This window comes from Duganella sp. GW822-FHT06D06, assembly GCF_058799615.1.
In genome coordinates, this window is sequence record NZ_JBXALQ010000010.1 from 171,543 (window position 1) to 228,127 (window position 56,585).

43 protein-coding genes and 1 pseudogene (1 of these 44 only partly in view) are annotated in these 56,585 nt (G+C 65.2%); 20 read left to right on the forward strand and 24 right to left on the reverse strand.

The genetic code is table 11. From position 1 onward, the window contains the following. On the forward strand, positions 1-275 hold the final stretch of the coding sequence (locus tag AC1RMD_RS19460) for a type 1 glutamine amidotransferase domain-containing protein (protein WP_492928441.1). 589 nt of this gene lie to the left of the window's left edge; 275 of the gene's 864 nt are visible here — the last part of the coding sequence; its start codon lies off the left edge, out of view; the stop codon is at positions 273-275. Between the two features lie 12 nt (positions 276-287). Here AC1RMD_RS19460 and AC1RMD_RS19465 read toward each other — a convergent pair whose 3' ends face one another. From AC1RMD_RS19465 to AC1RMD_RS19480, 4 genes are all read right to left on the reverse strand, one after another. Beyond that, a complete protein-coding gene (locus AC1RMD_RS19465) occupies positions 288-2,399 on the reverse strand; it encodes a TonB-dependent receptor plug domain-containing protein (RefSeq protein ID WP_492928527.1) in 2,112 nt (703 codons plus the stop codon). A gap of 68 nt (positions 2,400-2,467) precedes the next feature. Beyond that, complete coding sequence (locus tag AC1RMD_RS19470) at positions 2,468-6,607, reverse strand: EAL domain-containing protein (RefSeq protein WP_492928443.1); 4,140 nt, start codon at positions 6,605-6,607, stop codon at positions 2,468-2,470. Further along, on the reverse strand, positions 6,607-7,734 hold the full coding sequence (locus AC1RMD_RS19475) for an ABC transporter substrate-binding protein (RefSeq protein WP_492928445.1): 1,128 nt from the start codon (positions 7,732-7,734) through the stop codon (positions 6,607-6,609). The genes AC1RMD_RS19470 and AC1RMD_RS19475 overlap by 1 nt, the downstream gene beginning before the upstream one ends. A 115-nt stretch (positions 7,735-7,849) precedes the next feature. Then, on the reverse strand, positions 7,850-8,776 hold the full coding sequence (locus AC1RMD_RS19480; RefSeq protein WP_492928447.1) for an ABC transporter substrate-binding protein: 927 nt from the start codon (positions 8,774-8,776) through the stop codon (positions 7,850-7,852). Between the two features lie 182 nt (positions 8,777-8,958). Between AC1RMD_RS19480 and AC1RMD_RS19485 the strand changes: the two genes are divergently transcribed. Further along, entirely contained in the window at positions 8,959-10,305 is a 1,347-nt protein-coding gene (locus tag AC1RMD_RS19485; RefSeq protein WP_492928449.1) for an MATE family efflux transporter, read from the forward strand. Between the two features lie 110 nt (positions 10,306-10,415). Beyond that, entirely contained in the window at positions 10,416-11,318 is a 903-nt protein-coding gene (locus AC1RMD_RS19490; protein WP_492928451.1) for a carbohydrate kinase family protein, read from the forward strand. A gap of 43 nt (positions 11,319-11,361) precedes the next feature. Here the strand turns inward: AC1RMD_RS19490 and AC1RMD_RS19495 are convergent, their stop codons facing one another. From AC1RMD_RS19495 to AC1RMD_RS19520, 6 genes are all read right to left on the reverse strand, one after another. Beyond that, the gene (locus AC1RMD_RS19495; RefSeq protein ID WP_492928453.1) at positions 11,362-11,772 is read right to left on the reverse strand and encodes a type 2 periplasmic-binding domain-containing protein; all 411 of its coding nucleotides are present in this window, start codon (positions 11,770-11,772) and stop codon (positions 11,362-11,364) included. 11 nt (positions 11,773-11,783) lie between these two features. Next, positions 11,784-12,986: a porin family protein gene (locus tag AC1RMD_RS19500; RefSeq protein WP_492928455.1), complete on the reverse strand. Its 1,203-nt coding sequence runs from the start codon at positions 12,984-12,986 to the stop codon at positions 11,784-11,786. A gap of 274 nt (positions 12,987-13,260) precedes the next feature. Continuing rightward, on the reverse strand, positions 13,261-13,701 hold the full coding sequence (locus AC1RMD_RS19505) for a carboxymuconolactone decarboxylase family protein (protein WP_492928457.1): 441 nt from the start codon (positions 13,699-13,701) through the stop codon (positions 13,261-13,263). 125 nt (positions 13,702-13,826) lie between these two features. Further along, complete coding sequence (locus AC1RMD_RS19510; RefSeq protein ID WP_492928459.1) at positions 13,827-14,108, reverse strand: TehB family protein; 282 nt, start codon at positions 14,106-14,108, stop codon at positions 13,827-13,829. Then, positions 14,105-14,302, reverse strand: a complete 198-nt coding sequence (locus tag AC1RMD_RS19515) for a hypothetical protein (RefSeq protein WP_492928461.1) — start codon at positions 14,300-14,302, stop codon at positions 14,105-14,107. The genes AC1RMD_RS19510 and AC1RMD_RS19515 overlap by 4 nt, the downstream gene beginning before the upstream one ends. A 71-nt stretch (positions 14,303-14,373) precedes the next feature. Continuing rightward, positions 14,374-17,967, reverse strand: a complete 3,594-nt coding sequence (locus tag AC1RMD_RS19520) for a CHASE domain-containing protein (protein ID WP_492928463.1) — start codon at positions 17,965-17,967, stop codon at positions 14,374-14,376. A 142-nt stretch (positions 17,968-18,109) separates the two neighbouring features. On the opposite strand from AC1RMD_RS19520, the gene AC1RMD_RS19525 reads away from it, so the two are divergent. The 5 genes from AC1RMD_RS19525 to AC1RMD_RS19545 all read left to right on the forward strand — a co-directional run bounded on the left by AC1RMD_RS19525 (position 18,110) and on the right by AC1RMD_RS19545 (position 24,813). After that, the gene (locus AC1RMD_RS19525) at positions 18,110-20,764 is read left to right on the forward strand and encodes an ATP-binding protein (RefSeq protein ID WP_492928465.1); all 2,655 of its coding nucleotides are present in this window, start codon (positions 18,110-18,112) and stop codon (positions 20,762-20,764) included. A 122-nt stretch (positions 20,765-20,886) separates the two neighbouring features. Continuing rightward, a complete protein-coding gene (locus tag AC1RMD_RS19530; protein WP_492928467.1) occupies positions 20,887-21,312 on the forward strand; it encodes a DUF2141 domain-containing protein in 426 nt (141 codons plus the stop codon). A 14-nt stretch (positions 21,313-21,326) separates the two neighbouring features. After that, complete coding sequence (locus AC1RMD_RS19535; protein WP_492928469.1) at positions 21,327-22,826, forward strand: carotenoid oxygenase family protein; 1,500 nt, start codon at positions 21,327-21,329, stop codon at positions 22,824-22,826. A gap of 17 nt (positions 22,827-22,843) precedes the next feature. Then, positions 22,844-24,037 carry a sensor histidine kinase gene (locus AC1RMD_RS19540; protein ID WP_492928471.1) on the forward strand — a complete coding sequence of 398 codons (1,194 nt, stop codon included), beginning with the start codon at positions 22,844-22,846 and terminating at the stop codon, positions 24,035-24,037. 20 nt (positions 24,038-24,057) lie between these two features. Beyond that, the gene (locus AC1RMD_RS19545; protein WP_492928529.1) at positions 24,058-24,813 is read left to right on the forward strand and encodes a LytR/AlgR family response regulator transcription factor; all 756 of its coding nucleotides are present in this window, start codon (positions 24,058-24,060) and stop codon (positions 24,811-24,813) included. 29 nt (positions 24,814-24,842) lie between these two features. Here the strand turns inward: AC1RMD_RS19545 and purT are convergent, their stop codons facing one another. Then, positions 24,843-26,054: a formate-dependent phosphoribosylglycinamide formyltransferase gene (purT, locus tag AC1RMD_RS19550; RefSeq protein WP_492928473.1), complete on the reverse strand. Its 1,212-nt coding sequence runs from the start codon at positions 26,052-26,054 to the stop codon at positions 24,843-24,845. A gap of 160 nt (positions 26,055-26,214) precedes the next feature. Continuing rightward, positions 26,215-26,955 carry a DUF481 domain-containing protein gene (locus tag AC1RMD_RS19555; RefSeq protein ID WP_492928475.1) on the reverse strand — a complete coding sequence of 247 codons (741 nt, stop codon included), beginning with the start codon at positions 26,953-26,955 and terminating at the stop codon, positions 26,215-26,217. A gap of 125 nt (positions 26,956-27,080) precedes the next feature. On the opposite strand from AC1RMD_RS19555, the gene AC1RMD_RS19560 reads away from it, so the two are divergent. Next, on the forward strand, positions 27,081-27,470 hold the full coding sequence (locus tag AC1RMD_RS19560; RefSeq protein WP_492928476.1) for a hypothetical protein: 390 nt from the start codon (positions 27,081-27,083) through the stop codon (positions 27,468-27,470). Positions 27,471-27,490: 20 nt separating this feature from the next. Here the strand turns inward: AC1RMD_RS19560 and AC1RMD_RS19565 are convergent, their stop codons facing one another. Next, complete coding sequence (locus tag AC1RMD_RS19565; protein ID WP_492928479.1) at positions 27,491-28,399, reverse strand: LysR family transcriptional regulator; 909 nt, start codon at positions 28,397-28,399, stop codon at positions 27,491-27,493. Between the two features lie 131 nt (positions 28,400-28,530). Between AC1RMD_RS19565 and gcl the strand changes: the two genes are divergently transcribed. Genes gcl through AC1RMD_RS19595 form a run of 6 tightly spaced genes read left to right on the forward strand, consistent with a single transcriptional unit; the run spans position 28,531 to position 35,683 of the window. Continuing rightward, positions 28,531-30,306, forward strand: coding sequence for a glyoxylate carboligase (gene gcl / locus AC1RMD_RS19570; protein WP_492928481.1), 1,776 nt, complete (start codon positions 28,531-28,533; stop codon positions 30,304-30,306). A gap of 11 nt (positions 30,307-30,317) precedes the next feature. Beyond that, positions 30,318-31,097 (forward strand): hydroxypyruvate isomerase, encoded by a 780-nt coding sequence (gene hyi, locus AC1RMD_RS19575; RefSeq protein ID WP_492928483.1) that lies wholly within the window; start codon positions 30,318-30,320, stop codon positions 31,095-31,097. Further along, entirely contained in the window at positions 31,081-32,022 is a 942-nt protein-coding gene (locus AC1RMD_RS19580; protein WP_492928531.1) for a 2-hydroxy-3-oxopropionate reductase, read from the forward strand. Before hyi ends, AC1RMD_RS19580 begins: the two co-directional genes overlap by 17 nt. Beyond that, positions 32,022-33,290 carry a glycerate kinase type-2 family protein gene (locus AC1RMD_RS19585; RefSeq protein WP_492928485.1) on the forward strand — a complete coding sequence of 423 codons (1,269 nt, stop codon included), beginning with the start codon at positions 32,022-32,024 and terminating at the stop codon, positions 33,288-33,290. Before AC1RMD_RS19580 ends, AC1RMD_RS19585 begins: the two co-directional genes overlap by 1 nt. A 14-nt stretch (positions 33,291-33,304) precedes the next feature. Continuing rightward, positions 33,305-34,744 carry a pyruvate kinase gene (gene pyk, locus AC1RMD_RS19590; RefSeq protein WP_492928487.1) on the forward strand — a complete coding sequence of 480 codons (1,440 nt, stop codon included), beginning with the start codon at positions 33,305-33,307 and terminating at the stop codon, positions 34,742-34,744. Between the two features lie 33 nt (positions 34,745-34,777). Continuing rightward, entirely contained in the window at positions 34,778-35,683 is a 906-nt protein-coding gene (locus AC1RMD_RS19595; RefSeq protein WP_492928533.1) for an urea transporter, read from the forward strand. On the opposite strand, the gene AC1RMD_RS19600 is transcribed toward AC1RMD_RS19595, so the two are convergent. Together AC1RMD_RS19600 and AC1RMD_RS19605 are read right to left on the reverse strand one after the other, a co-directional pair. Further along, on the reverse strand, positions 35,599-37,611 hold the full coding sequence (locus AC1RMD_RS19600; RefSeq protein ID WP_492928489.1) for a peptidase U32 family protein: 2,013 nt from the start codon (positions 37,609-37,611) through the stop codon (positions 35,599-35,601). The two genes, AC1RMD_RS19595 and AC1RMD_RS19600, sit on opposite strands and share 85 nt — an antisense overlap. Positions 37,612-37,640: 29 nt before the next feature. Continuing rightward, positions 37,641-38,561: a LysR family transcriptional regulator gene (locus AC1RMD_RS19605; protein ID WP_492928492.1), complete on the reverse strand. Its 921-nt coding sequence runs from the start codon at positions 38,559-38,561 to the stop codon at positions 37,641-37,643. A gap of 99 nt (positions 38,562-38,660) precedes the next feature. On the opposite strand from AC1RMD_RS19605, the gene AC1RMD_RS19610 reads away from it, so the two are divergent. Continuing rightward, positions 38,661-39,617 carry an NAD-dependent epimerase/dehydratase family protein gene (locus AC1RMD_RS19610; protein ID WP_492928494.1) on the forward strand — a complete coding sequence of 319 codons (957 nt, stop codon included), beginning with the start codon at positions 38,661-38,663 and terminating at the stop codon, positions 39,615-39,617. On the opposite strand, the gene AC1RMD_RS19615 is transcribed toward AC1RMD_RS19610, so the two are convergent. The 9 genes and pseudogenes from AC1RMD_RS19615 to AC1RMD_RS19655 all read right to left on the reverse strand — a co-directional run bounded on the left by AC1RMD_RS19615 (position 39,614) and on the right by AC1RMD_RS19655 (position 50,504). Continuing rightward, positions 39,614-40,351 carry a substrate-binding periplasmic protein gene (locus AC1RMD_RS19615; protein WP_492928496.1) on the reverse strand — a complete coding sequence of 246 codons (738 nt, stop codon included), beginning with the start codon at positions 40,349-40,351 and terminating at the stop codon, positions 39,614-39,616. The two genes, AC1RMD_RS19610 and AC1RMD_RS19615, sit on opposite strands and share 4 nt — an antisense overlap. Positions 40,352-40,400: 49 nt before the next feature. Further along, positions 40,401-40,589, reverse strand: a complete 189-nt coding sequence (locus AC1RMD_RS19620; protein WP_492928498.1) for a 4-oxalocrotonate tautomerase — start codon at positions 40,587-40,589, stop codon at positions 40,401-40,403. 11 nt (positions 40,590-40,600) lie between these two features. Further along, positions 40,601-41,096 (reverse strand): annotated as a pseudogene (locus AC1RMD_RS19625) (class II aldolase/adducin family protein). A 4-nt stretch (positions 41,097-41,100) separates the two neighbouring features. Further along, positions 41,101-42,423, reverse strand: a complete 1,323-nt coding sequence (gene guaD, locus AC1RMD_RS19630; protein ID WP_492928500.1) for a guanine deaminase — start codon at positions 42,421-42,423, stop codon at positions 41,101-41,103. Between the two features lie 228 nt (positions 42,424-42,651). Further along, a complete protein-coding gene (xdhC, locus tag AC1RMD_RS19635) occupies positions 42,652-43,752 on the reverse strand; it encodes a xanthine dehydrogenase accessory protein XdhC (protein ID WP_492928502.1) in 1,101 nt (366 codons plus the stop codon). Positions 43,753-43,754: 2 nt separating this feature from the next. After that, entirely contained in the window at positions 43,755-46,124 is a 2,370-nt protein-coding gene (xdhB, locus tag AC1RMD_RS19640; protein ID WP_492928504.1) for a xanthine dehydrogenase molybdopterin binding subunit, read from the reverse strand. Next, positions 46,121-47,629: a xanthine dehydrogenase small subunit gene (gene xdhA / locus AC1RMD_RS19645; protein WP_492928535.1), complete on the reverse strand. Its 1,509-nt coding sequence runs from the start codon at positions 47,627-47,629 to the stop codon at positions 46,121-46,123. The genes xdhB and xdhA overlap by 4 nt, the downstream gene beginning before the upstream one ends. Before the next feature lie 27 nt (positions 47,630-47,656). Then, positions 47,657-49,411, reverse strand: coding sequence for an allantoate amidohydrolase (locus tag AC1RMD_RS19650; protein WP_492928506.1), 1,755 nt, complete (start codon positions 49,409-49,411; stop codon positions 47,657-47,659). 154 nt (positions 49,412-49,565) lie between these two features. Then, positions 49,566-50,504, reverse strand: a complete 939-nt coding sequence (locus tag AC1RMD_RS19655; RefSeq protein WP_026334574.1) for a LysR family transcriptional regulator — start codon at positions 50,502-50,504, stop codon at positions 49,566-49,568. Positions 50,505-50,727: 223 nt separating this feature from the next. On the opposite strand from AC1RMD_RS19655, the gene AC1RMD_RS19660 reads away from it, so the two are divergent. From AC1RMD_RS19660 to AC1RMD_RS19675, 4 genes are all read left to right on the forward strand, one after another. Further along, positions 50,728-51,966, forward strand: coding sequence for a urate hydroxylase PuuD (locus AC1RMD_RS19660; RefSeq protein WP_492928509.1), 1,239 nt, complete (start codon positions 50,728-50,730; stop codon positions 51,964-51,966). Positions 51,967-51,980: 14 nt separating this feature from the next. After that, a complete protein-coding gene (locus AC1RMD_RS19665) occupies positions 51,981-53,606 on the forward strand; it encodes an HAL/PAL/TAL family ammonia-lyase (protein WP_492928512.1) in 1,626 nt (541 codons plus the stop codon). A gap of 189 nt (positions 53,607-53,795) precedes the next feature. Continuing rightward, the gene (locus AC1RMD_RS19670; RefSeq protein WP_332851887.1) at positions 53,796-55,097 is read left to right on the forward strand and encodes an NCS2 family permease; all 1,302 of its coding nucleotides are present in this window, start codon (positions 53,796-53,798) and stop codon (positions 55,095-55,097) included. An 87-nt stretch (positions 55,098-55,184) separates the two neighbouring features. Next, positions 55,185-56,048: an outer envelope protein gene (locus AC1RMD_RS19675; protein WP_492928515.1), complete on the forward strand. Its 864-nt coding sequence runs from the start codon at positions 55,185-55,187 to the stop codon at positions 56,046-56,048. Positions 56,049-56,585 lie beyond the last annotated feature (537 nt).

Below are 56,585 nucleotides of genomic sequence, written 5' to 3' on the forward strand. Positions count from 1 at the left end.
CCGGCTATTACCGCACCTACGGCGAAAGCAAAGGCGAACCCGCCGGCTATTGGAGCGTCGAGCGGGAGGTCAGGCGCGCATTGGCGGCGGAGGCCGATTTCGTCGACGTCCCGCCCGGTGCGCCGGACTACCTGCGCAAGACCGGCGGCCTGGTGCGCGACCGCGCGGGCGATGACCGCGCAGCCTGGGTGGTGCAGGATGGGAATTATCTGTCGGCGCGCTGGCCGGGCGATGTGCACACCTTTGCGCGCCGCTACGCCGACATGCTGGCGTAGCGACGGCGAGGCTTACATCTTGTACGACGCCTGCAGCGAGATCGCGCGCGGCGCCATCGGCAGGTCGCGCGGCAGGCTCAGGCCGGGCGCCGGGCTGGGTTCGCGCACGTCGGTGTTGAAGGCGTTGCGCAGCGCCAGTGCGAAGTTCCACTGGTTGCGGCCGGCGCGGGTCGCCAGGGTCAGGTCGACGGTGGTGTAGTCGGAGATCGCGGCGCGGGCGTCGCCAAAGGCGCGCATGCGGCCCGCCACCCAGTTCAGCTGGGCGCCAGCCTGGTAGCCGCTGGCGAAGGTCCAGTCGCCGCGGCCGAAGGCGTGATGGCGCGGCGCATAACCGGCGTCGGTGTGGGTGGTCTGGTCGATCGAACGCTGCCACGCGTAGTTGCCGGCCAGGCGCAGGTCGCGCGTCACGCTCCAATTCGCCTCGAGCTCGATGCCGTGGCCTTTCTGGTCGCCGGTGTTGGCGTGGGTGGCGCCGGTGCCCGGCACCGGATTGGGCACGGTGCGGATGATGTTCTTCATATCGTAGCGATAGAAGGTCAGGTTGACGGTGGCGTCGCTGCGGGCCTGCCAGTTGAAGGCGATCTCGGTGGTGGCGTTGCGCTCCGGCTTCAGGTTCGGATTGCCCAGCGCGACCGGATTGCTGATGCCGTAGCTTTCCAGGAAAGCCGGGGCGCGGAAGGCGCGGCCGTGCAGCAGCTTGGCGGTCAGGTCGAAGCTGGCGTCCCACACCAGCGCCAGGCGCGGATTGGTGGTGCCGCCAAAGTCGGAGAAATGATCGTGGCGCACGCCGGCCGTCAGGTTCCAGTCCTTGGCGAAGTTCCATTCGTCCTGCAGGTACAGGTAGTCGACCTTGCGCCGCTGCGGCCGCATGAACGGCGTGGTGTTGGTGGTGTCGATCACCGCCGGCAGCGGGATCGGCGTGCCGTTGGCGGCGTAGCTGAAGTTGCGCCATTCATGGACACGGAACAGCTCGATATCATCGTGGCCGACGCCGAGCCGCAGGTGGTGGTCCCTGATGCCGCTGTAGTCGGCATGGCCGGCCAGGCGGTAAGTGCGCTCCCAGGTTTCCGGCACGCCGATCATGCCGTCCTTGAAGGTGCCGGTCGGGAAGGTCGCGCCCGGCGGCAGCAACTGGTACCAGGTGTTGACTTCCTGCGAATATTGCTGGGTGCTGAGGCTGGCGCCCAGGCCCCAGTCGCGCGTGACCTGCGGGTCGGCCCAGGCCAGGTTGCTGGTGATGCGTTCGCTTTGCTGGCGACCCACCGGGTCCAGCGCCGAGGCGATGCCGGCGCCGGTGCCCATGTCGTAGCGTTTCTTGTAGCCGAGGCGCGCGCGCCAGTGGCCGTAGACCAGGTCGAGGTTGCCGTCGATGGCCTTGTACTGATTGTTGAGCGGGCCGGGCGCCAGGCTGGCGTGGGTCTTGAACAGCGTGTCGTTGCGGCTTTGGGCGTCGGCGTCGAGGGTGCGGTCGTTGCCGTCGGTCTGGCCGGCGCGCACATAGGCGGCCACCTCGACCGGGCCGAGCTTGCCGCCGTGCTGCAGCCAGGCGTCACGGCTTTTGTGGGAGCCGGTGCGGGCGCCGAACTCGGTGCCCGGTACTTCGCCGGGCCCCTTGGTGATGAGGTTGATGACGCCGGAGAAGGCGTCGGAGCCGTACAGCGCCGAACCGGGGCCGCGGATGATCTCGATGCGGGCGATGTGCTCGAGCGGATAGCCGGCCCAGATGTTGCCCTTGTTGCCGACATAGGCGGTGGTGATGGGCACGCCGTTTTGCAGCATCAGGATTTGCGGCGTGTAGGCGCTGACGATGCCGCGCACCACGTACAGCGGCGAGCTGCTGTTGGGGGTGCGGTTGACGTGCAAGCCGGGTACGCTTTCCAGCACCTGGTCCAGGTCGGTGGCACCCATGGCGGCGATGTCGGCCGCCGTGATCACGGTGGCCACGGCCGGCGCGCGCCGCAGCGTTTGCAGATTGCCGGTGGCGATGCTGACGCTGTCGCTGGAACCGTAGACCAGCGCCAGTTCGTCTTCTTCCGTCACGGGATCGGCCTGGGCCATGCCGTGCACTGCAACCAGCGGTAGGGTGAGTGCCGCGGTCAAATACAGCCGGTGGGCGCTCAACACTTTCAAAATGCTATCTCCTGTTACGTTTTTTTGATTCTAGCTTGCCCGTTGTTGAGCCGGGGTAAATATCAGCATATCCTTGCTGTAACTGTTGTAGCCGTGTCTACATGTCGTCGTACCAGTTCGGCGAATTGTTCGGCCGGCACCGCGGGGCTGAGGTAGAAACCCTGCATCATGTCGCACTCGCGGCCCTTGAGGAAGGCAAGCTGGGCCTCGGTCTCCACGCCCTCGGCCACCACTTCCAGGCGCAGGCTGTGGGCCAGCGCGATGATGGCGCTGATGATGGCGGCGTCGTCGGCGTCCTGCGGCACGTCGCGCACGAAGGAGCGGTCGATCTTGATGATGTCGACCGGGAAGCGCTTCAGGTAGGACAGCGAGGAGTAGCCGGTGCCGAAGTCGTCGATCGACAGGCGCACGCCCAAGGAGTGCAGGCGGTGCAGCGCGGCCAGCGTGTCCTGGGCGTTTTCCATCAGCGTGCTCTCGGTGATCTCCAGTTCCAGCAGCTGCGGCGGCAGGCCGGTGTCGGCCAGCACGGCCTCGACCGAGGCGGCGAAATCCTTTTGCAGCAGCTGGCGCACCGACAGGTTGACCGCCACCCGCATCGGCGGCAGGCCGGCGCAGATGAACTGCTGCAACTGGGCGCAGGCGGTGCGCAGCACCCAGTCGCCCAATGGATTGATCAGGCCGGTTTCCTCGGCCAGCGGGATGAAGTCCACCGGCGGTATCATGCCGCGGGTCGGATGGCGCCAGCGCACCAGCGCTTCCATGCCGATGATCTTGCCGGTGTTCAGGCAGGCCTGCGGCTGATAGAACACTTCCAGCTGGTGCTGTTGTTCCATGGCGCGCCGCAGGTCGCTCTCCAGCCGCACATGCTCGGAGATCGAATGCTCCATCGACGCTTCGTAGAACTGGAAGCCGGTGTTGGTGCGCTTGGCGCGGTACATGGCGCTGTCGGCGTGCTTGACCAGGGTGGCGACGTCGGCGCCGTCGTGCGGGTACATGGCGATGCCGACGCTGGCGGTGACGAAGATGTCGTGGCCGTCGATCGGGAACGGCGCCGACAGCACGCGCACGATGTTGTGGGCGGCGGTGGCGGCCGCGGCCGGGCTGTCGAGCTCGTTGAGCACGACGGTGAATTCGTCGCCGCCCAGGCGCGCCACGGCGTCGTCGGCGCGCACCGTGTGGCGCACGCGCTGGGCGACCGCCTGCAGCAGGCGGTCGCCGACGTCATGGCCGAGGTTGTCGTTGACGTACTTGAAGCGGTCCAGGTCCATGAACAGCACGGCCACTTGCCGGCCGTCGCCGGCCTGGCGCGCCTGGTCGATGCTGGCGGCCAGCAGTTCGAAGAACAGCGTGCGGTTGGGCAGGTTGGTCAGCACGTCGTTGTAGGCCAGGTGGCGGATGCGCTTCTCGGCGCGGTTGGCCTCGATGATGCGGCGCACCCGCTGCGACAGCACGGCGTAGTGGATAGGCTTGGGGATGTAGTCGCTGGCGCCGGCGGCGAACGCGCGCTCGACCGACGAATTGTCCTGCAACGCGGTGATCATCAGCACCGGCACGGCGCCGGCGTTGGGCAGCTCCTGCATGCGGGCGCAGGCGGTGAAGCCGTCCATCACCGGCATCATCGCGTCCATCAGGATCACGTCGGGCTGGAAGCGCGCCAGCATCGCCAGCGCCTCGGCGCCGTTGGCCGCCTCTTCGACGTGGAAGCCGTCGCGCTGCAAGGTGTGGCGCAGGGTGCTGCGGGTGCTGCGGTCGTCGTCGACCACCAGCACTTGCGGACGGTCGTCGCCCGGCAGCGGCGCCAGCGGGGTGGCGTCGCTGATCTCGGCGTGCAGGAAGGCGGCCAGCGCTTCGTAGTGGGCGCGCAAGGGCGCCAGCAACGGCGTGATCTGTTCCGGCTGCTGCTCGGCGGCGAAGTGTTCGGCTTGCTGGGCCAGCTGCGCCAAGGTCTCGGCGCCGAAGTTGCCCGACGCGCCTTTGAGCGCATGGGCGCGGATGCGGGCGGTGGCCATGTCGCCGGCCTGCACCGCCTGTTCCAGTTCGTCCAGGCAGGCCGGCGTGTCTTCCAGGTAGGGCGTGACCGCGTGCGGCAGGGTGTCGCCCAGCACTTCGCGCAGCTTGTCGAACACCGCCTGGTCGACCGGGCAGGGGCCGCCGTGGCTGCGTGGCTCGATGGTCGGCGCGGCCGGCGTGGCCGGCTGGGCGGGAGCGCTCAGCGGGCCGCCGTGCGGCAGCCATCTTTCCAGCTTCTGGCGCAGTTCCACCAGCGTGATAGGCTTGGCCAGGTAGTCGTCCATGCCGGCCGCCAGGCATTTTTCCGCGTCGCCGACCTGGGTGTTGGCGGTCATCGCCACCAGCGGCGTGCGCCGGCCCATGGCCAGCTCGGCCAGGCGGATGTGGGCGGTGGCTTCGTAGCCGTCCATTTCCGGCATGCTGCAATCCATCAGGATCAGGTCGAAGCGTTCGCGCTGGGCGGCGCGCACCGCCTCCACGCCGTCGGCGGCGAATTCGCAGACGCAGCCGTTCATCGCCAGCATGCCGGCGGCGACCATCTGGTTGGTGCGGTTGTCTTCGGCCACCAGCACGCGGAACTGGCGCTCCGGCATCGGCACCGGGCTCAGCGTGGGCAGCGGCGCCGAGGCCGGACCCGGCGCAGGGGTGGCGGCAGCCGGCGGGCGCATCGGCAGCGGCGGACCCGCCACCTGCTGCTGCGCCGGACGGCAGCGTATCGTGAAGTGGAAGGTGGTGCCGCTGCCGGTGACGCTGTCGACGCCGATGCGCCCGCCCAGCAGCTCGACCAGCTGCTTGCAGATGGCCAGGCCGAGGCCGGTGCCGCCGTAGCGCCGCGTGGTGCTCGGGTCGGGCTGCACATAGGCTTCGAACAAGTGGCGGCGGACCTCCTCGCTCATGCCGATGCCGGTGTCGCGCACTTCGAAGCGCAGGCCGAAGTCGGCGCCGGGCGCCAGCGCCACGCCGACCATCACTTCCCCATGGTCGGTGAATTTGACGGCGTTGCCGATCAGGTTGATGAGGATCTGGCGCAGGCGCAGCGAATCGCCGGCGATGCGCACCGGCACGTCGGCGCCGATGGTCCAGTTCAGGGCCACGGCTTTTTGCTGCGCCGGACGGGCCACCAGTTCCAGCACTTCGGACAGCAGGGTGCCGAGGCAGAACTCGGTCTCTTCCAGCTTGAGCTTGCCCGCCTCCATCTTGGAGAAGTCGAGGATGTTGTTGATCAGCGCGATCAGCGTGCGCGACGAGTTCCAGGCGACGTCGACGAATTCCTGCTGGCGCGGCGTCAGGCGGGTTTCCTTCAGCATGTCGAGCATGCCGACCACGCCGTTGAGCGGGGTGCGCACCTCGTGGCTGACGGTGGCGGCGAACTGCGCCTTCATCTGCGCCATGTTGACGGCGGCGTCGCGCGATTCCTTCAGCTCGGCCTCGCGCTGCTCCAGCACGTTCATCATCTGGTTGAAGGCGTGCGCCATCTCGATCAGGTCGCGCGGCCCGGCGGGCGCGGCGCGCATGCCCGATTCGCCCGACTCGGCGCGGCGCATCAGGGTCGACAGCGCGTTGAGCGGATCGATCATGTGGCGCGTCAGCAGGCGGCCCAGCACCAGCAGCACCACGGCGAACGACAGGGTCAGCGCCAGGTTGCCCAGCAATAGCGACCAGGTCAGCTGCTTGAGCGTGTTCTTGGCGATCTGCACGTGGACGTAGCCCAGCAGCTGTTGCTGGTGTTCCTGCAATTCGAACGGCGAGGCTTCGCTCTGGCCGCCGTACACCGGCGCGGCGAACAGCCAGCCGTCGGCGGTTTCGCCGACCAGGCCGGCGTGCGCCGGCACCACCTTGTTCAGGTTGGCGACGTCCAGCGTGGCGCCGGCCACCACCCTGGACAGCAAGACCTTGCGCTTGGCGTCCATGATTTGCAGCGCCGCCACGTCCGGGAAGGAGAGGGTGGAGTTGACCACTTCGCGGGCGTTCTCGGCCGAGTGGAACAGCAGCGCCAGCGTGCTCTGGCGCGCCAGGTTGTCGGCCACGCGCTGGCCCTGGCCGATGAAGTAGTCGCGCATGCGGGCATTGGCTTCCCACGAATTCATCAGCGCCGAAAACACGGCCAGGCCGAGGATGGCGGCCGAGACGATGACCGTCAGTTGGCGCTGGAAACCGGTACGACGGAGAAAGTTACGGACTATGGAGATCATCAGGGCTGCGGGTAGACAAAGTCGAAACTGCGCTGTTGCAATGCGCCCAGGTTGAGGCCGATATGGCTGGCGGTACGTAGATTGATGGCGGTCTGCAGCTCGCGCAGCGGCACCAGCGGACGGCGCCGCACATCGCCGGCGATCACGCCCAGCGCCGAGGCGGCCAAGGTGCGGCCCAGCTCGACGTTGTCGGGCACCATGGCGAACAGCGCGCCCTTTTTCACATGCAGCACATTGCTCGAGAACAGCGGCACGCCGCTGTTCCACGATTCGCGCAACACCAGCGGCAGGATGGTGCTTTCCTCGACGGTGGTGCTGTCGTGCGGCAGCCAGACGGCGTCGTGGCGGTTGTCGGCGGCGCCGATCAGCTGGGTGTACAGCTGGGCCGCGCGGCCCATGTCGCCGGCCACGTGGGCTTGCAGCTCCAGGCCCTGCGCCCTGGCCGCCTCGCGCGCCAGCTTGACCAGCCATTCGGATTTCTGCGGGTTGTAGACCACGATCACGCGCTTGAGCTCCGGCAGCAGCGCGCGCAGGCGCGAGAACAGCATGGCCGGATCGGGCGTCATGCTGATGCCCATGACGTTTTCGGCGTCCGACAGCAGCAGCACGCCGCCGGCCAGCACGGCGATCTCGCGATCCAGTCCGGCGGTGGCGTTCAAGCCCTGGCGCCCCAGCGCGATCACCACCTTGGTGCCGTTGCGCTTGAGCGTGGCGTTCAGTTCGGCGATGTCCATTTTCGGATCGACCGGATAGCTGCGCACCTTGAGCTTGGTGCGCTCCTCGATGCCCTGGATCATGGCGATGAAGGCCGAGCGGAACGGTTCCTCGACATTCGGATAGACGACGGCGATGCTGCCCTTGCCGATCGAGGCCTGCAATTCGGGACGGCGCAGCTGGTCTTCCAGCTGGGCCAGGGTGACGGGACGGACGTCGGCGCGCAAGGGCAGCGGCAGCAGCGGTTCGGCCGGAGCGATCAGCATGCCGCCATGGGCGGCGCTGGCGCTGACCAGCGCGATGCTCGAAGGCACCACACCGCCGCCGGCGTGCGTCGCGCCGGTGACGCTGGCGAGCAGCAGGGCGCCGGCGCGTCTCAAACGCCGCAGTTTAAATATTGTGTTTTTCATCATGCTATCTTTGCTGCATCGCTACCACGGCGCCAGGAACGGCGCTGTCAACATGCTTTCATAGTATAAGCCGAGACTTTGCAATTCGGAAATAAAATCGCCTTCGGCGGCCTCAACGCTAGGGCTCGGGGAACACCGCGTCGAAGCTCCGTTGTTGGCTGGAGACAAGATTCAGGCCGATATGGCTGGCGGTGCGCGAGTTCAGCGCGCTGCGCACCGCCCGCAGCGGCGTCACCCCGCGTTTCGGCATGTCGCCGTTTTGCACGGCCAGGGCCAGCGTGGCCAGGTCGCGGCCCAGCTGCACATTATTCGGATACATGCCGAACAACACACCTTTCTTGACATGCAGCACGCTGCTGGAAAACACCGGCAGGTTGCGGCTCCACGACTCCTTCAGCACCAGCGGCAGGATGGTGGTTTCTTCGACGGTGGTGGCGTCCTGCGGTAGCCACAGGGCGTCGCGGTGGCCGTCGGCGGTGGCGAACTGGGCTTCGTAGGCGCGCGCGGCGCCGGCCAGGTCGCTCGCCTCCAGCGCCACCAGTTCCAGTCCCAGCCCGCGGGCCGCCTCGCGCGCCAGCCGGATCTGCGCGTCATTGCTGGTCGGGTTGTAGACCACGATCACGCGGCGTATGCCCGGCAGCAGGGTCTTGAGCATGCCGAACAGCAGGGCCGGGTCGGGCGCCAGGCTGATGCCGTTGAGGCGCTCGGCGTCCGGCGCCGTGCCGACGCCGCCGACCACCACGCCCTGCGCCGGATCGAGCATGGCGGCCGCCTTCAAGCCCTGGCGGCCGAGCGCGATCACCACCTTGCCGTTCTTGAGCGTGTTGCGCAGTTCGGCCAGGTCGGTGCCGGCGCCCAGGGCGATCGCGCGCGGCCTGGCCTTGGACTGCTCTTCGATGCCCTGCAGGATCTCGGCGAACACCGTGCGGTAGGGCTCGCCGATGTCGGGATACAACACCGTCAGTGTCTGGGCGTTGGCCCGCCCGCCGAGTAGGCTCAGCAGCAGGGTGATTAAAAAGGCAACGACGTTGATGGTTAATCGCACAATGATAGTCGTAGCATGTTGAGTCAGCCGAAGTGTATCCTTTGCTAACGATTTTACATCCATAGATAATTTCAATGGTGTCGGTGAGAGCGCTTCCAGTTGATGTAAACTAAGATTAATTCGCAACACTTATTCGTCAGCTCAAGATGCCCGCCGCCAAAACCCCGATACCTACGCCTCCCATGTTCAATCTCGCCTGGCCTTTGCTCGTGGAGCTGGGGCTGGCGATCGCTTCCAGCGTCATCGGCACCGGGCTGGCGTCGCGTATTTCGGACGAGGCGGGCGGCGCTTTCGCCATCGCCAGCCAGGTGTCGGCCACCTTGTTCATTCTATTCCGCATCATCGGCGCCGGGGTCAGCGTCGTAGTGACGCAAAACCTCGGCGGCGGCCAGCGCGCGGCCGCCAACCGGGTCGCTTGCGCGGTGGTGGGCGCCAGCACCTGGCTGGGCGCCGTCACCGGCCTGTTGGCGCTGTTGGGCGCGAACGGCCTGCTGCAGCTGCTGAACGCGCCGGCCGAGGTGTTGCCGCTGGCGGCGCCGTTGCTGCAAGCGCTGGCGCCGGCCATGCTGCTCGATGCATGGAACGCGTCGATGGCCAGCGTGATGCGGGCCCATCTGCGCACCCGCGATACGCTGGTGGTGCTGGTGATCATGCACGTCAGCCACCTGGCGCTGGCGATCCCGATGATGCACGGCTGGGGGCCGATACCGGCGCTGGGCCTGCCCGGCTACGCGTACGCGCTGGCGCTCAGCCGCGCCATCGGCCTGGCCCTGCATTTGCTGATGTGGCGCGTGCACCTGGGCATCCGCGTGGCGCGCGCCGACTGGTGGCGCCTGCCGCGGCGCGAACTGGGCGCGGTGCTGCATATCGGCCTGCCCGGCGCGGCCGAGAACATCGCCTGGCGGTTGGCCTTCATGGTCAGTGTGGCGACCGCGGCCGAACTGGGCGCCAAGTCGCTGGCCACGCAAGCGTATGTGCTGCAATTGATGGGCGGGGTGATGATGTTCAGCATCGCCACCGGGCTGGCGGTGGAGATCGTGGTGGGCTACCTGATCGGCGCCGGCCGGCTGCGCGAGGCGCACGGCGTGGTGCGGCGCTCGCTGGGGCGCGGCTTGGTGGTGTGCGTCCTGATCGCCGGCTGCGCCGCGCTGCTGGGGCGCTGGCTGCTGGGCTGGTTCACGCAGGACCAGGAGATCATCGCGGCCGGCGCCACGCTGCTGTGGATTACCGTGCTGCTGGAGCCGGGCCGTACCTTCAACCTGGTGGTGATCAACGCGCTGCGGGCGGCCGGCGACGCCCGCTTTCCGGTGATGGCGGGCGCCTTGTCGATGCTGCTGGTGCTGGCCGGCGGCAGCTGGCTGCTGGGTGTGGTGCTGGGCTGGGGCTTGCCCGGCGTGTGGATCGCCTACGCCGCCGACGAATGGATACGCGGCCTGATCATGTGGCGGCGCTGGCAGACCCACGCCTGGGTGCCGCACGCGCGGGCGTCGCGCAAACGTTTGCGGCCGGCGATCGTGGTCGAGGGTTAGCTAGCTTTGGTAATTTAACTACATTTGCAGCGGACATGCCCCAGTATTTTGTTGACCTGATAAATAGCGACTGTTATTTTGCTACATTCTCATGCTTTCGGGAGTGTGCAATGCAACAACTTTCTGACGTGCGCGTGCTGGTGGCGGGCGGTGTCGGCATCGACACCATCGTGCTGGTGCCGTCGCTGCCTCTGGCCGAGGCCGACTCCATCCACGTGCCCGCCGTGTACGACTACGTCGCCCACACCGGCAACGGCGTGGCGCTCAATCTGCTGGCGCTGGGACATCGTCCCGTGCTGCTCGATTTCATCGGCGCCGATGCGCAAGCGGAGCTGGTCCATGCCCGCTACCGCGAGCGCGGCCTGGAGTTCCATGGCGTGGTGCACGCCAGCGGCACCCGGCGCAGCGTCAACCTGGTGTCGCCGGACGGACGCCGGCTGTCGCTGTACGACGGCCGCCATCCGGACGACTTGCGCATGGAGCGCGACTTCTATCTGCCGCACATGGAGCGCGCCCAGCACCTGCACCTGACCATCATGCCGTGGGCGCGCGATTGGTACGACGACGCCGCCGCCTGCGGCCTGCCGGTATCGACCGACCTGCACGACTGGGACGGCAGCAATCCCTATTATCACGATTTCGCGCGGCGCTCCGACCTGGTGTTTCTCAGCACGGCGGCCTTGCGCGGCCGGCACGAGCAGGTGATGCGGGAGATCCTCGCTACGGGACGGGCGACGGTGGTGATCGCCATGGCGGGGGCGCAGGGTAGCTATCTGCTGCGGCGCGGCGACGCCGAGCTGCTGCACGTGCCATGCGCCAAGCTCGAGCTGCCGGTGGTCGACAGCAACGGCGCGGGCGACGCCTTTGTCAGCGCCTACCTGCACGGACAATTTCAAGGGATGGCAATCGAGGACTGCATGCGCCTGGGCGCCATCTCGGGCGCCTATGCCTGCAGCGTGCCGGGCACGGCCGAACGCAGCCTGACGCTCGACGAGCTGGCGCGCTATCTGTAACGCCCGAAAGCTGGCATCCAACTTTCGGGCCGGCGCTGCTTGCTTACTGCACCGTGAGGATCACCTTGACGGTGTCGTCCACCTGCGACTTCTCGATGTAGCCGATCGCCTGCGGATCGGCCGCCACCGCCTTCTTTACCTCGGCGCTGGAACCGAACTCCTTCGGCGCGCTGGCCTTGCCGGTGAACACCAGCTTGGACCAGATGGCCTTGACCTGCGTGGCGTCCTTGTCCAGCACTTTTTTATAGAACTCGTTGCGCAGCGGGCCGTCGGTGTGCTCGATCGGCGTAAACAGCGTCGATTTGCCGAGGAAGAACTGGGCCGCCTGTTCGCTGAACATGCGTGTGGCCGGGTTCTTCGGACTGACGATGACGACGATTTCCGCCGCGAACACAGGGGCGATGGCCAGCCAGGCGCCGGCTGCCAGCAATACTTTTCCGATTGTCGTTTTCATGTGGATTCTCCTTAGAAGACGAAATCGATGGCGGCGGCGTACACGTTGACGGTGCTGCCCGCGAAGCCCGGCTTGGGGTTGAGGAAGTAGCCGGCGCCGTCGCGCGTCTTGATGCGGTCCATCTGCACCTTGAACGCCGCCGATTTGTAGAAGTCCCAGCGCAGGCCGATGCCGGTGGTCGATTGCAGGCCGGACTTGATGGCGCCGTTGGTGCCGGCGGTCAGCGCGGCCAGCGGGCCGGTGGTCGGCATGCCGGAGAAGTTGCGGATGCTGTCCTGCTTGACGTCGCCGTGCACGATGAAGGGCACGAACTTGCCGTAGCGGTAGCCCGCCATGATGTACCAGGAGCTGGTGTCCGGCACCAGGCGCGATTCGGTCTTGCGCTTGGCGTATTCGGCCTGGCCGATGATGTTGTTGTAGTCCATCGTGATGCCGGCCGAGGTGAAGGTGCCCTTGATGTCGGTGAGCTTGACTTCACTGGCGACCGAGCTCAGACCGAACTTGTTCAGGCTGCCCACCAGGCCGCTGAGGCTGGCGTTGTCGTAGATGCCGAACGAGGCTTGCGAGCGGCCCAGGCGATAGGTGAACGGGCCGTGCTCGACCACCAGTTGGGTCGAAATCACCGGCTTGAAGTCGACATAGTAGTTGCCGGGCGCGCGCACCTTGGCGCGGCCGATCGCCGCTTGCGCGGTCACGGTGGTGTCGCCGAAGCTGTGCTGGTAGGTGACGTCGCCGCCGTCCGCATTGTCGACGGTGACCTGGCGGTACACCTCATTGGGCGGGCGCAGCATGGTGTTGGCGTAGCCGACGTTGCGCACGTCGGAGATCATGTACACCGGCAGGCCGACGCGGCCCAGGCGCAGCGAGAAGTCGTCGTTGAGCTTGATCTTGGCGAAGGCCCACGCCAGCTCGGCGCCGAATTGATCGTTGTTGCCGTTTTTGCGCACCAGGCCCTGGGCGGTGAAGGAGATGCTGTCGCTCCACTTGGCGGTGACCTGGATGCCCAGGTTGGAATCGACGCCGGGACGGGCGTCCTTGCCGACGCCGGCGGCCTGGTTGACGCGGTTGAATTCTGCCTGGTCGGAATTGGTCATGGTCAGGGCGCCGGTGCCGAAGCCGCTGACGGTGATCGGCATGCTGTCCTGCGCGTGGGCGGTGGCTGCCAGGGCACTGAGGACTGCTAAAGTGGTGAATGCAAGCTTGGGTGATTTCATCGTGTACCCCTCCGTAGGTTATTGGCGATTGTCTTGGTGGTGTTGTGCGCCTTATTTAGTGTGGACCGGGCGAAGGGGGAGGTGGGTGTTTTTATGGCAAAATGTCACATTTCCGTTGTTCAGTGGCAACGAATTGCATAATGGAAGCGGTATCACATGATGCAAACGGCAAGCTTGTTTAAAGGATGTGCTTGATGTAGCCCGCTATTTATGCGGCCGGCGGCGCCGGTTGTCCTGAACATTGAAGACACAATTGACGCCGGCCGCGACCGCTTTACGGCGCCGGCATTTTGCGGAAGCCGACGCCCAGGCGGTTCCAGGAATTGATGGTGCTGATCGCCAGCGTCAGGTCCACCTGTTCCTTGGGCGTGAACTGGGCTTGCAGCCGTTCGTAGTCGGCGTCCGGCGCGTGGCTGACGGACAGCTGCGTCAGGGCCTCGGTCCAGGCCAGCGCGGCCTGTTCGCGTTCGGTGAAGAAGGGCGTCTCGCGCCAGACCGCCACGCCGTGCATGCGGCGGTCGGTCTCGCCGGCCTTGCGGGCGTCGGTGGTGTGCATGTCGATGCAGAAGGCGCAGCCGTTGATCTGCGACGCGCGCAGCTTGACCAGCTCCAGCAGCGGCGCCTCCAGGCCCAGCTTGTTGACCGCGACTTCCAGCGCGATCATGGCTTTCATCGCGTCCGGCGAGGCGGTGTAGAAATCGGTGCGTGCGTGCATGATGGTTTCCTTTGAAGTGGCTGATTAACGAGTCCATTCTAGGAGGCCAATCACCGCCTGCGGGAGGCCAATATCGACTAAAAACGCTAGTCCATGGCGGCGCCGCCGGCCGGCGCCTGCGCCGCTCAACGGTGGAAGTCGACCTGGAAGCGCACCGGCCCCACCACCTCGACTTCGTGTTCGATGCGCGGCTCGACCACGCCAGGGCGCTCGGGCGTGAGCAGCGTCTCCTCGGCCGGCTGCGAGGGATCGGTGATGCGGTACAGCAGGCTGCCGTCCAATATCGTGATGCGGCCCCACACGCCGGCGGCGGTGGTGTGGCTGCGTTGCAGGGCCGCCGGCACACTGTCCTGCGTGAAGACCGGGCTGCTCTTGTAGTGGGCCACGTTGTCGGGTATGGATTTCATGTTGTTTCCTTGGGTGAGGCCACCTTCACTGCACCGAAAAATCCGTATTGGAGGCTGGCGGCGATGCGGCGGGCCACGGTCTTGAATTCGGCGGCGTCGAATACCGGTTGCAGCACCGGGTCGGTCCGGACTTCATCATAAAACTCGTGGACCAGCGTGGCGATCGATGCGGGAGTCAGCGGCAAGTGGGACATGATGAACCTGGAAGATATAACAGACATTTAGAATACCACAATATGCGTCGCAAGCTGGGGTGGGCACCTCGTCAGCGGCCGGCGGCGGCGCGCTGGGCGGCGGGCAGGTTGCGCGTGATCGCGCGCAGCATTTGTTCGACGTCGATAGGTTTGGCGATGAAATCGTTCATGCCGGAGGCGATGCACTGCTCGCGCTCGGACAGCATGACGCCGGCCGTCATGGCCAGCACCGGCAATTCAAGTTTGAGCTCGTTGCGGATGCGGGTGGTCGCCTCGAAGCCGTCCATTTCCGGCATCTGCACGTCCATCAGCACCAGGTCGTAGCGGTGGGCGTCGCTGCGCAGCCGGTCGAGCGCGGCGCGGCCGTTGTCCACCGCGTCGATGCTGGCGCCGGCGTAGGACAGCATGCTTTGCGCCACCAGCTGGTTGATCGGATTGTCCTCCACCAGCAGGATGCGCACGCCGTCGATGCGCAGGCCCGGCTGGGCGGCGTTGTCGGCGCTGGCGGCGGCCGGGGTGCCGGCCTGGGCCTGCTGCAGGGTCTCGTTCAGGCGCGCCATGGTGACGGGCTTGAGCAGCACCGCGTTGGCCGCCTCGGCGCCGCGGGTGTGCAACAGCTTGCCCTGGCCGAAGGCGCTGACCATCAGGATGATGGCGGGGCAGTCCTGCGGCAAGGCCTGGCGGATCGCCTGCATGGTGTCGAGGCCGTTCATGCCCGGCATGTCCCAATCGACCAGGATGGCGTCGTAGCGGCCGGCGGCGCGGCGCAGCAGCGTCAGCGCCTGTTCGCCGGAGCCGGCGCTGTCGCTGCTCCAGCCGCGCGCGCGGATGGTGCGGCCCAGGTAGTCGGCGCTGACCGGGTCGTCGTCCACCAGCAGCAGGTGCTGGGCCGGCAGCGGCGCGCCGCCAGTCGCGGCGTCGGCGGCGGCTTGCAGCGGCACCGTCAGGATGAAGGCGCTGCCGGCGCCGGCGATGCTCTGCACGTCGATCGCGCCGCCCATCAGCGCGGCGATGCGGCGCGAGATGGCCAGTCCCAGCCCGGTGCCGCCGAAGCGCCGGGTCATCGAGGCGTCGGCCTGCGAGAACGGCGCGAACAACAGCGCCAGCTGGTCGGGCGGTATGCCGATGCCGCTGTCGCGCACCGTGAAGCGCAGCGTGACGGCGCCGGCCATGTCGTCGCCGGTCCGTTCCACCAGCACCGAGACCGATCCCTTTTCGGTGAACTTGATGGCGTTGCCGACCAGGTTGATCAGGATCTGCTGCAGGCGGTGGCCGTCGCCCAGCAGCGCCGGCGGCACGGCGGCTTCGACGCCGATCGCCAGCTCCAGGTCTTTTTCGCCGGCGTTGACGGTCATGATGGTGGCGATGGCCTCCAGCACGGCGCTCAGCTGGAACGGCGCCGGCGCCAGCTCCATGCGGCCCGCTTCGATCTTGGAGAAGTCCAGCACGTCGTTGAGGATGCTGAGCAGCGAATTGCCGGACGACCGTATCATCTCCAGGTACTTTTGCTGGTCGGGCGAGAGCGAGGTGTTGTTCAGCAGGTGGGTCATGCCCAGCACGGCGTTGAGCGGGGTGCGGATCTCGTGGCTCATATTGGCGACGAACTCGGACTTGGCGCGGCTGGCCGCTTCGGCCAGGTCGCGCGCGACGATCAGCGAGCTTTCCGATTCGCGCAGCGCCGCGGTCTTTTCCTCGGCCAGCGCGGCGGCGTAGGCCTGGCGCGCGGTCAGCGCCCGCACCACGCCAAAGAACAGCAGGCTGATGATCACGCCGGCCAGCAGCACGATGTGGGACTTCTGGCGGTCGATCGAATTCTCGAATGCCGGCAGCGAGGTAAACCGCAGCGTCCAGCGATGCTGCATCTGCACCAGCGGCGCGCTGCGCAGGTAGGGACTCGGATATTGCAGCTTGTCGTTATCGGTGCGGTTGCCGCTGGCGTACAGCAGGGCGGCGGGATCGGTGGTGCTGCCGTCGAAGATCTCCAGCTGCACCACCCGGTCGGAGGGGCCGAGCAGGCCGGCCATCATGTCGTCGGCACGGATCGGACTATACGAGTAGCCCTGCAGCGCCGCCATGCGCTGCGCCGGCGACAGGACGGCGCCGGCGGCCGGCTTGCGGTAGATCGGGAAGAACATCAAAAAGCCCGGCCGCCCCTGCTCGGCGCCATTCTGCACCAGCGTCACCTTGGCCGACAGCGATGGCTTGCCGCTGCGCGCCGCCTCCAGCAGGGCGGCCTGGCGGACCGGCTCGGACATCAGGTCGTAGCCGAAGGCGCGCAGGTTCTGGCCCTGGAACGGCTCCAGATACAGCACCACCGTGGACAAGGAACCCAGCGCGCTGCCAGGCTTGGCCCAGACACGGAAATCGGGGTGGCCCTGGCCGCGCACCTGCGCTTCCAAGGCGTCGCGCCGGCCGGCCGGCACCTGGGCGGCATAGCCCAGCCCCATCACGCCGGGCAGGCTATGCGGGAGATCGAGCGCCTCGGTGAAATTGCGCCACTGGGCGCGGCTCGGTTCCGGTTCGGCGCTGAACAGCGCGCGGGCGCCGCGCAGGCCCGATTCGTACAAGACCATGCGTCTGGCGATGCGCTCGGCGATGTCGGCGCATTCGGTGTCGAACTGCTCGCGCGCGCGGCGCTCGGTGCTGAGCGCCACCAGGTGCCAGACGATCACGGTCAGGCCGACGCAGATCAGCAGCGTGGCCCATTGCGCCGCGCTGTGGCCGCGCAGCGCGCCGCTCATGCGGCGCCGCTCGCTGGCGTCGGCGCACAGCACCATGCCCACCAGGCTGCACAGGACGACGAAGCTGTCGAGCGAGATCAAGGCGTCGTTGAGCGTGCCGACCGCGAACGGCCCCAGGCCGCGCACGGTGCACAGCACCGCGCCGCCGGCGGTGGCCAGGCAGGCCAGGCTGGCGCCGCGCAGCCCGAAACGATACGAGGCCCAGGCCACGCACAGCATGAAGACATACGGCAGCCAGCCGGGATCGTCGTTGGCGGTGTAGCGGCGGCCGAAGATGCCGGCGATCAGCGCGGCCAGCAGCAGCAGCGACAGCGTGGCCTCCAGCGCGACCACGCGCCGCCAGCGCGGCCGCCGCCAGGCCAGGATGGCCGGCGCCACCAGCAGCACGCCGGCGACGTCGCCGACCCACCAGGTCAGCGCCACGGTGCTCCAGGCGGCGGCCGGCACCAGGCCGCCCAGCGCCAGCGTGCCGCTGCCGACGCCGGCGCTGATCAGGCACACCAGCAGGGCGATGGTGGCGAATTTATAGACGTCTTGCAGTTGGCCGAGCGGCCGCGCGGCGTCGGTGTGGCGGCGCATCAGCCAGGCGCCGGCCAGCGCTTCCAGGGTGTTGCCGACGGCGATCAGCAGCGAGGCCGTCACCAGGCCGGCGCTGAACGGCAGGCCGTTGGTGGTGAAAGTGGCCAGGTTGGCGGCCAGTGCGCCCAGCAGGATGGCCGGCCAGGCGCGGTAGCCCAACAACAGGACGGCGGCGAAGGCGATGCCGGACGGCGGCCAGACCGGGGTGGCGTTGCTGTGGGCGAAGGCCAGCAACAGGCTGGCGTTGGCCACCAGGTAGTAGCAGGCGGTCAGCAGCACCAGCGCGAGCGGTGCGGGCCCTGACGGGGGTGTGGCCGGGTGGTCCTGTTCGGAGCCTGCGCGCATGGCAGATAGCTTGGTTGTCTCGGTGGCAATCACTATACCCCGAGCCGCCGCATATTTGTTGGGTTTATGCCGTGCGGGCGTAGCCAAACCGGGCAGCAGCATGTAATACTTTGATATCATCTTTCTAGCGAGTGCGCGGTCCATGGCGTTGAAACAGTATCTGCCGTCCACCCTGCGGTTCCGGCTCAGCGGCCTGGTCATGCTGCTGGTGCTGGGCGCGACCGTCACCGTGACGGTGGTGGCGCTGATGCTGGCTGAGCGCGACATGAAGGAAGTGATAGGCAGCCAGCAGTACGCCTTGCTGTCGGGCGCCGCCGCCCACATCGACGAGCACCTGGCCGGCAAGAAGGCCATGCTGGCGGCGCTGGCCGAATCGCTGCCGGCCGCCATGCTGCGCGATCCGGCGGCGCTGCGCGCCTATCTGAAGGCGCGGCCGACCGCCCGCAGCCAGTTCTCTTTCTTGGAAATCTACGACGGCGACGGCCTGTTGACCGGGGCGCTGGCGGAGGAGATGCCGGCGCAGCCTTTCCGCGCCGCCGGCCAGGAATGGTTCGACCAGACCTTGGCGCGCGGCCGCGGCGTGGTGTCGGTGCCGTTCGCCAGCAAGCTGGCCGGCGCGCCGACGGTGCTGATCACGGCGCCGGTGTTCGACAGCGACGGCCGGGTGGCGCTGGTGCTGGCCGGCGGCATCAACCTGCTGCACTATGCGCCGTTCGAGTCGCTCAGCGCGCTCAAGCCGGGCAGCACCGGTTTCACCTTCATCATGACCGCCGACGGCATCCTGCTCAGCCATCCGAACAAGGCGCGCCTGCTGCACCACATTAACGAGCGTCCCGGCACCAACAAGGCCACCGAGATGGCGCTGAACGGCTTCCAGGGCTGGACCGAGGCCGAGAACAAGGACCACGTCAGGGGTATCTACTCCTACCGCCGCCTGCAGCACGCGCGCTGGATCGTCGCGGCGCGCTTCCCCAGCGACGAGGCGCTGGCGCCATTGCGCGAGATGCGCTACGAGGCGGCCGGCGCGGCGACGGTGTTCGCCTGCCTGGCCGGCCTGCTGTCCTGGCTGGGCATCGCCCGCCTGCTGCGGCCCTTGCAGCGGCTGCGCCGCAACATCGCCGAGATCAAGAACAGCCGCGCCGGCATCCAGGTGCTGCAACTGGACCGCAAGGACGAAATCGGCGAATTGAGCGGCGCCTTCTACCGCCTGATGGCCGAGCGCGAGGCGGCCCAGCTGCGCACCTACGAAAGTGAAAAGCGGGCGCGCATCCTGGCCGACAACCTGCCGCTGCTGATCGCCTACGTGGACCGCGAACGACGCTTCCTGTTCACCAACGAGTGCTACCGCACGCAGTTCGGCCTCGATCCGCAGCAGATGCTGGGCCGGACCGTGTCCGATGTTTTCGGCGCCGCCGCCGACAGCTGGCTGGGCGACCTGGATCAGGCGCTGCTGGGCCGCCGACTGCACTTCGAGCGCGAGTTCGACCAGCACGGCCAGACGCAGCACTTCATGGTGGACCTGGTGCCGGACGTGGCGGCCGACGGCATGGTGGCGGGCAGCTATCTGATGGCGATGGATATCACCGACCGCAAGAACGCGGAGCTGATCCAGGCGGCCGGCGAACAACGCGCCGCCGCCGCCAGCCGCGCCAAGAGCGAGTTCGTGGCCAATATGAGCCACGAGATCCGCACGCCGATGAACGCGGTGCTGGGCGTGGCGTATTTGCTGGGGAATACGGAGTTGAGCGGGCAGCAGAAGGAGTACGTGGACATGATACGCTCGTCCGGCAATGTGCTGCTGGGGATCCTGAACGACGTGCTGGACTTCTCCAAGATCGAAGCCGGGCGCATGGAACTGGCGCCGTCGACCTTCCAGCTGGACGAGGTGCTGGCGGCGGTCAATACTGTGATGACGACTACGGTGACCGCCAGCGGCATTCGTTTCGACATCGCCACCGACGCCGCGGTGCCGCCGGCGCTGGTGGGCGACGCCATGCGCTTGCAGCAGATCCTGATCAATTTGGTTGGCAACGCCATCAAGTTCACCGAGCGCGGGCAAGTGCTGCTGCGGGTGGAGCGCTCGGCCAACGGCATGGCCGGATACGCCGGCGACGCCGTCGGCCTGCGCTTCGTGGTGCGCGACACCGGCATCGGCATGGACCAGGAACAGCAGAGCCGCCTGTTCGAAGCCTTCAACCAGGCCGACGCCTCGACCACGCGCCGCTTCGGCGGCACCGGGCTGGGACTGGCGATCTGCCGCCGCCTGGCCGAGTTGATGGGAGGCGCCATCGCCGTCAGCAGCACGCCGGGCGAAGGCAGCGAGTTTGTCGTCACGCTGCCGTTCCTGCTGCCGAAGGCCGAACTGCCGGCTGCGCCCGGGCCGGCCGACGAGGATCCCGCGGAGCAGCGCCTGCGCGGCGTGCGCCTGCTGCTGGTGGAAGACCATCCGCTCAACCAGGTGGTGGCGCGCGGCATGCTGGAATACGCCGGCGCCAGCGTCGACGTGGCGGAAAACGGTCAACTGGCGGTGGAACGCCTGCGCGACCATCGGGACGACTACGACATCGTGCTGATGGACGTGCAGATGCCGGTGATGGACGGCTTTGCCGCGACCGACGTGATACGCCGCGAGCTCAAGCTGGACCTGCCCATCCTGGCCATGACGGCGGGCGTGATGCAATCGGAGCAGGAACGCTGCATCGCCGCCGGCATGAACGATTTCATCGCCAAGCCGGTCGATGTCGAGCAGATGCTGGACATCATTTCGCGCCATATTCCGGCCGGGCGCCGCCTCTGAGGCGGTACATCTGGCGCCGGCCGGCTGCATTTCGCGCCGGACTTGGGCGTTTCGTCGCATCGTTCTCCTGGCCGGCGGTCCGCTGGCTAGAGTGGAGCCACTTTCACTCAATGGAGTTCTTCATGCGATCCACCACCCTTGCCGCCGCCGTCCTGTCCATCTTGTCCGCCCTGGCGCTGACGCCTGCCGGCGCCGCCGACCTGAAAATCTCCGTGAGCGGCATCTCCAGCGCCGACGGCCAGATCATGGTCGCCCTGTACAACTCCGCCGAGACCTACCTGGGCAAGCCGTTGCGCTCGACGGCCGCGCCGGCCGTGGTGGGCGCCACGCAGATCGAGTTCAAGGACCTGCCGGCCGGCGACTACGCCTTTTCGCTGTACCACGACGCCAACGCCAACGGCAAAATGGACCGCAACCTGATCGGCATCCCGTCCGAGGATTACGCGTTCAGCAATAACGCGATGGGCAGACGCAGCGCGCCCGACTATGCGGCCGCGCGCTTTACGCTGCCCGCCGGCGGCGCCGCGACCAGCGTCAGCCTGCGCTGATCGTGGAGCATGCCATGAGCCATACGATCAACGCACGCCGTCGGTTCCTGTCCCGCGGCATCGGCCTGGCCGCGCTGGGCCTGGGTTCCGGCGCCGCGCTGGCCGACAGCGACACCCAGCGCCGCTTCCACCTGGCGCTGGAGCACAACGCCAGGCTGGCGCCGTTTGCCGGCGCCAGCGGCGAGCTGTCCGGCGAGGCCGCGATCCACGGCCGCTTGCCGGACGACCTGCAGGGCGTCTTCTACCGCAACGGGCCTGGCCGCTTCGAGTTGGGCGGCGAGCGCTATCACCACTGGTTCGACGGCGACGGCTACGCGCAGCGCTGGCAGATCGGCGGCGGCAAGGTCAGTCATCGCGGCCGCTTCGTCGCCACCCAGAAGTTCACCGAGGAGACGGCGGCGGGCCAGTTCCTGTATCCGGCCTTCGGCACTTTTGTCAGCCGCAAGTCGGCCAAGAGCAACGATACGATGAACGCGGCCAACACCAACCTGCTGCCGCTGGGCGGCCGCGTGTACGCGTTGTGGGAGGGCGGCTCCGCCGTCGAAGTCGATCCGCAAACGCTGGAAACGCGCGGCATCAAGACCTGGCGCCCGGACCTGAAGGCGATGCCGTTCTCCGCCCATCCGAAGCTCGATCCGGAGGGCGGCCTGTGGAACTTCGGGAACCTGCCGGGCGCCGACAAATTGATGATTTACCGCCTGAACGCGGCCGGCGAAGTCATGCGCACCGCGATGCTGGACGTGCCTCAGCTGAACATGGTGCACGATTTCGTCGTCAGCGCGCGCCACCTGATCTTCCTGGTGCCACCGTACGATATGCGGCCCGGCCCGGAGGTCAGCCTGGCCGACAGCCTGCACTGGGCCGGCGCCACCCGGCCGCTGCGCGTGGTGGTGGTCGCCAAGGACACGCTGCAACTGCGCCAGGTGTTCGAACTGCCGGCGCGTTCGGTGTTCCACCTCGGGAACGCGTTCGAGGACGGCGCCTGCACCCGGCTGGATGCGATCATGCACGAGGGCGACATGCTGCCCGAACTGGGCCTGGTCATGCACGGCGAGATGCGGCCTTTCCATGAAGGCTCGAGCACGGTGCAGATCACGCTGGACTACGCCAACGGCCAGGCGCGCGAGGCGCGGCTGTTTGGCGCCAGCGAATTCCCCAGGGTGGCGCCGCAGGTGGTGTCGGCGCGCCACCGCAAGCTGGCGGTGCTGGGCGTGGCGCCCGGTAGCGCGGACTATCTGCTCAACACTGTCAACCTGATCGACATCGACAGCGGCAAGGCGGACAGTTACCGCTTCGACGCCGGCTGGCAGGTGGAGGAGCACGTGCTGGTGCCGCGGCGCGGCGCACGTTCCGAGACCGACGGCTACCTGGTCGGCGTGGCGCAGGACACGCGCCGGCGCCAGACCGTGCTGACGGTGTTCGATGCGCACAACATCAAGGCCGGTCCACGGGCGATGGCGCGGCTGCCTTATGTGTCGCCGCTGTGCTTTCATGGTAACTTTCTGCCGGCCTGAATATTTTGGATACCTCGATGAACCACAGCAGCAAGCAAGCCACGGCGCCTTCGGGCGCCGACCACGCGCGGTTGGCGCATCCGCTGGACCTGATGCCGTTCTTCCGGCGCCGGCCGGCGACGACGCGGCGCAACCTGCTGTACACCCTGATCTGGAACTGCGGCCTGGGCACGGTCTTTACGGCCGTCGAGATGCTGTTGTCCGGCGACGGCGGGTCGCTGCTGTCGCACTGGCTGCCGATGCTGCTCATTTCGAACCTGATCGGCTTCCTGATCCACTTCGGCCATTTGCTGGCCAACGCCGTCAGCGGCGGCTGGCCGCGCCGCGCCAAGGGTTTGCCTCGGTTGGCGTTCAGCCTGGTGCTGGTGGGGGCCAGCGTGGTGCTGGGCCTGGGACTGGGGACCGCGCTGTTGAACGGCAAAGGCGTCGCGCAGGTAATGGATAACCGCGAAGCGCTGGGCCAGTCGCTGTTGGTGGCCGGGGCCATTGCAGTGCTGATGTATTTGGTCACCAGCAGCGCCGAGCGGCGGGTGGCGCAGGCGATGGAAAAGGCGCGGCAACAGGAGCTGATCGCCTCCACCGCGCGCCTGCTGGCGGAAGCCCGGCTGCGCGCATTGCAGGCGCAGATCGAGCCTCACTTCCTGTACAACACGCTGGCCAACGTGGTGAGCCTGATCGGCCCGCAGCCGGCCAAGGCCCAGCACATGCTGGAGCGCTTCATCGATTATCTGCGCGCCAGCCTGGCGGCCAGCCGCAGCGACGAGGCCACGCTGGGATCCGAGGCCAGGCTGATCGCCGCCTACCTGGATGTGCTGGCGGTGCGCATGGGCGAGCGGCTGCGCTATCGCATCGAGGTGCCCGATGCCTTGCGCCAGTTCGCCATCGCGCCGATGCTGCTGCAACCGGTGGTGGAAAACGCCATCTCGCACGGCTTGGAACCGAAGGTGGAGGGCGGCGAGATCGTCGTCAGCGCGCGCGCGGAAGGCGAACATCTGATCCTGCAAATCAGCGACACCGGAGTGGGCCTGGGCAGCACCATGTCGGTCAAGCCGGGTGGCGGCGTGGGTCTGAGCAATTTGCGCGAACGTTTGCGTAGTTTGTACGGCGCCGCCGCTAGGGTAGAATTGCTGGAAAATCAACCCTGCGGCATGACGGTGCGTCTCATGCTGCCATTAAATGCGAGTCCGACATCGATACACCCCGTGCCCTGATCGCAGATGACGAAGAACATCTGCGCGACTATCTGGAAGGCCAACTGAAGACAGCGTGGCCGGAATTGAAGGTGGTGGCCAAGGCGGCCAACGGCCTCGAAGCGCTGCGCATGATCGACGAGGAAACGCCGGACGTGGTGTTCCTCGACATCCGCATGCCCGGCATGACGGGGCTGGACGTGGCGGCGCGGCTGGTGGCCGGCGCCAAGCCGCCGCACATCGTTTTCGTCACGGCCTTCGACCAGTATGCGGTGGAAGCGTTCGAGCATTCGGCGGTCGATTATCTGTTGAAGCCCGCCAGCCTGGAGCGCTTGGACAAGACCGTGAACAAGCTGAAGGCGGCGCTGCGTTCAAGCGCGCCGGCCGCTGCGGCGGGCGTCACGGCGGCGACGCTGCAAGCCCTGTTGCAGCAGTTGGCAGGCGGGGCGCCCGTCGCCGCGGCGCCGGCGCCGACCCTGCAATGGATACGCGCTTCGCAAGGCGAACATACGCGCCTGATCGCCATCGACGAGGTGATCTACTTCCAGAGCAATGACAAATACACCAGCGTGTTCCTGGCGGACGGCGAGAGCCTGATACGCACGCCCATCAGCAAGCTGCGCGAGCAGCTGGACGAGCAGCAGTTCTGGCAGATACACCGCAGCGTGATCGTCGCCGCGCGCCACGTTGCAGGCACACGGCAGGATTTCCGCGGCCGCCTGATGGTGCAGCTGAAGGGACGCGAGGAACAGCTGGTGGTCAGCCGCAACTACGTCGACCTGTTCCGGCAGATGTAGGCGGCGCGTCCCCGCAACTCTTACAACTCTTACTTGCCCAGTACCGGCTTGACCTTGGCCGCCGCTTCCTTGGCGCGCAGGCGCGCGGTTTCCACGTCGTCGGCTGCGGCCAGCGCCACGCCCATGCGGCGGCGCGCGAACGATTCCGGCTTGCCGAACAGGCGGATGTCGGTGCCTGGCACGCGCAACGCTTCGGCCACACCTTCAAAGGCGATGCCCGTCGCTTCGTGCTGGCCGTAGATGACGGCCGACGCACCAGGCGTCTTCAGCGCCACGTTGACCGGCAGGCCGAGGATGGCCTTGGCGTGCAGTTCGAACTCGCTTTGCACCTGGGTCGCCATGGTCACCATGCCGGTGTCGTGCGGGCGCGGGCTCACTTCCGAGAACCAGACCATATCCTCCTTGACGAACAGCTCGACGCCGAACAGGCCCAGGCCACCCAGGTCGCCGGTGACTTTCCCGGCGATTTCGCGGGCGCGCGCCAGCGCCAAAGGATTCATGCGGCACGGCTGCCAGGATTCGACGTAGTCGCCTTGCACCTGCACGTGGCCGATCGGATCGCAGAACTGGGTCACGACCTTGCCGTCGGCGCCGACGGAACGCACCGTCAGCAGCGTGATTTCGTAGTCGAAGTCGATGAAGCCTTCGACGATGACGCGGCCCGAATCGACGCGGCTGCCGGCGGCGGCGTAGTCCCAGGCGGCTTTGACTTCGGCGGCGCTGTCGATCTTGGACTGGCCCTTGCCCGACGAGGACATGACCGGCTTGATCACGCACGGGAAACCGATGGCGGCGGTGGCTGCCTCCAGTTCCGCCAGGCTGCTGGCGAAGCGGTATGGCGACGTCGCCAGGCCCAGGGTTTCGGCGGCCAGGCAGCGGATGCCTTCGCGGTTCATGGTCAGTTGGGCGGCGCGCGCGGTCGGGATGCAGGTGATCTTGCCGGCTTTTTCCAGCTCGGCCAGTGTGTCGGTGGCGATGGCTTCGATTTCCGGCACGATCAGGTCAGGCTTCTCCAGTTCGATCAGCGCGGCCAGGGCGGCGCCGTCTGCCATGTTGATGACGTGGGCGCGGTGCGCGACCTGGTGGCCGGGCGCGTTCGGATAACGGTCGACGGCGATCACTTCCACGCCCAGGCGCTGCAAGGCGATGATGACTTCCTTGCCGAGTTCACCGGAGCCAAGCAGCATGACTTTGGTGGCGGTAGGAGACAGGGGAGTGCCGAAAATGCGGGGAGTGTTCATGAATTCGTCCGGAATAGAGGGAAACGGTAGTTGCTGTGCAGCCGCAGCGCTGCGCGGGCCGACTATAGCAAAACGCGGCTATTTTGGACAGCGGTAGCGGCGTTGCAATTAGAGTAATCCTGGCGCCGAGTCCCGCCAGGAGCCCGCGCTGGCTGCGATGTTAAAACGAGTAGACCAGCGTCACCGACGTTTGGGTATCGGTGTTCTTTTTATCTTCCGGAACACTGGTGTCGTTGCGGACGCTGAACGCGGCCTTCATCTGCATGGTGCTGTTGATTTTGGTGCGCAGCGCCGTCTCGGCCAGCGAGTGGATGTTGGAGGTGCCGCGTTCCACGCTCAGGTTCTGGGTGAACAGGGCGCTGTCGCTCAGTTTCCATTTCAGGTTTGCCGCGCCGCGCACGGTCATGCCGCTTTCCGAATCACCGGTGGAACGGGTGCCGTTGAAATAGCCAGGACCGATTTCCACGTCCAGGCTGTGGTCCTGCGACTTATAAGTCTCGGTGCCGTAACCGACGCCCACGGTCGAGTAGCGCGTGTAGGCGCCGAATTTGTCGTTGACGTGGGTGGCCAACGCGAACAGCTTGTCGTGATCCTGCAGCAGCTTGTATCCGGCCTTGGCGGAGAACGAGTAGCGCTGGGCGGAACGCTCGCGCACTTTTTCGCCGTCGGCCTGCGTGACCTGTTCGTCCTTGAAGTAGCCGGCCAGGATGTACTCGTTGCTCCAGTCGGGCAGTTCCTGCTTGGCATCCAGCTTGCCGGTCACGGAAGTACCGACCGTGTTACCGGAGGTGGCGATGGCGCCCAGTTCGGCGGAGTTGTTCCAGCCATGTGCAGTGGCGGTATCCGCAGCGGCAAGGCCGTGGACCAGGAAGAGGGAGGGGATAAGGAAGATCGCTTTCATGAAGTTATTGTACCTTAGCTCAAAATACAACGCATTCAACAGGGCGCCGCGTCTACGTGCGGACCCGTACAGAAAAATAGCCAAGCTTGCGAGAAGATCAATATACTTTATAAAGGATATCGATCATGAACGCCGCGCTCAGAGTGTCGCAGTTGCTGTTATGTGCAGGATTAGTCGCCGGTTCCGTTTGTGCCAGCGCCGGCGTCAATCGCTGCGTATCCGCCGAAGGCAAGGTGCTGTTGACCGATGCCGATTGTCCGCAGGAGAGCCGGCCGGACGTCAGCGACGACGGCGCGGTGGGCGTCGCGATCAATAGCGGCGGTGTCGCGCCTGCCGCGGTCAGTGCGGCGGCGGCTGTGCCGGTAGCGCCGTTGCCTCGCAGCCCGTGGGCCGATCTGCCGCATCCTTTGGTACGCAAGAGCATGGGGCTGGACGCCGGGACGCTACAGGCAGCATATCAAACCATGCAGATGCACGACGAGATGCGTCGTCAGCGTCTTGTCTCGCAGCGCTAACAGGGCCGGCCGCAAGCGGATCAACTGGTAAGCCAGTAGTCCGGCCGCGCGTAGATCTCCTTCAGCATGTCGATGAAGAAGCGTACCTTGGCCGGCAAGTGGCGCTGCTGCGGATAGACGGCCACGATGTCGTACTGCGGCAGCGCATAGTCGTCCAGCACCGTAATCAGCTCGCCCGACGCCAGTTGCGACTGGATCTCCCACGACGAGCGCCACGCCAGCCCCAATCCCTCGGTAGCCCAGCGATGCAGTAGTTCGCCATCGTTGCAGTTCAAATTGCCGTCCGCCCGCACCGTCACCTGCTTGCCATGATCCTGGAAGTACCAGCCGCGCTGCTGGCCGCCTTGCAGGTTGAAGGCCAGGCAGTTGTGCTGCGACAGGTCGTCCAGCGTGCGTGGAATGCCATGCCGTTCGAAGTAGTCCGGCGTGCCGCATACCACGCGCCGGTTGCTGGCCAGCTTGACGGCGACGAAGCTCGGATCGATCACGCCGCCGATACGGATGCCGACGTCGTAGCCATCCCGCACCAGATCGACCACGCGGTCGGTCAGATTGAACGATATCTGCACGTCCGGATGCGCGCGCACAAAGCCCGCGGCATGGGGCGCCACGTGCTTGCGGCCAAAGGCGGCGGGCGCCGAGACGATCAGGTGGCCGGTGGCGCGGTGCCGTCCTTCGGACACCATTCGGTCCGCGTGGCCCAGATCCGCGAGCAATTTGCGGCAATGGTCCAGATAGAGCGTGCCTTGCTCGGTCAGCGTCAGGTGGCGGGTGGTGCGGTGCATCAGCTTCACGCCCAGGCGCTTTTCCAGCGCGTCGATACGCCTGCCCAGCATGACGGGCGTGATGTGCTGGCCCATCGCCGCGCGTACCAGGCTGCCCTTTTCGGCCACGTCGACGAAGGCCTCGATTTGCGTCAATTTATCCATATGCGGATTATTCCACACTTATTCCGTATTTTGAGTATCGAATAAAGCGAGAGTTTGTCTTCTTATCACGGCCGATCTTTCCCGCTACGATGATCCCATCAAGTTCAGTACTTAACCAACAGGGGACAATCATGGCACGGATGACAGCAGCGCAGGCAGCAGCAATCGTTTTGGAAAAAGAGGGCGTGAATCAGGTGTTCGGAGTTCCGGGCGCCGCGATCAACCCATTCTACGCGGCGTTGAAGAAGCAGGGCAGCGCCAGGCACATACTGGCGCGTCACGTCGAAGGCGCCTCGCACATGGCCGAGGGTTACACCCGCGCCAAGGCCGGCAACATCGGCGTCTGCATCGGTACCTCCGGCCCGGCCGGCACCGACATGATCACCGGCCTGTATTCGGCCCAGGCAGATTCCATACCTATCCTCTGCATCACCGGCCAAGCCCCGCGTGCCCGCCTGTACAAAGAAGACTTCCAGGCGGTCGATATCGAATCGATCGCCAAGCCGGTGACCAAGTGGGCCGTCACCGTGCGCGAGCCGGCGCTGGTGCCGATGGTGTTCCAGCAGGCCTTCCACATCATGCGCTCCGGCCGTCCAGGCCCGGTGCTGGTCGACCTGCCGTTCGACGTGCAGATGGCCGAGATCGAATTCGACCCGGACACCTACCAGCCGCTCGAAGCCTACAAGCCTAAAGCGACCCGCGCACAGATCGAAAAAGCGCTGACGATGCTGAACGACGCCGAGAACCCTATCCTGACCCCGGGCGGCGGCGTGATCAACGCCAACGCCTCCGAGCTGCTGGTGCAATTCGCCGAGCTGACCGGCATTCCCGTGATCCCGACGCTGATGGCGTGGGGCTGCATCCCTGACGATCATCCGCTGATGGTCGGCATGGCCGGTCTGCAAACCAGCCACCGCTACGGCAACGCCACCGTGCTGGCATCGGACTTCGTGTTCGGTATCGGCAACCGCTGGGCCAACCGCCACACCGGCACCATCGAGGTGTACACCAAGGACCGCAAGTTCGTCCACATCGATATCGAGCCAACCCAGATCGGCCGGGTCTTCGGTCCGGACTTCGGTATCGTCTCCGACGCCGGCGCCGCGCTGAAGCTGATGATCGAGGTGGCCACCGAATGGAAAGCCGCCGGCAAGCTGAAAAACCGCTCGGCATGGGTATCCCAGTGCCAGGAACGCAAGCGCACCATGCAGCGCAAGACCCACTTCGAACAAGTGCCGGTCAAGCCGCAGCGCGTGTACGAAGAAATGAACAAGGCGTTCGACCGCAATACCTGCTACGTCAGCACCATCGGCCTGTCGCAGATCGCCGCCGCGCAGTTCCTGCACGTGTACAACGCACGCCACTGGATCAACTGCGGCCAGGCCGGCCCGCTGGGCTGGACCATCTCGGCAGCGCTGGGCGTGGTCGCCGCCGATCCGCAGCGCAAAGTGGTCGCGATCTCGGGCGACTACGACTTCCAGTTCATGATCGAGGAACTGGCCGTGGGCGCGCAATTCAAGCTGCCTTACCTGCACGTTGTGGTCAACAACTCCTACCTGGGCCTGATCCGTCAATCCCAGCGCGGCTTCGACATGGACTACTGCGTCCAGCTGGCGTTCGAGAACATCAACGCGCCTGAACTGAACGGCTACGGCGTCGACCACGTCGCCGTGGTGGAAGGCCTGGGTTGCAAGGCGATCCGCGTCCTGAACGCAGACGACCTGCCGGCCGCTTTCGAGCAAGCCCACAAGTGGATGGAAGAGTTCAAGGTGCCGGTGGTGGTGGAAGTGATCCTGGAACGCGTGACCAATATCGCGATGGGCACCGACATCGACAAGGTCAACGAGTTCGAAGAGCTGGCGCTGCGCGGCACCGACGCACCGACCGCAATCTCCCTGCTGGACTGAGAGGAATCGTCATGACCAAACTTGCAGCCAACCTGACCATGCTGTTCACCGAAGTGCCGTTCATCGAGCGCTTCGAGGCGGCGGCCCGCGCCGGCTTCCAGGCGGTGGAGTTCCTGTTCCCGTATGCCTACAGCGCCCGCGACCTGTCCGAGCGCCTGAAGGCCAACCAGCTGGAACTGGTGCTCCACAACCTGCCGGCCGGCCACTGGGAAGCCGGTGAGCGGGGCATCGCCTGCCACCCGGACCGCGTGGCCGAATTCCGCGACGGCGTCTGGACCGCCATTGCCTACGCCAAGGAACTGGGCGTCAAGCAGGTGAACTGCCTGGTCGGCATCACGCCCCAGGGCGTGACGCGGCAGGACGCGCAGGTCACGCTGGTGGACAACCTGCGCTTCGCCGCCGCGGCGTTGAAGGACGAGGGCATCCGTCTGCTGATCGAACCGATCAACAGCTACGACATTCCCGGCTTCTTCCTGACCAATACCGCGCAGGCGGCGTCGCTGATCGCCGCCACCGGTTCGGACAACCTGTTCATCCAGTACGACATCTATCACATGCAGCGCATGGAAGGTGAGCTGACCAACACCATCCAGAAGCACCTGGCGCTGATCGGCCACGTGCAGCTGGCGGACAACCCGGGCCGCAACGAACCGGGCACCGGCGAAATCAACTACCGCTACCTGTTCGAGCAGTTGGACGCCTTGGGCTACGACGGCTGGTTCGGTTGCGAATACAAGCCGCGCACCACGACGGAAGCGGGCCTGGGCTGGCGCGCTGCGCACGGCGTTTAAGTCGGCGTTTAAACCACATCTTTACAAGGAAAATATCATGTCTCGAGTTGGATTTATTGGTCTGGGTATCATGGGCGCACCGATGGCGCAGCACCTGCTGGACGGCGGCCACAAACTGTACCTGCACGACATCAAGAACCCGCCGTTCCCGCTGATCGAAGCCGGTGCGACGGTCTGCACCTCGGCCGCCGAAGTGGCCGCGCGCGCCGACATCATCATCGTCATGGTGCCCGATACCCCGCACGTTGAAACGGCGCTGTTCGGCGAAGAAGGCGTGGCCAAGGGCCTGCGTCCGAACACCATCGTGGTCGACATGAGCTCGATCTCGCCGATCGAAACCAAGAAGTTCGCCAAGCGGATCAATGCCCTCGGTTGCGAATACCTGGATGCGCCGGTGTCCGGCGGCGAAGTGGGCGCCAAGGCCGGTTCGCTGACGATCATGGTCGGCGGCTCGGAAGCGGCGTTCGAAATCGTCAAGCCGCTGTTTGAACTGATGGGCAAGAACATCACCCTGGTCGGCGGCAACGGCGACGGCCAGACCACCAAGGTCGCCAACCAGATCATCGTGGCGCTGAACATCCAGGCCGTGGCCGAGGCGCTGCTGTTCGCATCCAAGGCCGGCGCCGATCCAGCCAAGGTACGCTCGGCGCTGATGGGCGGCTTCGCCAACTCGCGCATCCTGGAAGTGCACGGCGAGCGCATGGTCAAGCGCACCTTCAATCCGGGCTTCCGCATCGAACTGCACCAGAAGGACCTGAACCTGGCCCTGCAAGGCGCCAAGGCGATGGGCGTGTCGCTGCCGAATACCGCGATGGCGCAGGAACTGATGAATGCCTGCGCAGCCAATGGCCTGGGCGGCATGGACCACTCGGCACTGTGCCGCGCGATCGAAATCATGTCCAACCACCAGATCGCCGAGGCGTAATGAATACCCTGAATCCACGCCAATTCCTGCTCGATCTGTATGGCAGCGCGGTGGACGCTGTCAGTGCCGAGAAGTGCCTGCCGGCGTACCTGCCGGAGCCGCCGAAGAACGGCCGCACGCTGGTGATCGGCGCAGGCAAGGGCGCCGCCGCCATGGCGCGCGCCGTTGAACGTCACTGGAAAGGTGACATCTCCGGGCTGGTCGTCACGCGCTACGAGCATGGCGTGGACTGCGAGCGCATCGAAGTGATCGAAGCGGCCCATCCTGTGCCGGACGAAGCGGGACTTGCCGCCGCCGGCCGCATGATGGAGATGGTGCAGGGCCTGAACGAGAACGATCTGGTGTTGTGCCTGATCTCCGGCGGCGGTTCCTCGCTGCTGGCGTTGCCGGCGCCCGGCATCACGCTGGAGCAGAAGCAGGCGCTGAACAAGGCCTTGTTGAAGAGCGGCGCTGCGATCTCCGAGATGAACTGCGTGCGCAAGCACCTGTCGGCCATCAAGGGCGGCCGGCTGGCTTTGGCCTGCGCACCGGCCCGCGTGGTCACGTTGCTGATCTCGGACGTCCCTGGCGACGATCCCGGCATCATCGCCAGCGGCCCGACGTTGCCCGATCCAACCACCTGCGCCGATGCGCTGGCGGTGCTGCGCAAGTACGAAATCACCATCCCGGACAACATCCGCGAGCATCTGGAATCCGGCGCCGGCGAAACGCCGAAACCGGGCGATCCACGCTTCGCCCGCAACAGCCATCACGTCATCGCCATCGCGCAGGACGCGCTGGAGGCGGCGGCGGCGCACGCGCACGCGGTGGGCATCACGCCTTACATCCTGTCCGACGGCATCGAAGGCGAATCGCGCGATGTCGCCATCGTCCACGCGGCGATGGCCCGTCAGGTGGCGGCGCGCGGCCAGCCGTTCCAACGGCCTTGCGTCATCATTTCCGGCGGCGAGACCACGGTGACGGTGCGCGGTTCGGGGCGTGGCGGCCGGAATGCCGAATTCCTGCTCAGCCTTGCGGTTGCGTTGGACGGCCATCCTGGCATCCACGCGGTGGCCTGCGATACCGACGGCATCGACGGTTCCGAGGACAACGCCGGCGCGCTGTACGGACCGGATTCGCTGGAACGCGGCCTGACGCAGAAGCTGCGGGCCAAGACTCTGCTGGAAAACAACGACGGCTATGGCTATTTCAGCGCGTTGAATGATCTGGTGGTCAGCGGTCCGACCCGCACCAACGTCAACGACTTCCGTGCCGTTTTAATTCTGTAAAAAAGGAATACCCAATGCGACGTCAACGTCAGGCCAAAATCGTGGCCACGCTCGGCCCGGCCAGCAGCAGCAAGGAAGCCATCCAGGCATTGTTTGAAGCGGGCGCCGATGTGTTCCGCTTTAACTTCAGCCACGGCACCCATCAGGACCATCAGGCGCGCTGCAACATCGTGCGCGAAATCGAACGCAGCGTCGGCCGGCCGATCGCCATCCTGGCCGATCTGCAGGGCCCCAAGCTGCGCGTGGGCCAGTTCGCCGAAGGCAAAGTGACGCTGGTGGCGGGGCAGGAGTTTGCGCTGGACCGCGATAGCGCCCCGGGCACCGCGCAACGCGTATGCCTGCCACACCCGGAGCTGTTCGAAGTGATCGGCGCAGGCCAGTCGCTGCTGCTGGACGACGGCAAGCTGCGCCTGGCGGTGCTGGGCAATGAAGGCCGCGTTATCCGCACCCGCGTCGTCAACGGCGGCGTGCTGTCGGACCGCAAAGGCGTCAACGTGCCGGACGTGGTGCTGCCTATCCCGGCGCTGACGGAAAAGGACCTGCGCGACCTGGACTTTGCGCTGGAAATGGGCGCGGACTGGATTGCGTTGTCGTTTGTGCAGCGCCCGGAAGACCTGGTGCAGGCACGCGCCATCGTCGGCAACCGCGCATCGCTGCTGGCGAAGCTGGAGAAGCCGGCGGCCCTGGACGCACTCGACGCCATCGTCGCGGTGTCCGACGCGATCATGGTGGCGCGCGGCGACCTGGGTGTGGAAGTTCCGCCCGAGCGCGTGCCGGGCGTGCAGAAACGCATCCTGCGTGCCTGCCGCCTGCAAGGCAAGCCGATCGTGATCGCCACGCAGATGCTGGAGTCGATGATTTCGGCGCCGGTGCCGACGCGGGCGGAAGCCTCGGACGTCGCCAGTGCGATCTATGACGGCGCCGATGCGGTGATGCTGTCGGCGGAATCGGCCAGCGGATCTTATCCAACGGAGGCGGTGTCCATGATGAACCGCATCATCTGCGAAGTGGAGAAGGATCCGCTGTATCGCCAGATGATCGACGCCCAGAACCAGGCGCCGATGCCGAACAGCGGCGACGCGATCTGCTCGGCCCTGCGCGATGTGACGCAGATCGTCGGCGCGGTGGCCACGGTGACCTACACCAGCTCCGGCCACACCAGCCTGCGGGCGGCGCGCGAGCGGCCGATGGCGCCGATCCTGAGCATTACGCCGAACCTGTCGACGGCGCGCCGTCTGGCGCTGGCGTGGGGCGTGCATTCGACGGTGAGCCCCGATGTGCGCAATGTGGATCGCATGGTGGCTGCGGCTTGCCAGGCGACGCTGCGGGAAGGCTTCGGCAAACCCGGCGACCAGATCGCGATCACGGCGGGTGTGCCGTTCGGCCAGCCGGGCAGCACCAACTTGCTGCGTATCGCCCAGATCTGGCCGGACGACGAACCTGTCGCGGCATAAGGTAATACTGCGTAGCTGAAGAAAAGGGTATTGATGTTTTATGAGTCGCCCGGCCGGAGTCCGGCCTGGCGCGTCGGCGTTCCACTCGCGCTCCGGGGCCAGTTGAGCGCCGTCGCGCAGATCTATTTGCAGTCCTCGCCGATCTTCGGCACAGTCGTCCTGCTTTGCCTGTATCTGACCCAGCCGGTGTTGGCGCTGGGCTGCCTGGTGGGCGCCTGTGTCGCGTCGGCGACGGCCTGGGCTCTGGCTTTCCCCGATGAAGACCGCCGCCAGGGCCTGTACAGCTTCAACGCCGCGTTGAGCGGGGCTGGCTTGTGCGCCGGCTACCAGTTCAGTTCCGCGCTGGTCGCATGGATTGCCCTCATTGCCGTGTTGACCTCCTTGCTCAGTCGCGCCGCACAACGCGGCGGCATCCCTGTGCTGACCTCCCTGTTCGTGGCCGTGATGTGGCTGACCTATACCTGCGCACCGCTGCTGGGTTTACGATCGACAGCGCAAGTCGCCGGCGCACCCTGCAGCCTGGCTCAAACAAGCTTCGTGTTTTGCACGCTGGGCCAGGTCAGCTTCATCGGTCCGGCCGCAATCGGCATGTTGGTATGGGCCGCGCTGGCCCGCCACCGCTGGCGGCTGGCCATGTGGATGCTGTATGGCGCCGTTCTGGCCTGGTGTGTCGCGAGCAGTGCCGAATGGATGCTGAACTGGTCCATCGTCAGCAGCCAGGCCACCGGTATGGGCATCAACAGCGCATTGACCGCGCTGGCACTGGCTACCTTCGAACGCTCCCGGTCCCAGCGCCTGCTGGGGCCAGCGTTGAGCATCCTGCTGTGCGTCGCGCTGGGCGCTGCCGGCCTGTCTTACTTTACCGCCCCGTTCGTGCTGGCGACCTGGCTGCTGTTGCCGGTGCGCGGGCGTTGGCGATGGAAGGTCAGTGGAGAGTAGGCGACGTTCGACGGCGGCGGTGAGTTCAGGATGCCTGGCTTCATGGCGCCGACCACGTGCATCTCGCAGGGTTTGCAATCGAAGCGCAGGGTGTAGGTCTCGTCGCCGCTCACCAGCGTCATTGGCTCTGCGCGTACCTGACCCTGAACGCCTTGTACGCCCTTGGCTTGCTTGGGGCAGAGGTTGAACGAGAAGCGCAGGCAGTGCTTGGTGATCATCAGCGGCACTTCGCCCGCTTCCTCGTGCGATTCATAGGCGGCTGCGATCAGCTGCACGCCGTGGTTGTGATAGAAGGCGCGCGCCTTCTCGTTGTAGACATTGGCCAGATAGCTCAGCTGCGTGTCCGGATAAACGGCACGGGGCTGCGCAGGCTTCTTGCGCGCCGGGCGTTCCCAGGCCGCCAGCCGCGTCGCCTCATGCGCTGCGATGGCGTCGCGGCGCAGGCCGTTAATGACGCCGGCCGGCACGAACCATGGCTGCGAAAGCTTCAACTCGATGCCGTCTGCTTCGAACATCGTGCTGCCCAACTTGCCCAGGTGGGCGCGCAGCGAGGCGTCGGCCTGCGCCGCTTGCTGCGCCGGCTCCAGCGCCAGGGTGGCGTCGGTGCTACTGCAGATGCCATCCTCGTCCCGTAGCGACAGGCGCAGGCCGTGGGCGTGCTCGCTCAGTTCCAATTGCAGCGACACCTTGCGCTCGGACGATTTCTTCTGCAGGGTCGCCTCCCACTGGTGATCGCGGTTGCGCAGCACCGTGGTGCCGGGTTTGAGGCCGGTCAGCGCGCGCATGTCCTCATTCGGGAATACGCGCCACAGCTGGCCGTCGTCGACGTCGTCCAGCTTCTGGGCGCGGTTGGCCTGGATACCGACTGTTTCGCGCTTGAGCATGTAATTCAGGCCATCGCCATTGGCCATCGGCGCATTGGTGACGATGTCGAAGTAGTCCAGGCCGAGGCGGTCGACCACGCCCAGCTCAATACCCACGTACTTGGGCGAATCGAAGGCGCCGATTTCCTCCATGCGGCCGTTGGCGAAGTAGTCGGTGTGGCCGCGGTGGAAGGTCTTGTCCACGTCCGGCGTGAACAGGATGCGGGTGTGGCCGCTCGCCGCGCGGGTGAATTCGGTGCGGCGCTCCATGATCTCGTCCAGCAGAAGCCGGTAGTGGGCGGTGATGTTCTTTACGTAGCCCATATCCTTGTAGCGCCCCTCGATCTTGAAGGAGCGGATACCCGCGCCCACCAGCGCTTCCAGGTTGCGGCTCTGGTCATTGTCTTTCATCGACAGCAGGTGCTTTTCGTAGGCCACCACGCGGCCCTGGCCATCGCTGAGCGTGTACGGCAGGCGGCAGGCTTGAGAACAGTCGCCGCGGTTGGCGCTGCGGCCCGTATCGGCGTGCGAGATATAGCACTGGCCCGAGTAGGCCACGCAAAGAGCGCCGTGGATGAAGTATTCCAGTGGCGTGTCGACTTGCGCGCGGATCGTGCGGATTTGTTCGATGGTCAGTTCGCGCGCCAGCACCAGCTGGGAAAAACCGACCGCGCCCAGGAAGCGCGCCTTTTCCATGGTGCGGATGTCGCACTGGGTGCTGGCGTGCAGCTGGATGGGTGGAAGGTCCATTTCGAGCAGGCCCATGTCCTGCACGATCAGCGCGTCGACGCCGGCGTTGTACAGCTGCCAGATCTGCTTGCGCGCCGCATCGAGCTCGGAGTCATGCAGGATGGTGTTGAGCGTGACGAAGATGCGCGAGCGGTAGCGGTGCGCGAAATCCACCAGGGCGGAGATTTCTTCAATGGTGTTGCTGGCGTTGTGGCGCGCGCCAAAAGCCGGCCCGCCGATGTACACGGCGTCGGCCCCATGCAATATGGCTTCGCGGCCTATCTCGGCGGTTTTGGCTGGCGCCAGCAGTTCGAGTTGGTGATCTAGCAGTGACATGGTGGATTCCTGACTATCGACGCCGGAAATTATAGCAGGCCTCCCTGGGACTCGACATAGGCTGACAATCCGACGGCCAGGGCGCTGAAGACGGCGCTGCAGGCGGGGTTGTTGCGGAGGTTCTCGTGCATCGCGAGCCAGGTGTCGAGCTGGATGGATAGCTGGTCGGGAAGAACCCTGACCAGCGAACCGTGGGCCTGGGCCAGCGCGGCCTGGCAAATGCCGATGCCGACACCGGCGCGGATTGCCGCCAGCTGGACCACGTCGCTGTCGCAGCGGAGCTGATGCGCTTCGTGCGGCGGGGCGTTGAACCTGGTACGCATGGCGCGGGTGTAGGCGGTTTCGCTATCGACGCCGATCAGCGTGTGGCCGGCCAGTTCTTCCCATTTAACGGGCGTGCCGCGCCGTTTCAGGTAGCTGCGGTGGGCGTAGAATCCCAGCTCGATATTACCGATGCGGCGGGCGATCAAGGCATCATGTTCGGGCTTGGTCATGCGCACCGCGATGTCGGCGTCGCGCCGCAGCAGGTTTTCCAGCTTGTTCGAGACGGCCAGTTCGACGTGGATGCGCGGATGGCTGCGCGACAGCTTGGCCAGAAGTGGCGGCAGCACCTCGACGCTGACGACTTCACTGGCCGTGATTCGCACCGTGCCGTGGATGTCATGCTCGCCGTCGCGGCCCATGCTGGAGGCGGCGCGCAGCAGGGCCGACGAGGTGGCGGCCAGCGTCGCCGCATACGGTTGCAGTTCATAGGCCGCCTCGGTCGGAATGAAACCCGTTTGGGAGCGAGTGAACAACGCCAGCCCAAGCGCCTGCTCCAGCGCATCGATATGGCGGCCGATGGTCGGCTGGGTCAACGCCAGCGTCCGGGCGGCGCCCGACAATGAGCCTTCCTTCAGAACGGACAGGAAAGAACGGTATAGATCCCAGTTTGGTTCGGTGGCAGTCATGCAAAATAGTATAACGGCTATGCAGCTTTGGGTAATTTTCTTTTAGCTCGACCTGCGTCACACTTCCTCCATCGAACTTCAATCAAGCGGAGAAACAGCATGGAACAGGAAAAGACGGCATTGGTGTTGGGCGCAACCGGCGGCGTGGGTGGCGAGGTGGCGCGGCTGCTGGTGGCGCGCGGCTGGCGAGTGAGGGCGCTGCACCGCGCGCCACAGGCGGCGGCTCGGCGTGACGACGGCATGCAGTGGCTGCAGGGCGACGCGATGGTGCGCGAGGACGTTTTGGCGGCAGCGGAAGGCGTTCAGCTCATCGTTCACGCGGTCAATCCGCCCGGATACCGCAACTGGGGCCAGCTTGTGCTGCCGATGATAGACAACAGCATCGCCGCCGCCCGCGCCAGCGGCGCCCGCATCCTGCTGCCGGGGACCGTGTACAACTATGGTCCGGACGCGTTTCCGATCATCGACGAGGAATCGCCGCAGCAGCCGGTCACCCGCAAAGGCGCGATCCGCGTCGAGCTGGAAGCGCGGCTGCAAGCGGCGGCCGTCGACGGCGTGCGTACGCTGATCGTGCGGGCCGGGGACTTCTTCGGGCCCAGGACCGGCAACAGCTGGTTCGCCCAAGGACTGGTCAAGCCAGGCAAGCCGCTGACCGCCATCAGCTACCCGGGCAGCGCGGGCATCGGCCACCAGTGGGCCTATCTGCCGGACGTCGCCGAGACCATGGTGCGGCTGGTCGAGAAGGAAGAGCAATTGGATACCTTTGCACGCTTCCAGATGGAGGGACACTGGGATGCCGACGGTACCCAGATGGTCGCCGCAATCGCCCGCGCGGCCCGCAGGCCGGAGCTGAAGGTCAGCGCCTTCCCATGGTGGCTGCTGGCATTGGCCTCGCCGTTCGTGGCGGTGTTCCGGGAACTGCGCGAGATGCGCTATCTGTGGCAGCAGCCGGTCCACATGTCCAACAAGCGCCTGGTGCAATTGCTCGGCGCCGAACCACGCACGCCGCTGGACGTCGCGGTGCATCGGACGCTCGCTGGCCTGGGGAGTCTTTAAGCCAGGTTGTACTTGCCCAGGATGCGGCGGGTGGTGCCGTCGGCATCCATGGCGGCCTTCGCATGCTGGAATAGCTGGACGGTGGCGTCGTCAAAGTCCAGCGAACCGGCCAGCCATGCGGTGGTGGTGCGTACCGGCGGGCTCAGATGAAAGTCGTTTTGCGCGGCCCTGCTCTTGAGTGAACTCTGGATGATGTGCTGTTCGCCGAACGCCGCATCGGCCATTCCCTTGAGCAGATAGCGGTGCACTTCTTCGATCGAATTGGCTTCGATGATGTTCCGGTAGCCGAGTTCCTGCAAAATCGCCGCCTGTGCCGCGCCGCGCAGCAGGGTGATGCGACGAGCCGTCATGTCTTCCGGGTGCTGGATGTCGAACTTGCCGTTGCGGGCCGCCAGGAACATGTAGTGCTCCTCATACAGCGGCGCCAGCCAGCGGAATTTGGTCTCCCGGTCCAGCAGGCGCGTGACCGGGAAGATCGCCGTCTCGGGCATCGAAGTGGCCAGGAACAAGGCGCGCTTCCACGGAACGAATTCCAGCTTGAGGGACATTTGTACTCGCTTGCACAGTTCACTCAACAGTTCACGCAGGGCACCCGGATGCTGGTCATCGTTTTCCATGACCAGCGGCGGCAAGTGGGTCGTGACGACCCGCAGCTCCTTGCCTGGTGCGGCCCGCGCAATACCTGTGCCGCAGCTCAGTGCCGCGGCGAGGCTGAGTAAAGTTCTTCGTTCCATGATGCTATACATTGTTCAGCGCCGATTGCGCTGGCTGTATCGTAACCGATTACTCCTGATCAGACCACAGCTTGCCCGCCGTCGCCCAGTTCTCGCGCTTGCACTCCTGGATGATAATGTCGACCGATTCCGCCGTCGCGCCCAGTGTTTGAACAGTGACCTCGGTGACGGCTTTGACAAATGCGCGCTTCTGCTCGGGCGTGCGGCCTTCGAACAGTTGTACATTGATAGTTGGCATAGTGGTTCCCTTCAGGAGCGATAGTTGGGACTGAGTTTGTCCAGTTTGCGCAGCAGCGCGGGCCATTCCAGTTTGCCGTCCGGCGTGCCGTCGCCCAGCAGTTCCTGATGCGCCTTAAGGCAGATCTCGTGTGGCGGAACGTGGCGCCGACCGCGGCAGCAGTCCCTCGCTTTGCGCGCCGACCGCGATGCCGTTCACGTTATGCAGATGCATGACGCAGGCGACATCGTGGCGAGCGCCATGCACCGCCGCGTGCAGTGCGAAGCCTGGACGGTTGATGTCGTACTGCGCGGCGTCGACCGGGTTGCCGTCGCGGTCCACCTTCACCAGGTTCGATGCGCACACTTCGTCGAAGCGCAGCCCGAAAGGATTGATGAGGTAGTGCTCCGCTTCGCCCGGTACGGCGGCCGAGATGTGGGTGTAGATCACGTCATCCCAGCCGTTCAGCGCGCACAGGTGATAACACGCGGCGAGATCGACGCGTGCCTGCCATTCGCTTGGATTCATCCGCTCAGTCCTGGCGCTGGTGTACCACCTTGCCGGCGGCGTAGGTGGCGAAGATCGAGCGGTCGTCGCCGAGCATGGCGATGGCGAACAGCAGTTCCTCGATCGAGTCGGTGCGCTCCGTGCGGCGCGCCAGCAGCGGCGTGGCTTTCGGATCGAGCACGATGAAGTCCGCTTCCGCGCCCGGCACGAAGTTGCCGATCGTGCCTTCCAGTTGCATGGCGCGCGCGCCGCCCAGTGTGGCGAGGTAGAACATGCGCATCGCTTGCAGGTAGGTGCCGCCCATGCGGGCCACCTTGTAGGCTTCGTTCATCGTCTGCAGCATCGAGAACGAGGTGCCGCCGCCGACGTCGGTGGCCAGCGACAGCGGTACGCGCTTCGCGTCGGCGCGCTCGAAGTCGAACAGGCCGCTGCCCAGGAACAGGTTGGAAGTAGGGCAGATCGAGATGGCGGACTGCGTTTCGCCCATGCGCGCGCGGTCGGCATCGTCCAGCCAGATGCAGTGCGCGTACATCGAGCGTGGGCGCATCATGCCGAAATGGTCGTAGACGTCCATGTAGCTGCGGGCGCTAGGGAACAGCGATTTGACCCAAGCCACTTCGTCGGTGTTCTCGGCCACGTGGGTTTGCAGGAAGGTGTCCGGGTAGGCTTTGGCCAGGGCGCCGGCCAGTTCCAGCTGCTCTTCGGTGGAGGTCGGCGCGAAGCGCGGGGTGATCGCGTACAGCTGGCGGCCACGCTTGTGCCACTTCTTGATCAGCGCTTCGCTTTCGCGCGCGCCGCTTTCGGCGGTGTCTTGCAGGAAGTCCGGACAGTTACGGTCCATCAGCACCTTACCGGCGACCATGCGCAGGTTGCGCTTTTCGCTTTCGGTGAAGAAGGCGTCCACCGATTGCGGATGCACGGTGCAGTAGACCATGGCGGTGGTGGTGCCGCAGCGGGTCAGCTCATCGAGGAAGAAGCTGGCGACGTTGGCAGCGTGTTCGGGATCGGAGAATTTGCGCTCGGTCGGGAAGGTGTACTTTTCCAGCCACGGCAGCAGGCCTGGCGCCGGCGAGGCGATCATGTCCGTCTGCGGGTAGTGCACGTGGGTGTCGATAAAGCCGGGCATGATGATCTTGCCGCGATAGTCGTGCAGCGGCGTACCTTGCGGCAGGAAGGCGATCAGCTGACTGAAGTCGCCGGCCAGGTGAACCTTGCCGTCGTTGATGATCAACAGGCCGTCTTCGTGCCAGGAGCAGGCGTTGGGCGCGAATGCCGGGTCGTCGCTGAAGTGCAGAAGGCTGGCGCGATAGGCCTGGAAGGTGCCGCTTTGGGTGCTGATGCTTGACATGATATTCGTTCCTTGTTCCGTGTTGCGGACGCCAGTTGACGCGCGCGAGTGCGCGACGCGACTGACATGGTCGTCGGCGATGAAGGCGGGCGCTTGGCGCCACGCCGGATCTGTATGCGTTGGGGTACTGCTAGCGCGGCGGCTAGGTCAATAGAGTGCGATGACGCGCTCCCGCCCCGGCGCTGCCGGAGAGTGAGTGCGCCTGGCTTGCAGGCAGTTGGAAGAACATCAGTTGGTGCATGTGGTTTGCGTTTCCGATAATACGGTTTGAGCAGATGCGCCCATTTTAGCACCGATTTCCACCGGTACGGCCAGTGCGGCGGCTTCCCACACCTGCATCAGTTGCGCGGCCACCGAGACGGCGATCACCGCCGGCGCCTTGTCCTGGATGCCGGGCAGGCCGATAGGGCAGGTCATGTCGGCCATGCGCGCGGCCGGAATGCCGCGTTCCTGCAAACGGCGTTCGAAGGACACGCGCTTGGTCTTGGAGCCGATCAGGCCGAACCACGTGAAGTCGGTACGGCGCAGTATGTGTTCCGACAACTGCTGGTCCAGCGCATGGCTGTGCGTCAGCACCAGGAAGGAGGCGCCGGCCGGCGCTTCTTCCACCACCGCTTCCGGCGTATCGGTCGCTTCGACGCGCACGTTGGCCGGCAGCACCGACGGGAACATGTCGTCGCGCTCATCGATCCACACCACCTGGCACGGCAGCTCGGACAAGGCGCGTACGATGGCGGCGCCCACGTGGCCGGCGCCGAACAGATACAGGCGTGGACGATAAGGCAGGCAGGAGTCGATCAGCCAGCGCTTGCCGTGATCGTCGATACGCACCTTGCAGTCGATGCCGGGACCCGGACGCGCTAGCGACGTCGGACCGGGGCCGCACAGATGGACGCCGGTGGCGTCATAGATGGTGGCCGGTTCGATGCAATCCAGCGGCACCATGCGCCAGCTGTCCTGGCCATCGCGCCAACGGCGTGCCAGCGAGCCGAAATGCTCTCCGGCTTCCGGCATGATGCGCTCGAACGCCAGGTGGACTACGCCACCGCAGCATTGGCCCAGGCTTGGGCCGAGCGGGAAGCGTTCCAGCCGCCGTTCGGCGCGCAAGTCACCGGCCGGCATGGCCAGCATTTCACGGGCGATGTCGGTGGCGACCATTTCGAGGTGGCCGCCGCCGATGGTGTCAAAGGCGTGATACTGGGTGATCAGCATCTTGGCGCCGGGCTCGCGCGGCGCGGAGCCGGCGACCTGCGCCACCGTGACCAGCACGCGCGGCACCGCCTTGCTGGCCGCCGCCGTCAGCGCGTTGAGATTGAAAGGCATGGTCATGATTAATTTGCCGCTTCCACCGCATCCTGCACCGCGCTGATCGCGTTGAGGATGGCTTCGCTGGTTGCGGGAGCGCGCAGCGGTGGGTTGAAACGATGATCGCCGACGCTGGAGCAGGCGTCGCGGATCGCCAGGAATACCGAGAACGGCAGCAGCAACGGGGGTTCGCCGACCGCTTTCGAGCGGTGGATACTGTCCATGACGTTACGGTTCTTGAACAGGCGCACGCTGAAGTTCTCCGGGCAGTCCGACACGCCGGGGATCTTGTAGGTGGATGGCGCGTGCGTCATCAACTTGCCGGCAGGGTTCCACCACAACTCTTCGGTGGTCAACCAACCCATGCCCTGTATGAAGGCGCCTTCAACCTGGCCGACATCGATGGCCGGGTTCAGCGAATTGCCGGCGTCGTACAGCGCGTCGGCCTTCAGCAGCTTCCATTCGCCGGTCAGCGTGTCGACCACCACTTCCGACACCGAGGCGCCGTAAGCGTAGTACGAGAACGGATTGCCGCTCATGGTCTTCGGATCCCAGTGCAGGCCAGGCGTGGCGTAGAAACCGTCGGACCACAGCTGGATGCGCGCCATGTAGGCCTTCTGCACCAGCTCCGCGAACGGGATCGTATGTTCGCCGACGTGGACGAAGTTGGCCTCGAAGCGCACCGTGGCGGGATCGCCGTCGTGGCGTTTTGCCGCGAATTCGGCCAGACGTTTGCGGATGGTGTTGGCCGCGTCCTGCGCCGCCTTGCCGTTCAAGTCCGCGCCGGTCGATGCGGCGGTGGCCGAGGTGTTGGCGACCTTGCTGGTGTCGGTGGCGGTGGCGCGCACCATGGCGAGGTCGATGCCCAGTTCATGCGCTACCACCTGGCAAACCTTGGTGTTGATACCCTGGCCCATTTCGGTGCCGCCGTGGTTGACCAGCACCGAGCCGTCCGTGTAGATGTGAACCAGCGCGCCGGCCTGGTTGAAGTGCGTGACGTTGAAAGCGATGCCAAACTTGACCGGCGTGAGCGCCAGGCCGCGTTTCAGCACTTTGCTGTTTGCGTTGAAGGCGTTGATGTCTTCGCGGCGCTTGCGGTAATCGCTTTCGGTTTCCAGCTGCGCGACCAGGTCGTGGATGACGTTGTCGACCACTTTCTGGTTGTACTGGGTGACGTTGCGGCCTTCTTCGTCATTGCGGCCGTAGAAATTGATCTTGCGGACGTCGAGCGAATCCATGCCGAGATTGCGGGCGATTTCGTCAACGATGTATTCGATGGCGATGGCGCCTTGCGGGCCGCCGAAACCGCGGAAGGCGGTATTCGATTGGGTGTTGGTCTTGCCGGCCATGGCGCGGATGTCGACGTCGCCCAGGTAGTAGGCGTTGTCGAAGTGGCAGACGGCGCGCGTGGCGACCGGCGCCGACAGGTCGGCCGAGAAGCCGGCACGGGACACCATCTCAACCTTGGCGGCGACGATGCGGCCGTCGTCGCCATAGCCCATTTCGTACTCGTAGTAGAAGCAGTGGCGCTTACCGGTGACCATCATGTCGTCGTCGCGGTCGGCGCGCAGCTTGACCGGGCGGCGCAGGTGCGCGGCCGAGATGGCGGCGCATGCGGCCCACAGCGCGGACTGCGATTCCTTGCCGCCGAAGCCACCTCCCATGCGACGGCACTCGACGACGATGTCGTGCGAATGACGGTGCAGGGCATGCGCGACCACGTGCTGCATCTCGGTAGGATGCTGGGTCGAACAGTAGATCAGCATTCCCTTGCCTTCCTTCGGAATGGCGTAGGAGATCTGGCCTTCCAGGTAGAACTGTTCCTGGCCGCCGACATGCAGCTCACCCTTCAAGCGATGCTTGGAGCGCTCGAACGCGGCCCGTGCATCGCCGCGCGCCAGGTGCATCGGCGGCACGACGAACGATTTGGCGTCGCGCGCGGCTTGCGGCGTCAGGATGGCTGGCAGTTCCTGGTACTCGATGACGGCCTTCTTGACGGCGCGGCGGGCGTTGTCGTGCGAATTCGCCACCACGATGAAGATGGGCTGGCCGACGTATTCGACCAGGCCTTCCGACAGGATCGGATCGTCGTGGATGATGGGACCGCAGTCGTTGGTGCCGGGGATGTCCTTGTGCGTGTACACGGCCACCACGCCTGGCATGGCTTTGACGGCGTCGAAGTTCATCGAAAGGATATTGGCGTGCGCCTTGGCCGAGATGCCCAGCGCGGCGTGCAGCGTGCCGGCGACTTCAGGGATATCGTCGGTGTAGGTGGCCTCGCCGAGGACGTGCAGCACCGCCGATTCGTGCGGGTGCGACTGGCCGACTTCGGCCCACGCCATCGGGACGCCGGGAACGGCGGGTTGCGTCAGGAATGCTTCGGATTTGCTGTTCATGCTGCGGCGACTCCCTCTGCGTAGTGATAGGCGTTGATCGATTGCAGCGGCTGGGCGGAGTCCGGATTGGTCTCCAGCCAATAGCGACGCAGCAGGTTTTGCGCAGTCTTCATGCGGTAGCCGGCGGTGGCGCGCATGTCGCTCAGCGGCGTGTAGTCCTTGGCCAGTTCGGCTATCGCCAGCTTCAGCGTGGCCTCGTCCCAGCGCTTGCCGTTGACGGCAGCTTCGGCCAGCGCTGCGCGGCGCGAAGTCGCGGCCATGCCGCCGTAGGCGATGTGGGCGTCGCTGACCACGCCGTCCTTCAGCGTGAAGGCGAAGGCGGCGCAGACGGCGGAGATGTCCTGGTCGTAGCGCTTGGCCAGCTTGTAGGTGCGGAAGTGGATGTCCTTGCGCGGTAGTGGAATGCGTACGGCTTCCACGAACTCGCCCGGCTGCCAGTCCTTCTTCATGTAATCGAGGTAGAACTTCTCCAGCAGCATGGAGCGCTGGCCTTTATCGCTGCGGATGACGATTTCCGCGCCCAGCGCGATCATCCACGGCGCCGAGTCGCCGATCGGCGAACCGTTGGCGACGCTGCCGCCCAGGGTGCCGGTGTTGCGGATCGGTTGCGATGCGAAGCGCTGCCACATTTCGTGCAGCTCTTCCTTGTAGTGCTTGCAAACCGCCTCGTAGGCGTCGTTGAGGGAGACGGCGGCGCCGATATACAGCATGCCGTCTTCCTCCACCATGCGGTACAGCTCCTGCACCTGGCGCACGTAGATCATGTCGCCGAGGTTGCGCATTTGCTTGGTCACCCACAGGCCGACGTCGGTCGAGCCGGCGACGATGGTGGCGGTGGGTTTTTCTGCGCGCAGGGCGGCCAGTTCGGCCAGCGTGCGCGGGGCGTGGAAGGTCTGGCCGTCGTGGGTGTAGCTGTACATTTCGGTTCGCTGGATGGTTTGCAGCGAGGTTTTCAGCGCCTCGCGGTCGAAGCTGACGGGAGGCAGCTCGCCCATGCGGCGCGCGGCATCGATGATGGGACGGTAGCCGGTGCAGCGGCACAGATTACCGGACAGGGTTTCGTCCACGGTCTTGCGGCATGGCGGCGTGGTCTGTCCGGACGAAGCTCTCGCTTCGTCCTGCTTCAAGTAGAGGCTCCACAGCGACATGGCGAAGCCCGGCGTGCAGAATCCGCACTGCGATCCGTGGCATTCGACCAGCGCTTCCTGCACCGGGTGCATATTGCCGTCGGCTTGCTTCAGGTCTTCGATGGTGAAGACGGCCTTGCCGTCCAGCGTGGGCACGAACTGGATGCAGGAGTTGACCGACTTCATGGCGACTTCGCCGTCGGGCTGCAATTCCGCGACGACCACGGTGCAGGCGCCGCAATCGCCTTCGGCGCAGCCTTCCTTGGTGCCGGTGCAGTGCAGGTCTTCGCGCAGGTGCTGGAGCAGGGTGCGGGTTGGTGCGCCGTCTGCGACGTTGTGCACTTCGCCGCGATAGAAGAATCGAATAGGTTCAGACACGGGTTTGGACATGATTGTGCTCCGCAATTACTTGGTTTTGAACTGGCGCAGGAAGTCCAGGAAGATCTGGGCCGATACTTCGGCGTCGTCGGCGGTCATGGTTTCGAGCGGGTTGTGGCTGATGCCGCCGTTGCCGCAACGCGTGAATAGCATGGCGACATCGGTCATGCGGGCCAGCGCCATGGCGTCGTGGCCGGCGCCGGACGGCAGTTCGAATACTTCAACGCCGGCGCGCTCGGTGGCGGCGGCGAATTGTTTGACAAGCCATGGGGCGCATGGAGCGGCTGGCGCCTGCATGATCTTGATGACTTTGAGCCCGATCTGGCGGCGCGCGCACACGGCTTCCGCTTGATTGAGGATGTCGGTGACGGCGGCGTCGCGGGTAGCGTCGTCTGCGGCGCGGATGTCCAGTGACAGCTTGCAGGCGCCAGGGATTACGTTGACCGAGCCATCCGGCACGTGCAGCTGCCCGACGGTGCCGACCAGCGAGCGTTCACGCCCGCAGCGGTCTTCGACGTACAGCACGATTTCCGCTGCGGCTGCGGCGGCGTCTTTACGCATGATCATCGGCGTGGTGCCGGCGTGGCTGGCCAGGCCGGTCAGCTCGACCTGGAACCGGCAGCTGCCCGCGATCGAGGTGACGACGCCGGTCGGCAGGCCTTTGCCCAGCAATACCGGGCCTTGCTCGATGTGGACTTCGACGAAGGCCAGCACGTCTTCCGGCTTGCGGGCTACCGAAGCGATCTTGCTGACATCGTGGCCGGCGGCGGTCAGTGCATCGCGCATGGTGATGCCTTGCGCGTCGGCCTTTTCCAGCAGCGCCATGTCGAACTGGCCGATGACGGCGTTGGAACCGAGGAAGGTGCTTTGATAGCGCACGCCTTCTTCTTCCGAGAAGCCGATGATCTCCAGGTCGAACGGCAGGCGCTCGCCGCGTTCATTGAGGTGCTTGACCACGGCGATCGGCAGCAGGATTCCTTCGCGGCCGTCGTACTTGCCGCCGTTGCGCACGGTGTCGTAGTGGGAGCCGGTCAGCAGCGCCTTGGCGCCCGGCTGGTCCGACTTGTAGCGGCCGACGACGTTGCCGACCGGGTCGACCGACACTTCCATGCCTGCTTCCTTCATCCACGTCGCCAACTGGGTGGCGGTTTTGCGGTGAGCGTCGGTCATGTAGGCGCAGGTGAGGTTGTCGGCATCGTCGCTCCAGGCGCCGATGGTTTCCGCCCACTGCATGATGGTTGGGCCGAACTGCAGTTCCACCTGTAGCAGCACGTTCAGGCGCATCTCGGCGATGCGGCCGATCTGGCGCAGGCATTCGGCCAGCTCGTCGTCGCGCTGCGAGCGCAGGCGGCGGCTGAATGCGGCGGTGATCTCGTGGCGCGTCAGGCCGTTGCCGGTCGGGCCTTTGACGGCGAGGATGAAGGGGAAACCGAATTTGGCGTTGTAGTCGGCGTTCAGCTTGTGCAACGTCGCCAGTTCGTCGGCGGAGCAGTGGGTCAGGCCGGCCTGCGCCTGTTCACCGGTCGATTCGGCGGTCAGTTCGCCGGCCAGCGCCGCTTTGCCAGCCAGCTCCGGGTGGGCGCGCACCAGGCCCAGTTGTTCGGCTTCGGTGGCTTTCTGCACCACGCCTTGCAAGGCCTGCTTCAGTGCGGAGAGGGTGGAGAATGGGCGCTGCGCGGCGGCGCGCTCCGGGATCCACGGCGAGTGTTCGTACAGGCCATGCAGCAGCTGGGTGAATTCTTCGGCGACGCAGCGGTTCAGGTGATCTAGTGTGATTGTCATTGTTGTGCAGGCGGTGGCCCGTCTCCTCTTGGTATATGAGGAATGATATATGGCGTGGGAGGCTGTTATATACGCCCGGAGCCATAACCGCATTCAGCCCGGGCTTATGGAGAGTGTTGCGGGCGTGCCACGCCCACGGCAGCTCAGTGGCCGCTTATTTGGCGGTGAGGGCTTGCGCGGCTTGCGTGACCTGGTCGCGCAGCCACTTGTGCTCCGGCGCCTGGTGCACGCGCTCGTGCCACAGCTGGTAGAAGCGCATCGTCGGGAAGCGCACCGGCACCGTGAAGGTCTTGATCGGGAGGTTGCGCTCGTAGAAGCGCAGGTACTGGCGCCCGGTGGTGAGCACCATGTCGGTCTGCGTCAGCATGTAGGGAATCAGGCTGAAATACGCCGATTCCACCACCACGTTGCGCTGGTAGCCCTGCTGCGCCAGGAAGGAATCGATCACCCCGTGGAAGCCGGGCAGTGTGGGCGAGGGCGCCACGTGGGGCAGGCTCAGATAGTCGTCCAGCGTCATGTCGTTGGAATCGGTGCGCTTGGCATAGGGCGCGTCGGCGCGCATGGCGCAGATGATCGGGTCTTCGAAGAGGCGCGACAGGTGCAGGTGCTCCGGCGGCTGCTCCCAGTTACCGATCAGCAGATCGAGTTCGCCGTCGGACAGCATGCGGATCGCGTCCACTTCGGCGCCCAGGCTGTGGATGATGACGCGGCTCTTGGGCGATTCGCGTCGCAGGCGCGCCACAACGTTGGGTAAAAATTGAATATCGAGGTAGTCCGGCGCGCCGATGCGGAAGGTGCGGCCTTCCTCCTTGGAGGCGAACGGCGTCTTGTGCAGGAACAGCTGTCCCACCTCGTCGAGGATGCGTTTGGCGGGCGCCTTCAGACTCTCGCCGTGCTGGGTCGGCACCATGCCGCGGCCGCCGCGCACCAGCAGCGGATCGCCTGTGAGCTCGCGCAGTTTTTGCAGCGAGGCCGAGATGGAGGGCTGCGTTTGATCCAGTTTCATCGCTACGCGGGAAACGTTTTTTTCGCAGAGGAGCATGTACAGAATGCGTATAAGGTGCAGGTCTAAGTGGTCGGGAAGTTGTGCCATGATGGTCTATCTATAACGGTGAGCCTATTTTTAATATACGGCTACTGCCATACGAAAAGCCAGAATTAGTTTTATCGTTCGTCCCAGACTGTGCGTGTTCTGCGTACGGTTTTCAATCGGTCGCAGCGGAGCTTTCAACAGTTCGCGGCCAAAAGGGAAATCATCCCAATCGTCTGGAGCGCCCGCGGTGGCAGACGAGCTTAATCCAATCATTGGGGACAACATGGAATTGCTCGCTTACGGCGTGGACTGGCTCAATCTATTGGTGCGCTGGCTGCATCTCATCACGGGGATCGCGTGGATCGGCGCATCCTTCTACTTCGTCTGGCTCGACAACAGCATACGACCACCGAAGCCGGGTTCCGACCTGGCCAAGAAGGGCGTGTCCGGGGAATTGTGGGCCGTGCATGGTGGCGGTTTTTACAATCCGCAAAAATACCTGGTGTCGCCGGCCGAACTGCCGTCGGACCTGCACTGGTTTAAATGGGAAGCCTACGCGACCTGGATCTCGGGCTTTTCGCTGCTGTTCATCGTCTACTACTTCAACGCCTCGGCGATGATGATCGACCGCTCGGTCGCCGACCTGACGCAATTGCAGGCGATCGGCGTGGGCCTCGGCTCGCTGCTGGTGGGCTGGCTGTTCTACGACACGCTGTGCCGCTCGCCGCTGGGCCAGAAGGATGGCCTGCTGGGCATCATCATGTTCGTGTTCATCGTCGCGATGGCCTATGTGCTGACCAAGTTCCTGAGCGGCCGCGCCGCCTACATCCACGTTGGCGCCATGATCGGCACCATGATGGTCGGGAATGTGCTGATGCTGATCATTCCTGGCCAGCGCAAGCTGGTGGAAGCGATGGAGCAGGGTAAATCGCCCGATCCTATCCACGGCAAGAAGGCCAAGCAGCGTTCCGTCCACAATAACTACTTCACGCTGCCGGTGTTGCTGATCATGATCAGCAACCACTATGCGATGACCTACAGCCATGCCTACAGCTGGGCGCTGCTGGGTGCAATCATCGCCGCCGGCGTGTTGATTCGCCACTTCTTCAACCTGCGCCATCACGGCAAGACCGCATGGCAGTTCCCTGCGGCCGGTGTCGCGATCCTGGCGGCGGTTGCCGTGGGGATCGCACCTCGTCCTGTGGCGGCTCCTGCGCCAGCCATCGCCGGCGATGCCGCCGGTGCGGCCCACGCCAGCGTGGCGGCGCCGGACTTCAACCGGGTGCAGGCGATCGTCAGCCAGCGCTGCGCCAGCTGCCACGCGGCCCAGCCTACACAGCCCGGCTTTGCCACGGCGCCTGGCGGCATCATGCTGCACACGCCTGAGCTGATCCACCAGAACGCGGCCAAGATCAACCAGCAGGCCGTGGTGCTGAAGGCTATGCCGATCGGGAATATGACCAACATCACGCCAGAAGAACGCTCCGAACTCGGTGCGTGGTTCGCCGCCGGCGCCAACTGATAAGAAGACAGATCATGACTACTACCACCATCAATGGTTTCAACCTGACCGCAGCGCAAGTCGTCGCCGTCGCCCGCGACCACGCCATCGAAGTGAACCTGGCCGCATCATCGCGCGCCGCGTTGAAGGAAAGCCGCGACTACATCGAGTCGACCTGGATGCACGACGAAGCGCCGATGATGTACAGCTTTAACACCGGCGTCGGCATGCTGAAGGACACCCGCGTCAAGGTGCAGGACATCGTCCTGTTCCAGACGCAGCTGATCAAGGCCCACGCCTGCGGCATGGGCGAGCCGTTCTCCGAGGAAGTCAGCCGCGCCACCATGCTGTTGCGCGCCAATGCCTTCGCCAGCAACTACTCCGCGCCGCGCGTGGAAGTGGTCGACCGTTTGCTGGCCTTCGTCAATGCCGGCATCCACCCGATCATGCCGCAGAAGGGCTCCGTCGGCGCCTCGGGCGACCTGGCTCCGCTGGCCTACCTGGCGGCCGCCATCGCCGGCTTTGACGAAGCGGAAGTGATGTACAAGGGCCAGCGCATGTCGGCTCCGGATGCGATCCGCGCCTCCAACGTCGGCCCGGTCGTGTTCGAGCTGAAGGCCAAGGACGCATCGGCGCTGATCAACGGCTGCACCGTCTCGCTGGCGGTGGCGCTGTTGGCCGCCTCCGATGCGCGCAACATGCTGTCCGATGCCTGCCTGTCGCTGGGCCTGACGCTGGAAGCGATGCGCGCCGAGATGTCGGCCTTCGATCCGCGCATCCACGAAGCGCGCCCGCACGCGGGCCAGATCAAGACCGCCGCCATCATCCGCGACCTGCTGGACGGTTCCACCCGCACCACGCACGAAGCGCGCGCCGTGCAGTTCCCGGAAGAGCTGCGCCGTACCGACATCCCGTACACCGCCCGCATCCAGGACGTGTACTCGCTGCGTTGCGCGCCGCAGGTCTACGGCCCGGTGTTCGATGCGCTGGACTACATCGACACCATCCTCGACAAGGAAGTGAACTCCGCCACCGACAACCCGCTCATCTTCGGCAAGGACGGCGGCGGCTTCGAGATCATCTCCGGCGGTAACTTCCACGGCCAATACCTGGCGCAGGCGATGGACCTGCTGGCGATGGCTGTCGCGGACCTGGGCAGCATCGTCGAGCGCCGCGTCGCGCGCCTGATCGATCCTACGTTGTCGTGGGGCCTGCCGCGCAACCTGATGTCCGGCGTGCGCGGCGTGAACACCGGCTACCCGGTGATGCAATGCTCGCTCAGCTCCCTGGTGATGGAGAACCGCACGCTGTGCATGCCGGGCAGCGTGGACTCGATTCCGGCCAAAGGCAACAGCGAAGACCACGTGTCCAACTCCACCTGGTGCGCGCGCAAGGCCGCAACTGTGGTGTCGAACACACAGTACATTGTCGGCGTAGAAATGTTATTGGCCTCCCAGGCGCTGACGATGACAGAAAATCTGCTGCCCGGTTTTGTGCTCGGCAAAGGCACGCAGGCGGCCTACGAATCGGTGCGCGCGCAGATCCCGGCCTGCCTCGACGGCGACCGCTGGCTGCACAACGACCTTGAAGTGGCGCGCTCCTTCATCGTGAGCGGCTCGGTGCGCAAGGCCGTTATCTCGAAAATCGGCGAGTTCGTTTAGGAGAGTTAAGACGGGGCTACGCCGCATTCAAATGCGGCGCGCTCCGGCTGTTATAGGTCATAACAGATAGCAGGTATGCCACCGCAGCGATTCCGCACGGTGGCCCCTGAGATAAGGTCTAGGTCGATTGTTCCCATGTTTAGTCGGCGAATGACCAATAAGTAGTTAAAAATAGAACACGGAGACGTTATGTTAATTTTAGAAAAATTCTTCAAGCTGAAAGAGAATGGGACCGATGTGCGCACCGAGCTGGTGGCGGGTCTGACCACGTTCCTGACGATGGCTTACATCATCTTCGTCAACCCCTCCATCCTCGGTGACGCCGGCATGCCCAAGGGCGCCGTGTTCGTCGCCACCTGTATCGCGGCCGCCCTGGGCTGTTTGATTATGGGCCTGTACGCAAACTATCCGATTGCCATGGCGCCGGGCATGGGGTTGAACGCCTACTTCGCCTATGTGGTCGTCAAGGGCATGGGCATGCCTTGGGAGATGGCGCTGGGCGCGGTCTTCATTTCCGGTTGCCTGTTCCTGTTTGTCAGCATCTTCAAATTGCGGGAGATGATCGTCAACGGCATTCCGCATTCGATCCGCACCGCCATCACCGTCGGCATCGGCTTGTTCCTCGGCCTGATCTCGCTGAAAAGCGCCGGCATCGTCGTCAGCAGCCCGGAGACGCTGGTGCGCGTGGGCGACCTGCACAAGGCGCCGACCTTGCTGGCCATCGTTGGCTTCTTCATCATCGTTGCGCTGGACCGCTTGAAGGTCAAGGGCGCGATCCTGATCGGCATCCTGGTCGTGACGGTGTTGAGCTTCTTCCTGGCTGGGAACACCTTCAACGGCATCGTCGACATGCCGCCTTCGCTGGCGCCAACCCTGTTCAAGCTGGACCTGATGGGCGCGCTCTCGGTCGGCCTGCTGAACGTGGTGCTGGTGTTCTTCCTGGTCGAACTGTTCGACGCCACCGGCACGCTGATGGGCGTGGCCAACCGCGCCGGCCTGCTGGTCAACGGCAAGATGGAACGCCTGAACAAGGCGCTGCTGGCCGACAGCACCGCCATCGTCACCGGTTCGCTGCTGGGCACCTCCAGCACCACCGCCTACATCGAAAGCGCCGCCGGCGTGCAAGCGGGCGGCCGCACCGGCCTGACCGCCGTCGCCGTCGGCGTGCTGTTCCTGGCCTGCCTGTTCATCTCGCCATTGGCCGGCGTGGTGCCCAGCTACGCCACGGCGCCTGCGCTGCTCTATGTTTCCTGTCTCATGCTGCGCGAACTGGTCGACATCGACTGGTCCGACACCACCGAAAGCGTGCCAGCCGCCATCGCGGCGCTGACCATGCCGTTCACGTACTCGATCGCGCTTGGCGTGGCGTTCGGCTTCATCTCCTATGCGGTGCTGAAGCTGTTGACCGGCCGTGTGCGCGAAGTGCGTCCAGTGATCTGGGCGATCGCTTGCGTGTTCACCTTCAAGTTCGTCTACCTCGGCGCAGGCTGAGGAACTAACCCCAACGACTGCCTCCCCACCGGCGCGCCCTCACGGCGCCGGCGGGGACAGTCACGTCCCAAAATATGGAAAACTAAAATGAAAACGAGACAAATTCCACAACTGCTGTGCATCGCCTTTTTGAGCCTGGCCGGATCGGCCTACGCCGCCGACTGGAGCGACACCGCCGTCAGCTGGCGCTACGGTAACGACTATCGCGAGCCGTTCAACCCGAAAGACATTTCCAAGAACATCCTGGCGCTGACCCACGTCAGCGGCTACAAGTACGGGACCAACTTCTTCAACGCCGACTTCCTGGTGTCGGACAAAAGCGATCCGGCCTCGCTGACGCAGAAGTCCGGCGCCAACGAAGCCTACATCCTGTACCGCAACACGGTCGACCTGAGCAAGGTGACCGGCAAGGAATACAAGTTCGGCCCGGTGCGCGGCCTGGGCATCACCGCCGGTTTCGACCTCAACACCAAGAACGACGTCGGCTACAACTCGCGCAAGCGCATGTTCGTGGTGGGACCGACTTTTATGTGGAACGTGCCGGCCGGGCACTTCAACACCAGCCTGTTGCTGCTCAACGAGAGCAACGCGCCGAGCGGCGCCTTCCCGCCGATCTCCACCGTCACTGGTCGCTATACCTACAAGACGCATGCGATGCTGTCGTCGGACTGGGGCATCCCGCTGGGTTCGCTGTGGGCCTTCGAGGGCTTTGCGAACTTTATCGCGGCCAAGGGCAAGGACGAAGTGGGCAACGATACCGGCGCCGAGACCAATATCGACATGCAGCTGATGTTTGACGCGGGCGCCGCGATGGGCCACGCGAAGAACACTTTCCGCGTCGGCGTCGAGTATCAGTACTGGCGCAACAAGTTCGGCAACACCTCGGCCACCACCGGCGGCCAGGGCTATGTGGCCAAGACGCCGATGATACGGGCGGAGTATCACTTCTAAGCATCCGCAGTCGAACTACCGAGAGGCAGCCGTGAGGCTGCTTTTCTATGTGCGCCCGGCAGGGCGCACTCACTTGGAGGTGAAAGTCCTCTACTCGCCCGGCGAGGGGAAGAGTTAGCTGAACGGCAAGGGTGTCGAGGGCGACCGCGAATCTGGAGGAAGCCGAAGGCAAAGCGCTGGCCTGACGAACAGGAAGCGGATACGAGGCGACGCAGCCGGATGATGTGTCATATACCGCCAAAGTCCAATACTTGCACGGAAGGCTGCGGCGTATATCCGACGGGCATAAGCGTGAAGGTGGGTGCGCCATACCCGGGGAGATCTGCATGTGTGCCTCGGTGCTACCGACATTGAGAGATGTCGGGATGCGTGTGCAGAAGTCAGCAGATGGCATAGTAGGTCGAGGCCAAGGCGGCGAGCCGACGAGAACCTGACCGAAGGCCGGAACACTGAACAACGCTGTCAGTGGGAACCCAATAATCCCCACCTGTGGGAATTGAATTTTCCCCACCCATTTTTGAAGGAGCTCAAAAATGG

What these genes read in the sequence shown, in the direction of transcription:
- AC1RMD_RS19585 (WP_492928485.1), top strand. Translation starts at nt 32,022, where the DNA reads ATGAATACCCTGAATCCACGCCAATTCCTGCTCGATCTGTATGGCAGC.
- AC1RMD_RS19610 (WP_492928494.1), top strand. Translation starts at nt 38,661, where the DNA reads ATGGAACAGGAAAAGACGGCATTGGTGTTGGGCGCAACCGGCGGCGTG.
- AC1RMD_RS19475 (WP_492928445.1), bottom strand. Translation starts at nt 7,734, where the DNA reads ATGATGAAAAACACAATATTTAAACTGCGGCGTTTGAGACGCGCCGGC.
- AC1RMD_RS19555 (WP_492928475.1), bottom strand. Translation starts at nt 26,955, where the DNA reads ATGAAAGCGATCTTCCTTATCCCCTCCCTCTTCCTGGTCCACGGCCTT.
- AC1RMD_RS19470 (WP_492928443.1), bottom strand. Translation starts at nt 6,607, where the DNA reads ATGATCTCCATAGTCCGTAACTTTCTCCGTCGTACCGGTTTCCAGCGC.
- AC1RMD_RS19505 (WP_492928457.1), bottom strand. Translation starts at nt 13,701, where the DNA reads ATGCACGCACGCACCGATTTCTACACCGCCTCGCCGGACGCGATGAAA.
- AC1RMD_RS19515 (WP_492928461.1), bottom strand. Translation starts at nt 14,302, where the DNA reads ATGTCCCACTTGCCGCTGACTCCCGCATCGATCGCCACGCTGGTCCAC.
- AC1RMD_RS19490 (WP_492928451.1), top strand. Translation starts at nt 10,416, where the DNA reads ATGCAACAACTTTCTGACGTGCGCGTGCTGGTGGCGGGCGGTGTCGGC.
- AC1RMD_RS19500 (WP_492928455.1), bottom strand. Translation starts at nt 12,986, where the DNA reads ATGAAATCACCCAAGCTTGCATTCACCACTTTAGCAGTCCTCAGTGCC.
- purT (WP_492928473.1), bottom strand. Translation starts at nt 26,054, where the DNA reads ATGAACACTCCCCGCATTTTCGGCACTCCCCTGTCTCCTACCGCCACC.
- AC1RMD_RS19560 (WP_492928476.1), top strand. Translation starts at nt 27,081, where the DNA reads ATGAACGCCGCGCTCAGAGTGTCGCAGTTGCTGTTATGTGCAGGATTA.
- gcl (WP_492928481.1), top strand. Translation starts at nt 28,531, where the DNA reads ATGGCACGGATGACAGCAGCGCAGGCAGCAGCAATCGTTTTGGAAAAA.
- AC1RMD_RS19485 (WP_492928449.1), top strand. Translation starts at nt 8,959, where the DNA reads ATGTTCAATCTCGCCTGGCCTTTGCTCGTGGAGCTGGGGCTGGCGATC.
- AC1RMD_RS19520 (WP_492928463.1), bottom strand. Translation starts at nt 17,967, where the DNA reads ATGCGCGCAGGCTCCGAACAGGACCACCCGGCCACACCCCCGTCAGGG.
- xdhC (WP_492928502.1), bottom strand. Translation starts at nt 43,752, where the DNA reads ATGACCATGCCTTTCAATCTCAACGCGCTGACGGCGGCGGCCAGCAAG.
- AC1RMD_RS19660 (WP_492928509.1), top strand. Translation starts at nt 50,728, where the DNA reads ATGGAATTGCTCGCTTACGGCGTGGACTGGCTCAATCTATTGGTGCGC.
- AC1RMD_RS19600 (WP_492928489.1), bottom strand. Translation starts at nt 37,611, where the DNA reads ATGTCACTGCTAGATCACCAACTCGAACTGCTGGCGCCAGCCAAAACC.
- AC1RMD_RS19620 (WP_492928498.1), bottom strand. Translation starts at nt 40,589, where the DNA reads ATGCCAACTATCAATGTACAACTGTTCGAAGGCCGCACGCCCGAGCAG.
- AC1RMD_RS19670 (WP_332851887.1), top strand. Translation starts at nt 53,796, where the DNA reads ATGTTAATTTTAGAAAAATTCTTCAAGCTGAAAGAGAATGGGACCGAT.
- AC1RMD_RS19605 (WP_492928492.1), bottom strand. Translation starts at nt 38,561, where the DNA reads ATGACTGCCACCGAACCAAACTGGGATCTATACCGTTCTTTCCTGTCC.
- AC1RMD_RS19535 (WP_492928469.1), top strand. Translation starts at nt 21,327, where the DNA reads ATGAGCCATACGATCAACGCACGCCGTCGGTTCCTGTCCCGCGGCATC.
- hyi (WP_492928483.1), top strand. Translation starts at nt 30,318, where the DNA reads ATGACCAAACTTGCAGCCAACCTGACCATGCTGTTCACCGAAGTGCCG.
- xdhB (WP_492928504.1), bottom strand. Translation starts at nt 46,124, where the DNA reads ATGAACAGCAAATCCGAAGCATTCCTGACGCAACCCGCCGTTCCCGGC.
- AC1RMD_RS19675 (WP_492928515.1), top strand. Translation starts at nt 55,185, where the DNA reads ATGAAAACGAGACAAATTCCACAACTGCTGTGCATCGCCTTTTTGAGC.
- AC1RMD_RS19595 (WP_492928533.1), top strand. Translation starts at nt 34,778, where the DNA reads ATGTTTTATGAGTCGCCCGGCCGGAGTCCGGCCTGGCGCGTCGGCGTT.
- AC1RMD_RS19565 (WP_492928479.1), bottom strand. Translation starts at nt 28,399, where the DNA reads ATGGATAAATTGACGCAAATCGAGGCCTTCGTCGACGTGGCCGAAAAG.
- AC1RMD_RS19540 (WP_492928471.1), top strand. Translation starts at nt 22,844, where the DNA reads ATGAACCACAGCAGCAAGCAAGCCACGGCGCCTTCGGGCGCCGACCAC.
- pyk (WP_492928487.1), top strand. Translation starts at nt 33,305, where the DNA reads ATGCGACGTCAACGTCAGGCCAAAATCGTGGCCACGCTCGGCCCGGCC.
- AC1RMD_RS19665 (WP_492928512.1), top strand. Translation starts at nt 51,981, where the DNA reads ATGACTACTACCACCATCAATGGTTTCAACCTGACCGCAGCGCAAGTC.
- guaD (WP_492928500.1), bottom strand. Translation starts at nt 42,423, where the DNA reads ATGTCAAGCATCAGCACCCAAAGCGGCACCTTCCAGGCCTATCGCGCC.
- AC1RMD_RS19495 (WP_492928453.1), bottom strand. Translation starts at nt 11,772, where the DNA reads ATGAAAACGACAATCGGAAAAGTATTGCTGGCAGCCGGCGCCTGGCTG.
- AC1RMD_RS19525 (WP_492928465.1), top strand. Translation starts at nt 18,110, where the DNA reads ATGGCGTTGAAACAGTATCTGCCGTCCACCCTGCGGTTCCGGCTCAGC.
- AC1RMD_RS19615 (WP_492928496.1), bottom strand. Translation starts at nt 40,351, where the DNA reads ATGGAACGAAGAACTTTACTCAGCCTCGCCGCGGCACTGAGCTGCGGC.
- AC1RMD_RS19655 (WP_026334574.1), bottom strand. Translation starts at nt 50,504, where the DNA reads ATGGCACAACTTCCCGACCACTTAGACCTGCACCTTATACGCATTCTG.
- AC1RMD_RS19530 (WP_492928467.1), top strand. Translation starts at nt 20,887, where the DNA reads ATGCGATCCACCACCCTTGCCGCCGCCGTCCTGTCCATCTTGTCCGCC.
- AC1RMD_RS19510 (WP_492928459.1), bottom strand. Translation starts at nt 14,108, where the DNA reads ATGAAATCCATACCCGACAACGTGGCCCACTACAAGAGCAGCCCGGTC.
- AC1RMD_RS19650 (WP_492928506.1), bottom strand. Translation starts at nt 49,411, where the DNA reads ATGACAATCACACTAGATCACCTGAACCGCTGCGTCGCCGAAGAATTC.